At 72.8% G+C, this 48,677-nt stretch carries 41 protein-coding genes and 1 tRNA gene (1 of these 42 cut by a window edge); 32 read left to right on the top strand and 10 right to left on the bottom strand.

What is annotated here, in order from left to right; all coding sequences use genetic code 11:
* On the top strand, positions 1-614 hold the 3' portion of the coding sequence (locus tag GA0070213_RS23565) for a molybdopterin-dependent oxidoreductase (protein ID WP_091068938.1). 1,024 nt of this gene lie to the left of the window's left edge; the window shows 614 of its 1,638 coding nt (coding positions 1,025-1,638); its start codon lies off the left edge, out of view; the stop codon is at positions 612-614.
* Between the two features lie 42 nt (positions 615-656).
* Here GA0070213_RS23565 and GA0070213_RS23570 read toward each other — a convergent pair whose 3' ends face one another.
* Entirely contained in the window at positions 657-851 is a 195-nt protein-coding gene (locus GA0070213_RS23570) for a DUF2795 domain-containing protein (protein WP_091068941.1), read from the bottom strand.
* 79 nt (positions 852-930) lie between these two features.
* Here GA0070213_RS23570 and GA0070213_RS23575 point away from each other — a divergent pair, with 79 nt between their 5' ends.
* Positions 931-2,187, top strand: coding sequence for an erythromycin esterase family protein (locus tag GA0070213_RS23575; RefSeq protein ID WP_091068945.1), 1,257 nt, complete (start codon positions 931-933; stop codon positions 2,185-2,187).
* A gap of 60 nt (positions 2,188-2,247) precedes the next feature.
* Here the strand turns inward: GA0070213_RS23575 and GA0070213_RS23580 are convergent, their stop codons facing one another.
* Genes GA0070213_RS23580 through GA0070213_RS23590 form a run of 3 tightly spaced genes read right to left on the bottom strand, consistent with a single transcriptional unit; the run spans position 2,248 to position 5,409 of the window.
* On the bottom strand, positions 2,248-4,431 hold the full coding sequence (locus tag GA0070213_RS23580; RefSeq protein ID WP_091068947.1) for an MMPL family transporter: 2,184 nt from the start codon (positions 4,429-4,431) through the stop codon (positions 2,248-2,250).
* A 36-nt stretch (positions 4,432-4,467) separates the two neighbouring features.
* Positions 4,468-5,013 (bottom strand): TetR/AcrR family transcriptional regulator, encoded by a 546-nt coding sequence (locus GA0070213_RS23585; protein WP_091069117.1) that lies wholly within the window; start codon positions 5,011-5,013, stop codon positions 4,468-4,470.
* Positions 5,014-5,058: 45 nt separating this feature from the next.
* The gene (locus GA0070213_RS23590) at positions 5,059-5,409 is read right to left on the bottom strand and encodes a winged helix-turn-helix transcriptional regulator (RefSeq protein WP_245716526.1); all 351 of its coding nucleotides are present in this window, start codon (positions 5,407-5,409) and stop codon (positions 5,059-5,061) included.
* A gap of 425 nt (positions 5,410-5,834) precedes the next feature.
* Between GA0070213_RS23590 and ligD the strand changes: the two genes are divergently transcribed.
* Positions 5,835-6,794: a non-homologous end-joining DNA ligase gene (ligD, locus tag GA0070213_RS23595; protein ID WP_091068952.1), complete on the top strand. Its 960-nt coding sequence runs from the start codon at positions 5,835-5,837 to the stop codon at positions 6,792-6,794.
* 46 nt (positions 6,795-6,840) lie between these two features.
* Here ligD and GA0070213_RS23600 read toward each other — a convergent pair.
* From GA0070213_RS23600 to GA0070213_RS23615, 4 genes are all read right to left on the bottom strand, one after another.
* A tRNA-Arg gene (locus tag GA0070213_RS23600) sits at positions 6,841-6,915 on the bottom strand.
* A 76-nt stretch (positions 6,916-6,991) separates the two neighbouring features.
* Positions 6,992-7,687 (bottom strand): winged helix-turn-helix domain-containing protein, encoded by a 696-nt coding sequence (locus GA0070213_RS23605; protein ID WP_091068956.1) that lies wholly within the window; start codon positions 7,685-7,687, stop codon positions 6,992-6,994.
* A gap of 122 nt (positions 7,688-7,809) precedes the next feature.
* On the bottom strand, positions 7,810-8,487 hold the full coding sequence (locus GA0070213_RS23610; RefSeq protein ID WP_091068959.1) for a DUF305 domain-containing protein: 678 nt from the start codon (positions 8,485-8,487) through the stop codon (positions 7,810-7,812).
* A 7-nt stretch (positions 8,488-8,494) separates the two neighbouring features.
* Positions 8,495-9,331, bottom strand: coding sequence for a thioredoxin-like domain-containing protein (locus GA0070213_RS23615; RefSeq protein ID WP_091068965.1), 837 nt, complete (start codon positions 9,329-9,331; stop codon positions 8,495-8,497).
* A 98-nt stretch (positions 9,332-9,429) separates the two neighbouring features.
* On the opposite strand from GA0070213_RS23615, the gene argS reads away from it, so the two are divergent.
* The 12 genes from argS to prfA all read left to right on the top strand — a co-directional run bounded on the left by argS (position 9,430) and on the right by prfA (position 29,218).
* A complete protein-coding gene (argS, locus tag GA0070213_RS23625) occupies positions 9,430-11,094 on the top strand; it encodes an arginine--tRNA ligase (protein ID WP_091068967.1) in 1,665 nt (554 codons plus the stop codon).
* Positions 11,095-11,098: 4 nt separating this feature from the next.
* Complete coding sequence (lysA, locus tag GA0070213_RS23630) at positions 11,099-12,484, top strand: diaminopimelate decarboxylase (RefSeq protein WP_091068970.1); 1,386 nt, start codon at positions 11,099-11,101, stop codon at positions 12,482-12,484.
* On the top strand, positions 12,481-13,785 hold the full coding sequence (locus GA0070213_RS23635; protein ID WP_091068973.1) for a homoserine dehydrogenase: 1,305 nt from the start codon (positions 12,481-12,483) through the stop codon (positions 13,783-13,785). The genes lysA and GA0070213_RS23635 overlap by 4 nt, the downstream gene beginning before the upstream one ends.
* A gap of 113 nt (positions 13,786-13,898) precedes the next feature.
* A complete protein-coding gene (gene thrC / locus GA0070213_RS23640; protein WP_091068976.1) occupies positions 13,899-14,948 on the top strand; it encodes a threonine synthase in 1,050 nt (349 codons plus the stop codon).
* 90 nt (positions 14,949-15,038) lie between these two features.
* A complete protein-coding gene (locus tag GA0070213_RS23645; protein WP_091068980.1) occupies positions 15,039-18,290 on the top strand; it encodes an efflux RND transporter permease subunit in 3,252 nt (1,083 codons plus the stop codon).
* Positions 18,291-18,426: 136 nt separating this feature from the next.
* Positions 18,427-19,248, top strand: a complete 822-nt coding sequence (locus GA0070213_RS23650) for a polysaccharide deacetylase family protein (RefSeq protein ID WP_091068984.1) — start codon at positions 18,427-18,429, stop codon at positions 19,246-19,248.
* Positions 19,249-19,257: 9 nt separating this feature from the next.
* Positions 19,258-20,502 carry an MFS transporter gene (locus tag GA0070213_RS23655; protein WP_091068986.1) on the top strand — a complete coding sequence of 415 codons (1,245 nt, stop codon included), beginning with the start codon at positions 19,258-19,260 and terminating at the stop codon, positions 20,500-20,502.
* A 64-nt stretch (positions 20,503-20,566) separates the two neighbouring features.
* Positions 20,567-21,469 carry a homoserine kinase gene (thrB, locus tag GA0070213_RS23660; protein ID WP_091068989.1) on the top strand — a complete coding sequence of 301 codons (903 nt, stop codon included), beginning with the start codon at positions 20,567-20,569 and terminating at the stop codon, positions 21,467-21,469.
* Between the two features lie 339 nt (positions 21,470-21,808).
* The gene (gene rho, locus GA0070213_RS23665) at positions 21,809-23,959 is read left to right on the top strand and encodes a transcription termination factor Rho (protein ID WP_091068994.1); all 2,151 of its coding nucleotides are present in this window, start codon (positions 21,809-21,811) and stop codon (positions 23,957-23,959) included.
* A 138-nt stretch (positions 23,960-24,097) separates the two neighbouring features.
* The gene (locus GA0070213_RS23670; protein ID WP_091068998.1) at positions 24,098-27,481 is read left to right on the top strand and encodes a phosphodiester glycosidase family protein; all 3,384 of its coding nucleotides are present in this window, start codon (positions 24,098-24,100) and stop codon (positions 27,479-27,481) included.
* Positions 27,482-27,816: 335 nt separating this feature from the next.
* Positions 27,817-28,041, top strand: a complete 225-nt coding sequence (rpmE, locus tag GA0070213_RS23675) for a 50S ribosomal protein L31 (RefSeq protein WP_013288272.1) — start codon at positions 27,817-27,819, stop codon at positions 28,039-28,041.
* 88 nt (positions 28,042-28,129) lie between these two features.
* Positions 28,130-29,218, top strand: coding sequence for a peptide chain release factor 1 (gene prfA, locus GA0070213_RS23680; RefSeq protein ID WP_091069001.1), 1,089 nt, complete (start codon positions 28,130-28,132; stop codon positions 29,216-29,218).
* A 66-nt stretch (positions 29,219-29,284) separates the two neighbouring features.
* On the opposite strand, the gene GA0070213_RS23685 is transcribed toward prfA, so the two are convergent.
* Complete coding sequence (locus GA0070213_RS23685) at positions 29,285-30,838, bottom strand: GGDEF domain-containing protein (protein WP_091069004.1); 1,554 nt, start codon at positions 30,836-30,838, stop codon at positions 29,285-29,287.
* A 73-nt stretch (positions 30,839-30,911) separates the two neighbouring features.
* Between GA0070213_RS23685 and prmC the strand changes: the two genes are divergently transcribed.
* From prmC to GA0070213_RS23705, 4 genes are all read left to right on the top strand, one after another.
* Positions 30,912-31,859, top strand: a complete 948-nt coding sequence (gene prmC / locus GA0070213_RS23690) for a peptide chain release factor N(5)-glutamine methyltransferase (protein ID WP_091069008.1) — start codon at positions 30,912-30,914, stop codon at positions 31,857-31,859.
* Positions 31,859-32,503, top strand: a complete 645-nt coding sequence (locus tag GA0070213_RS23695) for an L-threonylcarbamoyladenylate synthase (RefSeq protein ID WP_091069011.1) — start codon at positions 31,859-31,861, stop codon at positions 32,501-32,503. Before prmC ends, GA0070213_RS23695 begins: the two co-directional genes overlap by 1 nt.
* Positions 32,504-33,115 carry an arsenate reductase/protein-tyrosine-phosphatase family protein gene (locus tag GA0070213_RS23700; protein ID WP_091069015.1) on the top strand — a complete coding sequence of 204 codons (612 nt, stop codon included), beginning with the start codon at positions 32,504-32,506 and terminating at the stop codon, positions 33,113-33,115.
* Positions 33,116-33,227: 112 nt separating this feature from the next.
* A complete protein-coding gene (locus GA0070213_RS23705; RefSeq protein ID WP_091069019.1) occupies positions 33,228-35,339 on the top strand; it encodes a transglycosylase domain-containing protein in 2,112 nt (703 codons plus the stop codon).
* Between the two features lie 115 nt (positions 35,340-35,454).
* Here GA0070213_RS23705 and GA0070213_RS23710 read toward each other — a convergent pair whose 3' ends face one another.
* Entirely contained in the window at positions 35,455-36,924 is a 1,470-nt protein-coding gene (locus GA0070213_RS23710) for an SDR family oxidoreductase (protein WP_091069023.1), read from the bottom strand.
* A 35-nt stretch (positions 36,925-36,959) separates the two neighbouring features.
* Here GA0070213_RS23710 and GA0070213_RS23715 point away from each other — a divergent pair, with 35 nt between their 5' ends.
* From GA0070213_RS23715 to GA0070213_RS23775, 13 genes are all read left to right on the top strand, one after another.
* The gene (locus GA0070213_RS23715; RefSeq protein ID WP_175441458.1) at positions 36,960-38,249 is read left to right on the top strand and encodes a serine hydroxymethyltransferase; all 1,290 of its coding nucleotides are present in this window, start codon (positions 36,960-36,962) and stop codon (positions 38,247-38,249) included.
* On the top strand, positions 38,242-38,673 hold the full coding sequence (locus GA0070213_RS23720; protein ID WP_091069030.1) for a hypothetical protein: 432 nt from the start codon (positions 38,242-38,244) through the stop codon (positions 38,671-38,673). Before GA0070213_RS23715 ends, GA0070213_RS23720 begins: the two co-directional genes overlap by 8 nt.
* Positions 38,674-38,847: 174 nt before the next feature.
* Positions 38,848-39,084 (top strand): AtpZ/AtpI family protein, encoded by a 237-nt coding sequence (locus GA0070213_RS23725; RefSeq protein WP_091069120.1) that lies wholly within the window; start codon positions 38,848-38,850, stop codon positions 39,082-39,084.
* Positions 39,085-39,095: 11 nt separating this feature from the next.
* Positions 39,096-39,893 (top strand): F0F1 ATP synthase subunit A, encoded by a 798-nt coding sequence (gene atpB / locus GA0070213_RS23730; protein ID WP_091069034.1) that lies wholly within the window; start codon positions 39,096-39,098, stop codon positions 39,891-39,893.
* Between the two features lie 68 nt (positions 39,894-39,961).
* On the top strand, positions 39,962-40,195 hold the full coding sequence (locus tag GA0070213_RS23735) for an ATP synthase subunit c family protein (RefSeq protein ID WP_046563803.1): 234 nt from the start codon (positions 39,962-39,964) through the stop codon (positions 40,193-40,195).
* Between the two features lie 28 nt (positions 40,196-40,223).
* Positions 40,224-40,763 (top strand): F0F1 ATP synthase subunit B, encoded by a 540-nt coding sequence (locus GA0070213_RS23740; RefSeq protein WP_091069037.1) that lies wholly within the window; start codon positions 40,224-40,226, stop codon positions 40,761-40,763.
* On the top strand, positions 40,763-41,584 hold the full coding sequence (locus GA0070213_RS23745; RefSeq protein WP_091069040.1) for a F0F1 ATP synthase subunit delta: 822 nt from the start codon (positions 40,763-40,765) through the stop codon (positions 41,582-41,584). Before GA0070213_RS23740 ends, GA0070213_RS23745 begins: the two co-directional genes overlap by 1 nt.
* A gap of 85 nt (positions 41,585-41,669) precedes the next feature.
* Entirely contained in the window at positions 41,670-43,322 is a 1,653-nt protein-coding gene (atpA, locus tag GA0070213_RS23750; protein ID WP_091069042.1) for a F0F1 ATP synthase subunit alpha, read from the top strand.
* Between the two features lie 4 nt (positions 43,323-43,326).
* Positions 43,327-44,265, top strand: coding sequence for a F0F1 ATP synthase subunit gamma (locus GA0070213_RS23755; protein ID WP_091069044.1), 939 nt, complete (start codon positions 43,327-43,329; stop codon positions 44,263-44,265).
* Positions 44,265-45,710, top strand: coding sequence for a F0F1 ATP synthase subunit beta (atpD, locus tag GA0070213_RS23760; protein ID WP_091069047.1), 1,446 nt, complete (start codon positions 44,265-44,267; stop codon positions 45,708-45,710). Before GA0070213_RS23755 ends, atpD begins: the two co-directional genes overlap by 1 nt.
* Positions 45,711-45,925: 215 nt before the next feature.
* Complete coding sequence (locus GA0070213_RS23765) at positions 45,926-47,068, top strand: LCP family protein (RefSeq protein ID WP_091069051.1); 1,143 nt, start codon at positions 45,926-45,928, stop codon at positions 47,066-47,068.
* A gap of 109 nt (positions 47,069-47,177) precedes the next feature.
* Positions 47,178-47,456 (top strand): F0F1 ATP synthase subunit epsilon, encoded by a 279-nt coding sequence (locus tag GA0070213_RS23770; protein ID WP_047893558.1) that lies wholly within the window; start codon positions 47,178-47,180, stop codon positions 47,454-47,456.
* A 12-nt stretch (positions 47,457-47,468) separates the two neighbouring features.
* Entirely contained in the window at positions 47,469-47,924 is a 456-nt protein-coding gene (locus GA0070213_RS23775; protein ID WP_091069055.1) for a DUF2550 domain-containing protein, read from the top strand.
* Positions 47,925-48,677 lie beyond the last annotated feature (753 nt).

The following is a 48,677-nucleotide window of genomic DNA, read 5'->3' on the forward strand; positions in this document are numbered from 1 at the left end:
CCGACCAGGTGGTGGCCCGGTCCGACGAGGGCATGACCATCGGCACCCCGATCGCGACACTCCTCGACGGACGGGACGCCATGCTCGCGGTCGGCATGGACGGTGCGCCGCTGCCGTTCACGCACGGCTTCCCGGTCCGGATGCTCACCCCCGGGCTGTACGGCTACGCCGGAGCGTGCAAGTGGGTAACCGAGCTGGAGGTGACCACGTTCGACGCCTTCGACGCGTACTGGGTGCGGCGGGGCTGGGCGCGCGAGGCGCCGGTGAAGACCGCGTCCCGGATCGACCGGCCCGCGCCGTTCGCCCGGCTTCCCGCCGGAGAGGTCACCGTGGCCGGGGTGGCCTGGGCGCAGCACCGGGGCATCACGGCGGTGGAGGTGTCGGTGGACGGTGGACCGTGGCGGGCCGCCGAGCTGCTGCCCACCGCGTCCACCGACACCTGGGTCCAGTGGCGCTTCGCCTGGCGGGCCCCGGCCGGCCCGCACAGCCTGAAGGTACGCGCCACCGACGGCGCCGGCGCGGTGCAGCCCGAGCAGCGCCGCCCCCCGTTCCCCGACGGCGCCACCGGCCACCACACCATCACCGTGACGGTGAAAGGCGGGGCCCCCTCTTAACGCCTCCGGTAGAGGAGGGGGCCCCGCTTAACACCTGGCTGGCTAACCAGTGAGGGTGACGAGTGCCTCGCCCAACTCGGCGGGGGTGTCGAACTCCTCGGCCGGCAACGTCCGCAGCGCCTGCAGCGCCTCGGTGCTGACGCCGTTCTCCTGACCCCAGCGGACCAGGTCCTCCCGGGAGACCGGGTAGTCGAGCCCGGCCAGGAACTCCTGCAACTGCGCGCCGGTGACGGTCATGCCGCGCGGCTACCCGCTGCCCCCGCCGGCATGCCCGCGAGTCACGGTTTGCCCCGACGGGACCCGGGTAGCCGCGGACATGCTGGTTCAGCGGCTCGGCGCGCCGAGCGACTTCGACCCGCTGCTGGAGCGCGTCCGGGACGCCCGCATCGTGATGATCGGCGAGGCGACGCACGGCAGCTACGACTACTACCGGCTGCGGGAGCAGTTGACCCGCCGGCTCATCGCCGAGCAGGGCTTCGACTTCGTCGCGGTGGAGGGCGACTGGCCGGACTGCGACCGGGTGCACTGTTCGGTGGTGGGCGCGCCGGGCGGGTCGGCCGATCCGCTGGTCGCGTTGGAGCGGTTCGAACGCTGGCCGACCTGGATGTGGGCGAACGCCGAGGTGGCCCGGTTCTGCCGCTGGCTGCGGGCCTGGAACCTGGAGCGCCCGGAGGGCGAACGCGCCGGCTTCCACGGCCTCGACGTCTACTCGCTGTGGGAGTCGATGCAGGCCATCTTCGACTACCTGGGCGAGGAGGACCCGGCCTCGCTGGAGGCGGCCCAGGAGGCCTATCGATGCTTCGAGCCGTACGGCAAACAGGTCGAGGAGTACGGGATGGCCAGCCGGTTCGTCTCCGCCCGGTGCGAGGAGGAGGTGGTCCGGCTGTTGGCGCGTACCCGGGAACAGGCCGCCGCGGACGGCCCGGACCGCTTCTCGGCCTGGCAGAACGCGGAGGTCGTGGCCGGTGCGGAGCGCTACTACCGGGCCATGGTCGGCGGCGGCCCGGAGTCGTGGAACGTCCGCGACATCCACATGGCCGACACGCTGGACCGGTTGCTCGATCGCTACGGGCCGGACGCGCGGGGCATCGTGTGGGCGCACAACACGCATGTCGGCGACGCGCGGGCCACCGAGATGGCGGCGGACGGCATGGTCAACATCGGCCAGCTCGGCCGGGAGCGGCACGGCCGGGACGCGGTGGCGCTGATCGGCCTCGGCAGCTACCGGGGCACCGTGGTCGCCGCCCCGCGCTGGGGCACGCCGGCCGAGACGATGGTGGTGCCGCCGGCCCGCGAGGGGTCGGTCGAGCACCGGCTGCACGAGCTGATGCCGGACCGGGCGGTGCTGGTCTTCGGTGGGCCGGACGAGCCGGACTGGGTGACCGGCGAGGCGGACCACCGGGCGATCGGCGTGGTGTACGACCCGAGCTTCGAGTCCTGGGGCAACTACGTGCCGACCCGGCTGGGGGAGCGGTACGACGCGTTCATCTGGTGCGACGAGACGACCGCCCTGCACCCCCTGCCCGCGCTTGTCACGCCGGGCGAGATGGAGACGTACCCGGCCGGGGTGTGAGCCGGGGTGTTAAGCGGGGCCCCCGCCTATGCAGAATGCGTTAAGCGGGGGCCCCTCCTTTCACTTCACCTGGGCGGGCTCGCGGGCGGCGAGGTGGGCGCGGAGGCCTTCGCCCTCGACGTCCACGTTGGGCAGCAGCTTGTTCAGCCAGCGGGGCAGCCACCAGGCGGCGTTGTTCAGCAGCGACATCACCGCCGGCACGATGGTCATCCGGACCACGAACGCGTCGATGGCGACACCGATCGCGAGTGCGAAGCCCATCGACTTGATGATCGGGTCGTCCAGGAAGACGAAGCCGCCGAACACCGACATCATGATGAGCGCGGCGGCGGTGACCACCCGGGCGCCGTGCCCCATGCCGTTGATGGTGGCCTGGCGGGCGGTGTCCCCGTGCACGAAGTCCTCCCGCATCCGGGAGACCAGGAAGACCTCGTAGTCCATGGCCAGGCCGAAGAGGATGCCGATGAGCAGGATCGGCAGGAAGCTGACCAGCGGCGCCGGCGTGTCCACGCCGAGCAGACCGGCCAGGTGGCCCTGCTGGAACACCGCGACCGTGATGCCGAACGTGGCCGCCACGGTGAGCAGGAAGCCGAGCGCCGCCTTGACCGGCACCAGGATCGACCGGAACACCAGCATCAGCAGCAGCACGGACAGGCCCACCACCAGCAGCAGGTAGACCGGGAGGGCGTCGGAGAGCTTCTCCGACACGTCGATGCCGATCGCGGTGACGCCGGTGAGCAGGACGTCGGCGTTCTGGATGCCGCCGACCTGCCGCCGGATGTCGTGCACCAGATCCTCGGTCTTCTCGTCGGTCGGCCCGGTCTTCGGGATGACGCCGAGCAGCGCGGTGCGGCCGGACGGGTCGAGCTGCGGCGGGGCCACCGCCAGCACCCCGTCGGTCTTCTGGATCAGCGCGGCGACCTGCGGTACGGCGGCCTGGGTGGCCTGCGGCGAGTCGGCGGTGACGACGACCGCGAGCCGGCCGGTGAAGCCGGGGCCGAAGCCCTCCCGGATCAGGTCGTTGCTGACCCGGGCCGGGGTGCCCTCGGCCGCCGTGGAGGCGTCCGGCAGCGCCAGGCGCATGTCCTGGGCGGGGATGGCGAGCAGGCCGAGGCCGAGCAGGCCGACCAGGATCACCGGGATGCGGAACCGGGTCACCCAGTTCGCCCAGCGGAACCCGAAGCCGGAACGGTCCTCCGAGCCGGTGCCCGGGTCCGCCGCCGCCTCCCGGCTGCGCAGCTTGCGCGGCAGCACCTTCCGGCCAGCGAAGCCGAGCAGCGCCGGGGCCAGCGTGATCGCCACCAGTACGGCCACGGTGACGGTGCCGGCGGCGGCCAGGCCCATCACGGTGAGGAACGGGATGCCCACCACGGCCAGGCCGGCCAGCGCGACCACCACGGTGGCGCCGGCGAAGACCACGGCGGAGCCGGCGGTGCCGACCGCGCGACCGACCGCCTCCTCGGGGGAGAGCCCGTCGAGCAGGTTCTGCCGGTGCCGGGAGGTGATGAACAGCGAGTAGTCGATGCCGACCGCGAGGCCGAGCATCAGCGCCAGGATCGGTGCGGTGCTGGTCAGCTCGACCGTGCCGCTGAGCGCGAACAGGCCGGCCATGCCGACGCCGACGCCGATCAGCGCGTTCAGCATGGTCATCCCGGCCGCCACCAGGGAGCCGAACGTGATGACCAGGACGATCGCCGCGACCAGCACACCGAGCGCCTCGGTCGAGCCGACCTCCGGCTCGCCGTTGAGCACCTCGCCGCCGGGGGCGATCTGCCAGCCCTGCGCCTCGGCCTGCGCACCGACCTTCTCGTACGCGTCGCGTTGCTCGGTGGTGACGTCGTCGGCGCGGCCGGCGAACTGCACCTGGATCAGCGCGTAGCGGCCGTCCGGGGTGAGCGCCTGGGCCTGGTAGGGGTCGATCGCGCCGACCACCCCGGGCAGGGTGGCCGCCTCCTGGGTGACCTGCTTGACCACCGCCTGGCCGGCCGGCGAGGTGAGCGCGCCGTCCTGCGGCGCCTTGACGGCGATGGTGCCGGTGGCGCCGCTGGCCGCCGGGAACCGGTCGGCGAGGAGGTCGATCGCCTTCTGCGACTCGGTGCCGGGCATGGTGAAGTTGCTCGCCGTCGGCCCGCGCAGCGTGGCCGCGGCCAGACCGAGACCGACGAGTACGACGAGCCAGACGACGGCGACGAGTCGCCGCCGGCGCAGGGATGCCCGGCCGAGCCGGTACAGCAGGGTCGCCATGGACCTTCCTTCGTCCTCGGGATTGCGACAGTGGGATCAGGTGGTGGGTTCGAGCGCGCGGTGCGCCACGGCGAGCAGCGCTGGTCGCAGCTCCTCGTCGGGGATGTCCAGGAACTCGCCGCAGGTCTCGGCGATGCCGGCCAGGACGACGAGCGCGGCGATGCGGGCCACCGGCCGGTCGGAGAAGCCGGCGAACGCGGCGATCAGCCGTTCGGAGATCTGTTGGATGTGTGCGAACGCGGGCTGCTGGAGCAGGTCGGGAAACTCGCCCCGGAGCAGCGCGATCTCCCGGCGGAACCGGACCGCGAGGTCGACGAAGCCTTCGGCGGCGACCCGTTGGGCCTCGGCGCCGGTGAGGTCGGCGAGCCGGGCGTCGAGCTGTTCCAGCACCGCGATGGCGGGTGCCATCAGCTCGCAGAGCAGGGCGTCCTTGCTGGCGAAGTGGTAGAGCACGGTGGCCTTGGAGCAGCCCACCTCGCGGGCGATGTCCTGCAGTGAGGTGCCCTTGTATCCGGTGACGGCGAACCGACGGGCCGCCGCGGTGAGCAGCTCGTCGTGGGTGGCCGGGGTGGCGCGTGCCATGCCCTCCAGCATGCCTGACCGATCGGTCAGCACCTGACCGATCGGTCAGACGGATTGCGTGGGCTTCGCCACAGGGTGCTCCCGGTCGTACGCCGCCCGGGCCGCGCTGATCGCGTCGCGGTGCCGCTCGGCCCAGCGGGTGAGCGCGACGAGCGACTCGTACAGCTCCCGGGCCATCGGGGTGGCGGTGTACTCGACCCGCGGCGGCACGGTGGCGTGCACGTGCCGGACCAGCAGGCCGTCGCGTTCCAGGTTGCGCAGGGTCAGCGTGAGCATCCGCCGGCTGATCCCCTCCACCCGCCGCTCCAGCTCGGTGAAGCGGATCGGGCCGGTCGACGCGGCGATCAGGATGCCGATGCTCCACTTGCCGCCGACCCGGTCCAGCGCCTCCCGCACCGTGCACGCCCGCGCCTGCGCTCCACCCCGGTCCTGGCCGGTCTGGCCGGACGCGCAGCGGTCGTCCTGGGTCGTCACCGTGTCTCCTTCCGCGCGGCCCCGACGGGAGCCTCGGTGGCCATCATGCGCCACGTGCGGCCGCCGGCCGGCGGAGTGCGTACGGCGACCGCGTGCCGGGTCGGGGGAAGACCTCGTGTTGTCCGCCTGCAAACTTGATGGCGTGAATGGATCAGCCGCCGTGAAGCCGGCCCGGCGGCCTGACCCCCGGTCGACTCGTTCACGTCATCAAGTTCGTAGCGTGTCAGCCCATCACCCGACTGCTCGACGGCTCGCCCCGCGAGGCGAACACCCGCTCCGGGACGGGTCGGCACGCCGGCCGCCGTGTCGGGGTTGCCGGACCGGGCCCGGGCCGGGAAGGTGGGCGGATGGGCGCCGCTGACGAGACCCGCGACGGGGTTCCGCTGACCAACCTGGACCAGCCGCTGTTCGACGGCGCCGGCGCGACCAAGCGTGACCTGGTCGACTACCTCGACGCGGTGCACGGCCGGCTCCTGCCGGAGCTGCGCGACCGACCGCTGTCGGTGCTGCGGGTCCGGCCCGGGCAGGAGCCGTTCATGCAGAAGAACCTGCCGAAGTACACGCCGGACTGGGTGCGCCGCACCGAGGTCTGGGCCGAGGCGTCGCACCGGCGCATCTCGTACGCCCTCTGCGACGACCGGCGGACGCTGCTCTGGTTCGCCAACCAGCGGGCGGTGGAATACCACGCCCCACTGGCCCACGCCGGACACGCCGAGCACCCGACCCACCTGGTGCTCGACCTGGACCCGCCGGAGGGCGACTCGTTCGGCGCGGCGGTGCGCGTCGCGTTGCTGGTGCGGCAGGCGCTCGCCGACGCCGGGCTGACCGGCGCGGTCAAGACCAGCGGGGCGAAGGGCCTGCACGTGATCGTGCCGGTGGCGCCGGCCACCACGGCGGAGGAGGCCGCCGCCGCGACCCGGGCGCTCGCGGCCCGCGCCGAACGGCTCGACCCGGCGCTGGCCACCACCGCGTTCATCGTGGCCGACCGGGGCGGCCGGGTCTTCGTCGACTCCACCCGCGGGTACGGGGCGACGGTGGTGGCCGCGTACAGCCCTCGGATCCGGCCGGGCACGCCGGTGTCGTACCCGGTCGGCTGGGCGGACCTGGAGTCGGCGACGCCTGCCGACTTCACCGTGCGGACCGTGCCGGCGCTGCTCGGCGACCGGGATCCGTGGGCGGAGGCGCTGCCCGCGCCGCAGTCGCTGCCGGCGGAGCTGGTCGAGGAGGGGCGGGGCATTCCGGTGGCCCGGGTGCAGGCGATGCACGAGGGCAAGCGGCGGGCGAAGGCGCGGCGCGAGGCCGGCTGAGCCGACGCGAAAGCCCGGGCGCGACGGCCCGGGCTTCGACGTCTTCTGGTGCCCCCGGCAGGATTCGAACCTGCGCCCCCGCCTCCGGAGGGCGGTGCTCTATCCCCTGAGCTACGGGGGCTCAGCGACCCGAGAAGAGTAGCAAACCCCCTCCCGGATCACCGAATCGGTATCGCCGGGCAGTCGATCTTCACCGCTCAGGCGGCGGCGAGGGCGCGACCGCAGCTCGGCAGCGGGTGCAGCGCGATGCGGCGGGGCAGTCGGCGGGGCCACTCGTTGCGTGGCCAGGAGCCGTCCACGATCAGGTGCACGGCGCGTTCCTCGGCGCCGCTGAGCCGCAGCACGAAGTCCCGGGGCAGGGGCGGGTCCACCGAGGGCGTGGTGACCATGAACCGCACCCGCCCCCGGGAGGAGACCGCCGAGACCACGTCGGCCGCCGGCATGGTGCCGCGCAGGCGCACCCGGCCGATCCAGTAGACCTCCGCGGCGTGCTCCTGCGCGGCTCGGGTGATCGCCGGGTACTCGCTGCGTACCCACCGCTCGACCGCGCCGACGCAGAGGCCGCAGGCCCGCTCGCGCGGCTCGCGCGGCCCGAGCCCCCAGGCCCGGAGGTACGCCCCGACGGTGCCGGCGTCCAGGGTCAGCGCGAACCGGCGCTCGATGAGCGTGGTCAGGCTCTGCCGGGTCCAGAGTTCCTCGTCGATGCCGAACTCGTCCGGGTGGACGCCCCGCAGCACGTCGATGAGTTCGAGTTCCTGTTCGCGGCTGAGCGTTCCCGGCTCGCCCTGCCGCAGTCCGCGACGGACGGCTGCCACCGCTCCGTCACCGCCGATGGTGTGGCGTCGGCACCAGCTGGTCACCGACCGCCCTGCGTCTCTGAGTGCAACCCCCACGTCTTGCGCAACGAGCCCGAACCGTAACCGGTCACGATATGTATGGAGAAAACTCCCGAAGCAGTGCAATGGGTCCTTATCCCCAAAACGTTACAAACGGTCAAAGCGGACAAGCGGGACCGTCAGAGCGTGCCGCCCAGGCGCTTCAGCGCCGCGTTGAGGTTGGTCAGGTCGTTCTGCTGGGTGTTCTTCATGACCTGGGCGACCGCCAGCACGTCGTCGTCGTGCCCCTCGTCGAGGATGCCGTCGATCATGTGCACCCCGCCGATGTGGTGGCGGATCATCATCTGCAGGAACAGCACGTCGAACTCGCGACCGCTCGCCGCCCGCAGCTTCGCCATCTCCTCCGGTGTGGCCATGCCCGGCATCAGGCCGTCCTTCACCAGCCCGGCGCCGTCCGGCATCCACGCCATCGGGGCCTGCTCACCGGTCGGGTCCAGCTTCCAGGAGCGCAGCCACGTCTGCATGGTGCCGATCTCGCCCTGCTGCCCGGTGGCGATGTCCACGCCGACCTGGCGCACCTCGGCGTCCTGACCCTGGCGGAACGCCAGCAGCCCCATGGCGACCGCCTGGTTGTGGTGGGCGGTCATGTCCCGGGCGAAACCGGCCTCGGCCGAGGTGTCGCCCGGGCGGCTGAGCGTCGGGGTGAGCAGGCCGCCGGCGTACCCGAGGAGCAGCCCGACCACGACGGCGGCGGCCAGGGCCAGCAGGCCGTAGCGGCGCGCCGCCGGCCGGCCGCCCTCGTCGGCGGCCGGCACCTCGTCGTCGAACTCGCTGTCGGTGGTCACCGGAGCGGTCATCGCGTCCTCACTGGGTGGGCTGCTCGGGCATGTTCGGCTGCACGTTGTCCCGCGGGGTGGTGCCGGTGGCGGTGATGCCCTGGTCGCAGAGCGCGTTCGGGCCCTCGATCGAGGCGTTCACCCGCAGCGTCTTGATGAACTCGTCGATCCGGCCGTCGTCGGCGTTGTCGACCTTCAGCTGGAAGCCCCAGGCCTGCAGCGAGATCGGCTTGTCCAGCCCCTCGTACGGGCTGAGCATCAGCTTCTCCTTGCCCTTGACCTTGCTCTCGAGCTTCGCCACCTGGTCGGCGGGCAGGTCGGGGCGGTAGGTGATCCAGACCGTGCCGTGCTCCATGCTGTGCACCGCGTGCTCGTTGGCGATCGGGGCGGGGTAGACGTCGCCCATGCAGTTCTGCCAGGCCTGGTTGTGCGGGCCGCCGACCGGCGGGGACTGCTCGTACTTGATCGTGCCCGGCTGGTGGTTGCCGCCCTTGACCAGGTCCTTGTCCTTCTTGCGGAAGTCGACCATGCCGTTGATCGCGTCGGCCCGCTTCTGCCACGGCTGGGCGCCCTGGTAGACCGACCAGGCGCCGATGCCGATGATCGCGACGGCGAGCACGCCGACCGCGGCGAACAGCGCGATCGGCCCCCACGAGCGCCCCTGGCTCACCTTCACCGGGGTCACCGGCTTGCGGCCCTTGCCCCCGGCGCCCGGCCGTGGCGCGCCCTTGCCGCCGCCGGGCCGGCCCGCACCGGCCTTGGCGGCGGGCTTGTCGCCCGCCGCGGGCCGGCCGGCGGCCGGCTTCTTGCCGGTGCTGACCACGGTGGGACGGCGTTCCGGGCCGCCCGGGGTGCTGATGCTCATCGTGCCTCGTCAGGTCGGTCGGTCAGGGGAGCGCGGAGCCTGTTCACATGCTGGGTCGCCGCCGCGGTGCCCGAGTCTACCCCCGATAACATGGTTCGGTGACTCCCGCAGAACTCGCCGAGGTCGTCCTCGCCGCAGCCCACGCCGTCTTCGACGAGCGGGGTCTGGACCGCGCCGCGCTGCCCGCGCAGACCACCGTCGAGCGACCCCGTAACCCCGATCACGGCGACTACGCCTCCACGCTGGCGCTGCAGCTCAGCAAGAAGGTCGGGGTGCCCCCGCGGGAGCTGGCCGCGGCGCTGGCCGAGCAGCTCGGCCGGGCACCGGGGATCAAGTCGGTGGAGATCGCCGGCCCGGGCTTCCTGAACATCCGGCTCGACGCCGCCGCCGCCGGCCAGCTCGCCCGGTCGATCGTCGAGGCCGGCCCGGCCTACGGGCGCAGCGACACCCTGGCCGGGCAGCGGATCAACCTGGAGTTCGTCTCGGCGAACCCGACCGGCCCGGTGCACATCGGCGGCGTCCGCTGGGCAGCCGTCGGTGACGCGCTCAGCCGGCTGCTGCGGGCCACCGGCGCCGACGTGGGCACGGAATACTACTTCAACGACGCCGGGTCCCAGATCGACCGGTTCGCCCGCTCGCTGCTGGCCGCCGCCAAGGGCGAGCCGGCCCCGGAGGACGGCTACGGCGGGGCGTACATCGCGGAGATCGCCGCCGAGGTCGTCAAGAAGCGGCCCGACGTGCTGGACCTGTCCGACGACGCCGCCCAGGAGGTGTTCCGGGTGGAGGGCGTCCAGCTCATGTTCGCCGAGATCAGGTCCTCGCTGCGCGACTTCGGCGTCGAGTTCGACACCTACTTCAACGAGAAGGACCTGCACGACCGGGGCGAGCTGGAGCAGGCGCTGGCCCGGCTGCGCGAGCAGGGGCACGTCTTCGAGTCCGAGGGCGCGACCTGGCTGCGCACCACCGACTTCGGCGACGACAAGGACCGGGTGCTGCGCAAGTCCAACGGCGAGTGGACCTACTTCGCCGCCGACTGCGCCTACTACCTCGACAAGCGGGAGCGCGGCTTCGAGCGGGTCGTGATCATGCTGGGCGCCGACCACCACGGCTACATCGGCCGGATGAAGGCGATGGCCGCCTGCTTCGGCGACGACCCGGCGCGCACCCTGGAGATCCTCATCGGCCAGCTGGTCAACCTGGTCCGCGACGGCGCCCCGGTGCGGATGAGCAAGCGGGCCGGCACCGTGGTCACCCTGGAGGACCTGGTCGACGCGATCGGCGTGGACGCCTCCCGCTACGCGCTGGCCCGGTACTCCAGCGACTCGCCCATCGACATCGACGTGGAGCTGTGGACCCGGGCCACCCGCGACAACCCGGTCTACTACGTGCAGTACGTGGCCGCCCGCACCGCGAGCGTCAACCGCAACGCCGCCGAGGTGGGGCTGACCCGGGGCGACGCCGCCGACTTCCACGCCGAGCTGCTCGACCACGAGAAGGAGAACGAGCTGCTCAAGGCGCTTGCCGCGTTCCCGTCCGTGGTGGCCGCCGCGGCCGAGCTGCGGGCCCCGCACCGGCTCTCCCACTACCTGGAGGACCTGGCGCAGGCCTACCACCGGTTCTACGACAACTGCCGGATCCTGCCGCGCGGCGACGAGGAGGTCACCGACCTGCACCGGGCCCGGCTCTGGCTCAACGACGCCACCCGGGTGGTCATCGCCAACGGCCTGCGCCTGCTCGGCGTCTCGGCGCCCGAGAGGATGTGAGCCGGTGCGCGCGCACGAGGCCGGTGCCCTGCACGGTGACATCGGCAACCGGGGGCCCGCCTGGCTGCGTACCCCGGTCGACGTCAACTCCCTGGTGCCGCAGTTGTGGCCGCGCCACGTGGCGCGCGGCCCGGCCGGCGCGCTGACCGCCGCCGGGCTGGACGTCCGCGACCTGGCCGCCGAGTTCGGCACCCCGGCGTACGTGCTGGACGAGGACGACCTGCGCGGACGCTGCCGCGAGTTCCGGGCCGCCTTCCCGGACGCGGACGTCTACTACGCCGGCAAGGCGTTCCTCTGCCGCGCCGTGGTCCGGATGATCGCCGAGGAGGGCATGTTCCTCGACGTCTGCACCGGCGGCGAACTGGCCACCGCGCTGTCGGCCGGGATGCCGCCGGACCGGATCGGCTTCCACGGCAACAACAAGTCGGTGGCCGAGCTGACCCGGGCGGTGGAGGCCGGGGTGGGGCGGATCATCGTCGACTCGTCCACCGAGATCGACCGGCTCAGCGCGCTGGCCCGCGAGCGGGGCGTCCGCCCCCGGGTGCTGCTGCGGGTCACCGTCGGCGTGGAGGCGCACACCCACGAGTTCATCGCCACCGCGCACGAGGACCAGAAGTTCGGCTTCTCGCTGGCCGGCGGCGCGGCCGTGGCGGCGGCGTTCCGGATCCTCGACGAGGACGTGCTGGAGCTGCGCGGCCTGCACTCGCACATCGGTTCGCAGATCTTCGACGCCAGCGGCTTCGAGGTCTCCGCCCGTCGGGTGCTCGCCCTGCAGGCGCAGATCCGTGACGCGCGCGGGGTGGAACTGCCCGAGCTGGACCTCGGCGGCGGCTTCGGCATCGCGTACACCACGCAGGACGACCCGGCCTCGCCGCACGACCTGGCCAAGCGGCTCCGCAAGATCGTCGACGGGGAGTGCGCGGCGGAGAACCTCGCCGTGCCGCACCTCTCCGTCGAGCCCGGCCGGGCGATCGTCGGCCCGGCCGTGTTCACGCTCTACCAGGTCGGGACCGTCAAGGACCTGGACGGCCTGCGGACCTACGTGAGCGTCGACGGCGGGATGAGCGACAACATCCGCACCGCGCTCTACGACGCCTCCTACTCGGCGACCGTGGCCAACCGGACGTCGGCGGCCCCGCCGTTGCTCGCCCGGGTGGTGGGAAAGCACTGTGAGTCCGGGGACATCGTGGTGAAGGATGAATTCCTGCCCGCCGACGTGCAGCCCGGAGATCTTGTCGCGGTGCCCGGCACCGGGGCCTACTGCCGGAGCATGGCCAGCAACTACAACCATGTGCCGCGCCCCCCGGTCGTCGCCGTCCGTGACGGCTCGGCCCGGGTGATCGTTCGCCGGGAGACGGAAGACGACCTGCTCGCATTGGACGTGGGATGACCTCACCTGTTCGCTTGGCGTTGCTCGGCTGCGGCACGGTCGGCAGCGACGTCGTCCGCCTGCTGCACGAGCAGTCGGCCGACCTCGCCGCCCGGATCGGCGCGCCGCTGGAGATCGCCGGCATCGCCGTCCGCCGGCTCGGCCGCGACCGCGGTGACCTGCCGGTCGACGACAGCCTGTTCACCACCGACCCGCTGGGGCTGATCAAGCGGGACGACGTGGACGTGGTGGTCGAGGTGGTCGGCGGCATCGAGCCGGCCCGGGGCTGGCTGGTCGAGGCGCTGCGCGCCGGCAAGAGCGTGGTGACCGCCAACAAGGCGCTGCTCGCCGAGGACGGCGCCACGCTGCACGACGCGGCCGCCGAGGGCGGCGCCGACCTCTACTACGAGGCGAGCGTCGCCGGCGCCATCCCGCTGCTGCGCCCGCTGCGCGAGTCGCTGCACGGCGACCGGATCACCCGGGTCACCGGCATCGTGAACGGCACCACCAACTTCATCCTCTCCGCCATGGACGCGACCGGCGCCGGCTTCGCCGAGGCGCTGGAGGAGGCCACCGAGCTGGGATACGCGGAGGCCGACCCGACGGCCGACGTGGAGGGCTTCGACGCCGCCGCCAAGGCCGCCATCCTCGCCTCGCTGGCGTTCCACACCCGGGTCACCGCCGCCGACGTGCACCGCGAGGGCATCACCGAGGTGACCGCGGCGGACGTGGCCAGCGCCAAGGCGATGGGCTGCACGATCAAGCTGCTCTGCATCGCCGCCCGGGGCGTCGACGCCGCGGGCGGCGAGACCGTCAACGTCCGGGTGCATCCGGCGATGATCCCGCTCACCCACCCGCTCGCCCGGGTCGGCGACGCGTTCAACGCGGTCTTCGTCGAGGCCGACGCGGCCGGGCCGCTCATGTTCTACGGCCGCGGCGCGGGCGGCGCGCCCACCGCCAGCGCCGTGCTCGGCGACGTGGTCGCGGTGGCCCGCAACCGCATCGCCGGGGTGCACCAGGCCAGCGAGTCGGCGTACGCGGACCTGTCGGTGCGGCCGATGGGGGAGGCGCTCACCCGCTACCACATCAGCCTCGACGTGGCCGACCGGCCGGGTGTGCTGGCGTCGGTGGCCGGGGTGTTCGCCCGGCACGAGGTCTCCATCGCCACCGTGCGGCAGGGACCCGCCGGCGGCGACGCCGAGCTGGTCATCGTCACCCACGTCGCGCCGGACGCCGCGCTCGCCGCCACCGTGCGGGAGCTGCGCGGGCTGGACACCGTCCGCTCGGTGACCAGCGTGCTACGGGTCGAGGGTGGGGCGTAACCCCGCCGTCCCGCCTGATGGTTAAGGCAGGGTGTGGCGGTGGCCGGCGAGGCAGGCTGGGCCACGCTGGTGACAGGCCCCGCGACCGGGGCGACGGAGGCGAGGAGCGGGACATGTGGCGAGGGCTGATCGAGGCGTACCGGGACCGGCTGCCGATCACCGAGGCCACTCCCGTCGTGACCCTGCACGAGGGGAACACGCCGCTGCTGCCGGCGCCGGTGCTCTCCGCCCGGGTCGGCGCCGACGTGTGGCTCAAGGTCGAGGGCGCGAACCCGACCGGCTCGTTCAAGGACCGGGGCATGACGGTCGCCGTCTCCAAGGCCATCGAGGGCGGTGACAAGGCGATCATCTGCGCCTCCACCGGCAACACCAGCGCGTCGGCCGCCGCGTACGCGGCGCGGGCCGGGATCACCTGCGCGGTGCTGGTGCCGCAGGGCAAGATCGCGTTGGGCAAGCTGGCCCAGGCGCTGGTGCACGGCGCGAAGCTGCTCCAGGTGCAGGGCAACTTCGACGACTGCCTGGCGCTGGCCGGCAAGCTCGCTCAGGACTTCCCGGTGGCGCTGGTCAACTCCGTCAACATCTACCGGCTGCACGGGCAGAAGACGGCCGCCTTCGAGATCGTCGAGGCGCTCGGCGACGCGCCCGACATCCACTGCCTGCCGGTCGGCAACGCCGGCAACATCTCCGCCTACTGGATGGGCTACTCGGAGGACCTGCGCGACGGCAACGCCACGAAGGCACCCCGGATGTACGGCTTCCAGGCCGCCGGGGCCGCCCCGATCGTCACCGGCCAGATGGTGCCCGAGCCGTCGACCATCGCCACCGCCATCCGGATCGGCAACCCGGCGAGCTGGACCAAGGCCGTCGACGCGCGGGACGCCTCCGACGGGCTGATCTCCGCGGTCACCGACCGGGAGATCCTCTCCGCCTACCGGCTGCTGGCCCGCGAGGTCGGGGTCTTCGTCGAGCTGGGCAGCGCGGCGAGCGTGGCCGGCCTGCTCCAGCAGGCCGACGCCGGTCGGGTGCCGGCCGGGTCGCGGGTGGTGTGCACGGTCACCGGGCACGGCCTGAAGGACCCGGAGTGGGCCATCTCGACCGCCCCCGCGCCGCTGACCGTCGCCAACGACGCGATCGCCGCGGCGCGCGCCCTCGACCTGGCCTGAGGCGCACCCGCCCCGGGAACGGGCGACCCGAGCGGGTGCGGCAGACTCAGGGCAACCCCGCAGACCCCTCCTCAGGAGTGACCAACGCCCATGTCGTTGCTCGCCAGATTCAGTCTTGCCAACCGGGGCCTGATCGCCCTGATCGCGTTGGTGACCGCGGCGTTCGGCTTGTTCGCCGTGCCGTCGCTCAAGCAGCAGCTGCTGCCGTCGCTGGAGTTCCCCGCCGCGTTCATCGTGGCGCCGTACCCGGGTGCCGCGCCGGAGATCGTCGAGTCCCAGGTCGCCGAGCCGATCGAGAACAGCCTCCAGGGCATCCCGGGGCTGGAGAAGGTCACCTCCACGTCCCGCGAGGGGGCGGCGACCGTCCAGGTGCAGTACGAGTTCGGCACCGACCTGGACGACGTGGTCAACAAGATGGAGACCGCGCTCAACCGGACCCAGCTCCCCGAGGGCGTCGACCCGCAGGTGATCGCCGGCAGCACGGACGACCTGCCGGCCGTGGTGGTCGCCGCGACCGGCGACGGCGACGAGCGGGCGCTGGCCGAGAAGCTGCGCGCCACCGTGGTGCCCGAGCTGGAGGGGCTGGACGGGGTCCGTTCGGTGGACGTCACCGGCGCCCGGGACCAGGTGGTGGCGATCACGCCGGACCCGGCGAAGCTGGCTGCCGCCCGGGTGGCGCCGACCGCGATCGCGCAGGCGTTGAAGACCAACGGGGTGGCGGTGCCGGCCGGCGCGCTGGCCGACGGCGACCGGTCGCTGCCGGTGCAGGTCGGCACCCCGATCCGCACCGTGGACGACCTGCGCGGCATCGTGCTCACCACCGCGCCCGCCACCCCGGTCCGTCTCGGTGACGTGGCCCGGGTGGAGCAGCAGCTCGCCCCGGCGACGTCGTTCACCCGCACCAACGGCAGGCCGAGCCTGGGCATCGCGGTCACCGCCAGCCCGGACGGCAACGCGGTCGGCATCTCGCACGACATCCGGGACCGGTTGGACGACCTGGAGGCCGCCTCCGGCGCCGAGCTGACAGTGGTCTTCGACCAGGCCCCGTTCGTCGAGCGGTCCATCGAGAGCCTCACCACCGAGGGCCTGCTCGGCCTGCTGATGGCGGTGGTGGTGATCCTGGTCTTCCTGCTCTCGGTGCGGTCCACGGTGGTCACCGCGGTCTCCATCCCGCTGTCGGTGCTGGTCGCGCTGATCGTGCTCTGGGCCGGCGACTACTCGCTCAACCTGCTCACGCTCGGCGCGTTGACCATCGCGGTCGGCCGGGTGGTCGACGACTCGATCGTGGTGCTGGAGAACATCAAACGGCACCTGGAGTACGGCGAGCCGAAGCGGGAGGCGATCCTGACCGCGGTCCGCGAGGTGGCCGGCGCGGTGACCGCCTCGACCCTGACCACGGTCGCGGTGTTCGCGCCGATCGCCCTGGTGGGTGGCTTCGTGGGGCAGCTCTTCGCGCCGTTCGCGATCACGGTGACGGTGGCCCTGCTCGCCTCGCTGCTGGTGTCGCTGACCGTCATCCCGGTGCTGGCCTACTGGTTCCTCCGGCCGCGTCACCGCGCCGACGACGAGGCCGAGCGCCGGGCCGCCGAGGAGAAGGAGCTGCGCAGCCCGTTGCAGCGGGCGTACCTGCCGGTGATCGGGTTCGCCACCCGGTCGCGGAAGAGCCGGTGGGCCACCGTGGCGCTCGGCCTGGTGGTGCTGCTGGGCACGTTCGGCCTGGCCCAGAAGCTGGAGACGAACTTCCTGGACGACTCCGGCCAGGACACGCTGGCCATCCGGCAGGAGATGCCGGCCGGCACCGGGCTCGCCGGCACCGACCGGGCCGCCGCCCGGGTGGAGGAGGTGCTGAAGCGTACGTCGGGGGTGGAGACCTACCAGGTCAGCGCCGGCGGCGGGGACAACCCGTGGGCCGGCGGCGGCAGCGACGAGGCGTCCTGGTCCCTGGCGCTCTCCGACGACACCGACGCCACGACCGTGCGGGAGGCCCTGCGCAAGGAGTTCGACGCGCTGGGTCCGGAGGCCGGCGAGCTGACCTTCGGCGGTGGGCAGAACGCCTCCGCCAACCAGGTCGAGGTGGTGGTGCAGGCCGCCGACCAGGAGACGCTGACCCGGGCGGCGGAGGAGGTCCGGGCCGCGATGGCCGACCTCTCCGGCGTCGAGGACGTGACGACCGGCCTGGCCACCCGGGTGCCCCGGGTGGAGGTGACCGTGGACCGGGTGGCCGCGGCCCGCGCGGGTCTCAGCGAGGCGGCCGTGGGGCAGCTCGTGGCGCAGGCGTACCGGGGGGCGCCGCTCGGCCAGGTCACGCTGGACGGCACCGCGCAGGACGTGGTGCTCAGCACCGGGGCCCGGCCGCCGGTGAACGTGGCCGAGCTGCGGGCGCTGCGGGTGGGACCGGTGACGCTGGACGCGATCGCCGACGTCGACCAGGTCGACGGGCCGCAGCAGGTGACCCGGATCGACGGCGAGCGCAGCGTCTCGGTGACCGGCACGGCCACCAGCTCGAACCTCGGCGCCACCACGCAGGAGTTGCAGAAGAAGCTGGACGCGCTGGAGGTGCCGGGCGCCACGTACGTGATCGGCGGGGTGAGCGCCGACCAGGCGGACGCGTTCGCGGACCTCGGCCTGGCCGTGCTGGCCGCCATCGCGATCGTCTTCCTGATCATGGTGGCCACCTTCCGCAGCCTGACCCAGGCGCTGATCCTGCTGATCTCGGTGCCGTTCGCGGCGACCGGGGCGATCGCGCTGCTGCTGGCCACCGGGACGCCGCTGGGCGTGCCGGCGCTGATCGGCGTGCTCATGCTGGTCGGCATCGTGGTGACCAACGCGATCGTGCTGCTCGACCTGATCAACCAGTACCGGGCGCAGGGCATGGGGGTCACCGAGGCCGTGGTCGAGGGCGGCCGGCGGCGGTTGCGGCCGATCCTGATGACCGCGGTGGCCACCGTGTTCGCGCTGCTGCCGATGGCGTTCGGGCTGACCGGCGAGGGTGGCTTCATCTCCAAGCCGCTGGCGATCGTGGTGATCGGCGGCCTGCTCAGCTCGACGCTGCTCACGCTGGTCCTGGTGCCGACGCTCTACACGATGGTGGAGCGCACCAAGGGCTCGCTGCGGGCCCGCCGGGACCGCCGTCGCGGCGGTGCCCCGGAGCCGGTCGAGGAGGCAGTGGCGCCGGGCCCGGTCGAGACCCCGGTGCCGGTGACCGTCGGCGGCGGGGCGGGGCCGGCCGAGCCGGTCGCGCCGCCTGCCCGCCCGTCCGGGGCGCTGGTCGACGGTACGGACCAGTTCGAGGTGCTCCGCCTGCCGAAGAGTCGCCGTTCCCCCCTTCCCCCGACCGAGTGAAAGGAGGGGCCCCCGCTTAACGCTTTCTGCATAGGCGGGGGCCCCGCTTGACACCCGCACCGTGCGCGGGGCACCTCCGAGCCACACCGGGCGGTACGCTCGGTGAGCTGGTGCCTACTTGGGGTGCGGGGGCGCGATGGCGGGCGGCGCGGGCAGGTGGGGTCGGCGCACGTTGCTGCGCCGGTCCGCACTGGTGCTCGGCGGCGCCGCGCTGGGTTCCGCGGCCACGGTGGAGAGCACCTGGCTGGCCGACCGCCGGCTCCCGTTGGCCGGCGGCCCGGCCAGCGCCACCCTCGGCAACCGCCGTCAGGACGTCGGCGGCGGCGGGGTGCAGGTGGTCTGGGGGGTCCGGGCCGGCGCTCCGCTGGTGGCGCTGACGTTCGACGACGGCCCCCGGCCACAGTGGACCCCGATGGTGCTGGACACCCTGGCCGAGCACCGGGTGCCGGCGACGTTCTTCCTGGTCGGTGAGCGGGCCCGCCGGCACGCCGCGCTGGTGCGGGGCCGGATGGCCGAGCACGAGGTGGGCAACCACAGCTGGGCGCACCACGACCTCGCCCGGATGGACGCCGCCACCGTGCACGACGACCTGCGCCGCAGCCACGACGCGATCACCGCGGCCACCGGTTCGGCGCCCCGGCTGCTCCGTCCGCCCTGGGGCCACCTGGGCGGGGCGGTGCTGCACGCCGCGGCCCGGCTGGACTACCGGGTGGTGCTCTGGACGCTGCAGATGGTCGAGAGCGAATTCCCGCACGATCCGGTCGGGCACGCCCGGCGGATCGTCGCCGACGTGCGCCCCGGCACCATCCTGCTCGGCCACGACGTCGGCGACGAGCGGCGGCTGGTGGCGCTGCGCGGCCTGCCCGACATGATCGCCGGGCTGCGGGCCCGCGGCTACACCTTCGTCACGGTCTCCGACCTGCTGCGTCGCGCTGCCGGCCCGGGAGCGGCCCGATAGGGTGCCGGCGTGTCACCCACCCTGTCGGTCCTCGTCCGCAACCGCGACTTCCGGAACCTGTTCCTCGCCGAGCTGGTGGTCTTCGGCGCCGACTGGTTCGTCATGGTGCCGCTGCTGGTGCTCCTGCCCGACCTGACCGGCAGCGGGGTGTGGGGCGCGCTGGTGCTGGCCGTGGACACCGGCACCACCGCGCTGCTGCTGCCGTACGCCGGCACCATCGCCGACCGGTTCGACCGCCGCCGGGTCATGATGGCGGCCAACGTGGCCGCGCTCGTCGGCATCCTGCTGCTGCTCGGCGTCCGTTCCGGTCGGACGGCGTGGCTGGCCCTGGTGGCCATCGCGATCGTGGCGGTGGCGAAGGCGTTCTACTCGCCTGCCGCCCAGGCCGCGCTGCCCAATGTGGTCGAACCGGCGGACCTGGCGGCGGCCAACGCGGTCGCCGGCTCGGCCTGGGGCACGATGACCGTGGTCGGCGCCTCGCTCGGCGGCATCCTCAGCGCCGCCTCCGGGCCGTACGCCAGCTTCTGGGTGGCCGCCGCGGGCCTGGCCGGGGCGGCGGTCCTGGCCGCGCGGATCCGGCGGCCCCTGCAGGCGCCCCGGGACCCGGCGGCGACGGTGCCGCGCACGCTGGCGGCGATCCGTGAGGCGCTGGGCTACATCGCCCACCGGCCGCGCGTGCTGGCGCTGGTCACGGTGAAGTCGGCGGTCGGCCTGGGCAACGGCGTGCTGACCGTCTTCCCGCTGCTGGCCGGCGTCTACGGCGTCGGCGCGGTCGGCGCCGGCCTGCTCTTCGCGGCCCGCGGCGCCGGGGCGCTGGTCGGCCCGATCCTGATGCGCCGGGTGCTCAGCAACCGGGCCTGGCTGCTCACCGGTCTCGCGCTGTCCATGTCGATGTACGGCCTGGCCTACCTGGGCGCCTCGGCGGTGTCCTGGTTCCCGCTGGTGCTGGTCCTGGTCTTCCTGGCCCACCTGGGCGGCGGCAGCAACTGGGTGCTGTCCAACTACGCCCTGCAGGGTGAGGTACCGGACCGGCTGCGCGGCCGGGTCTTCGCCACCGACATGATGTTGGCCACCCTCGCCATCGCGGTCAGCCAACTGGTGGTGGCGCTGGTGGTGGACCGGGTGGACGAGCGCACCGTGCTGGCCGGCTGCGGCCTGGTCACCGTCGTCTACGCGGTCGGCTGGCGATTCGCCACCCGACGTCTCTCGCTGACCGACCCGGCCGAGGCGCCCGCCCCCGGACGGGCCGGCTGACCGGCCGGTCCCAGGCTCCGGGCGGGTCGGGTGTGTGGTCGTACCCAGGCCCTAGCATGAGCCCGTGCCGACGACTTTCACCTCCGGTCCGGTGCGGGTCCGGGTGCCCGCGACCAGCGCCAACCTCGGTCCGGGCTTCGACGCGCTCGGGCTGGCCCTCGGCCGGCACGACGACGTCACCGCCGAGGTGACCGACGGCGGTGTGCGGGTGGTGGTGACCGGCGAGGGCGCCGGTGAGCTGCCCTCGGACGACCGACACCTGGTGGTGACCGCCATGCGGGCCGCCTTCGACCTGCTCGGCGGCCAGCCCGCCGGCCTGGCGCTGGAGTGCGTCAACCGCATTCCGCAGGCCCGCGGGCTCGGCTCGTCCTCGGCGGCGATCGTGGCCGGGGTGCTGGCGGCCCGCGCGCTGGTGCCCGACGGCGAGGGGCGGATGGACGACGAGGCGGCGCTGCGGCTGGCGGCGGAGTTGGAGGGGCATCCGGACAATGTGGCGCCCTGCCTGCTCGGCGGCTTCACGATCGCCTGGACGGAGCCGACCGGTGCTCGGGCGGTGTCGTTGCCGGTGGCGCCGGGCGTTCGTCCCACCGCCTTCGTGCCGGCCGAGCGCGGCCTGACCTCGGTGGCCCGGGCCGCGTTGCCGGCCACCGTGCCGCACGCCGACGCGGCGTCAAACGCCGGTCGGGCCGCTCTGCTGGTGCACGCGCTGACCGCCGACCCGGGTCTGCTGCTGCCCGCCACCGTCGACCGCCTGCACCAGGAGCAGCGGGCACCGGGGATGCCGGGCACCGCGAAACTGGTCGCTGAGCTGCGTGAGGCCGGTGTGGCTGCCGTGGTCAGCGGGGCGGGGCCGACGGTGCTGGCGCTCTCCGACGTGCCGGCGCGATTCGGGGCGGGAACAGATTGGCGCCGTTGGGAGTTGCCGACAGATGTCAGCGGGGCCCGGGTTTTCCGGGGTAGACTTTGACACGCCGAGCGGGACCCTGTTGCCGCAGGTCGGAAGAGTTGATTACGCTCTAGACCGAGCACAGCCGCGAAGCATGCGATCTTCCTGCGGTTCGGCGCACCCCCGAAGCTCTCGGCGGTCAGCCCGCCACCCCTGCCCAAGGCCTACGCCGCACCGCAGTTTCCACAGGTCGCCGCAGACGGCGAGACCTGCTCACCGATGTTGGTGAGTCGGGAAACCGCCCGGCTGCTGTGTCACAGACTCCCGCGACGCGTCCATGCGAGGCGGGTGCACCGAGGCCGCCCGGCCACCTGGTTCCACGACTCCGGGCAGCCCCGGCCTATCGAGGGAAGGAATCCATTGAGCGACACCACCGACGTGACGTCGGATGTTTCCAACGTCGCTGGCGATGCCACCACCGCCGCCCCCACGCGCCGTCGGCGTAGCGGCACCGGCCTGTCGGCGATGCTGCTGCCGGAGCTCCAGAGCCTGGCCGCGTCGCTCGGCATCTCTGGTACGGCTCGCATGCGCAAGGGCGAGCTGATCAGTGCGATCACCGAGCGGCAGGGCGGCGCCGCCGCCGGAACCCCTCGACCACGGGCCGAGGTCGCGGCCGCGGCCGCTCCCGCCCGTGAGGAGGTGCACGCCGAGGTCCGCGAGGAGCGGGCCGAGGGCGAGCGTCGCACCGCCGAGCCGGCGCCGGCCGCCGAGGCGACCGAGGGTCGTACCCGCGGACGCCGCACCCGGGCCACTGCCGCGACCGCGGAGACGCGCCCGGCAGAGACCCGCGCCGAGGAGGCTCCCGCCGAGACCGGCGACCGGGCCGAGCGCGGTGGCGACCGGGCGGAGCGCACCGACGACCGGGGCCGTGAGCGGGTCGAGCGCGGCGGCGAGCGTGCCGACCGCGGTGACCGTAACGACCGGGGTGAGCGTGCCGACCGTAACGACCGGGGCGAGCGTGCCGACCGTAACGACCGGGGCGAGCGCGGTGAGCGTGCCGAGCGGGGCGAGCGCAACGACCGGGGTGACCGCAACGAGCGCGGTGACCGTAACGACCGGGGCGACCGCAACGACCGGGGCGAGCGCGGTGAGCGCGGTGAGCGCAACGACCGTGGCGAGCGTGCCGAGCGGGGTGACCGCAACGACCGCGGTGACCGTAACGATCGCGGCGACCGCAACGACCGGGGTGACCGCAACGACCGCGGTGACCGCAACGACCGGGGTCCGCGCGCCGATCGGGACAACGACGACGACGACGAGGGCGGCGGCCGGCGGGGCCGGCGCAGCCGGTTCCGTGACCGTCGGCGCGGGCGCGGCGAGCGTGGCGAGGGCGGCGACGGCGGCGGTGGCGGTGGCCGCGAGCCGCAGGTCGGCGAGGACGACGTGCTCGTCCCGGTCGCCGGCATCATCGACGTGCTCGACAACTACGCCTTCGTCCGGACCACCGGCTACCTGGCCGGCCCGAACGACGTGTACGTCTCGATGTCCCAGATCAAGAAGTACGGCCTGCGCCGCGGTGACGCCATCACCGGCGCGGTCCGGGCGGCCCGGGACGGCGAGCAGCGGCGCGACAAGTACAACCCGCTGGTCCGGCTGGACACCATCAACGGCATGGAGCCGGAGGAGGCGCGGCGTCGGCCGGAGTTCTACAAGCTCACCCCGCTCTACCCGCAGGAGCGGCTGCGGCTGGAGACCGAGCCGCACATCCTGACCACCCGGGTGATCGACCTGGTGATGCCGATCGGCAAGGGCCAGCGGGCCCTGATCGTGTCGCCGCCGAAGGCCGGTAAGACGATGGTGCTGCAGGCGATCGCGAACGCGATCACCCGCAACAACCCGGAGTGCCACCTGATGGTGGTGCTGGTCGACGAGCGGCCGGAAGAGGTCACCGACATGCAGCGGTCGGTGAAGGGCGAGGTCATCGCGGCCACGTTCGACCGTCCGCCGCAGGACCACACCACGATCGCCGAGCTGGCGATCGAGCGGGCGAAGCGCCTGGTCGAGCTGGGCCACGACGTGGTCGTGCTGCTCGACTCGGTGACCCGGCTCGGCCGGTCGTACAACCTGGCGGCGCCGGCCTCGGGCCGGATCATGTCGGGTGGTATCGACTCCACCGCGCTCTACCCGCCGAAGCGCTTCCTCGGCGCCGCCCGCAACATCGAGAACGGCGGCTCGCTGACCATCCTCGCCACCGCGCTGGTGGAGACCGGTTCGATGGCGGACACGGTCATCTTCGAGGAGTTCAAGGGCACCGGCAACGCCGAGCTGAAGCTGGACCGGAAGATCGCCGACAAGCGGGTCTTCCCGGCGATCGACATCAACCCCTCCGGTACGCGCAAGGAGGAGGTCCTGTTCGCGCCGGAGGAGCTGGCGATCATCCACAAGCTCCGCAAGGTGCTGCACTCGCTGGACTCGCAGGCGGCGCTCGACCTCCTGCTGGACCGGCTCAAGCAGTCCCGCACCAACATCGAGTTCCTGATGCAGATCGCGAAGTCCACCCCGGGCGAGTGACCTGACGGATCCGACGACGAGGGGCACGGCCGCCGGCCGTGCCCCTCGTTCGTGCCCGGGGCGCGGCGTATGAAGTTTTTCTACAGTTAAGTCGCAGGGTATTGAAACTTCTGTTCATTCTCGGGTTGACTGGCGTCCATGCGAACCCGCAGTCGATCCGCCCGTCTGACCGGCGTCCTTCTGCTCACGCCGCTGCTCACCCTCGCCGCTCCGGTGCCACCCGCCGTCGCCGCGCCGCCCGTCGCCGCGCGCGCCGGTGTCGAACCGGCCGGTGGCCTGGAGACCGCCAAGACCACCCGTCCGGTCGCGCCCGGCCTGGACCTGACCTCCTTCGACAGGTACGACGCCGCCGGCTGGCTGCGGGCCGACGCGCTCACCGCCGACCTCTCCGGCGGGCTGACCGTCGACTACGTCAACTCCGGGGCGGTCACCCGGGACGAGCCGCTGCGCGCCGCGGTGGACCGGTCCCGGGCCGTGGCGGCGGTCAACGGCGACTTCTTCGACATCAACAACTCGGGTGCCGCGCAGGGCGTCGGCATCCGCTCCGGCGAGCTGGTGCAGTCGCCGACCGCCGGGCACCCCAACGCGGTCGGGATCGACGCCCGGGGCATCGGCCGGGTCGTCGAGGTCGGCTTCGAGGGCAGCGCCGCGCTGCCCGCCGGGCCGCTGTCGCTGACCCAGTTCAACAACATGGTGCAGCGCGACGGCGTCGGTGTGTTCACCGCGATGTGGGGGTCGTACCCCAGGCAGCGGGCGGTGGAGGGTGCCGCCCGGGTGGTCGAGGTGACGCTTACCGGCGGCCGGGTGGCCGGGGTGGCCACCACGGCGGGGGAGGGGCCGATTCCCGCCGGCAGCACGGTGCTGCTCGGCCGCGAGGCCGGCGCGGACGCGCTCGCCGCGCTGCGCCCCGGCGACGCGGTGGACGTGTCCTGGCGCCCGCGCGCCTCCGACGGCGGCGACCTGCGCGCGGCGGTCGGCGGCGGCAACGTGCTGGTCCGCGACGGGGTGCCGCAGACCGTCGCCGACCAGTCGCTGGCTCCACGTACCTCGGTCGGGTTCTCCGCCGACGGCCGCAAGATGATCATGCTGACGGTGGACGGCCGGCAGGTCGACAGTCGGGGCGTCACCCAGACCGAGATGGGTCGGATGATGGTCGAGCTGGGCGCGGCGAACGCGCTCAACCTCGACGGCGGCGGATCGTCAACGCTGCTGGCCCGCGAGCCGGGCGCCGCGGCGGTCCAGGTGGAGAACAGCCCCTCCGACGGCAGCGAACGGCCGGTGCCGAACGGGCTGGCGGTCTACGCGCCGAAGGGCAGCGGCCGGCTCGCCGGCTTCTGGCTGGAGACCGCGAGCGACCCGACCGCCGCGCCGGGCGTGGCCCCGGTGCGCGGTGGCCGGCCGGACCGGGTCTTCCCCGGCCTCACCCGGCGGCTCACCGCCGCCGGCTACGACGAGACGTACGGCCCGGCGGCCGGTGAACCGCGGTGGCGGGCCACGCACGGGCGGGTGGACGGCGACGGGGTGTTCCGGGCCGGCAGCCCCGGCCCGAGCACCGTCACCGCCGCGCGGGGGCGGGCCCGCGGCACCCTGGACCTGACCGTGCTCGGCCCGCTGGAGCGGGTCGACGCCACCGTCGACCGGGTCGGCCTCGACCGGGCCGGCGACACCGGCCTGTTCGGCGTGGTCGGCTACGACGCCGAGGGGAACACCGCGCCGGTCGAACCGGCCGACCTGAGGCTGGAGTACGACCACGACCTGCTCTCCGTCACGCAAACCGCCGACGGCAACCTGGCCGTCAAGGCGCTCGCCGGTGCGGGCTCCGCGCTGGTCACCGCCCGGGTCGGCACGCGCACCACGGTGCTGCCGGTGACCGTCGGGCTGACCGACGTGCCGGTGGCCGGCTTCGACGACGCCGCGTCCTGGCGGTTCAGCCAGGCCCGGGCCGCCGGTTCGGTCGCCCCGGCCGACGGGCACACCGGCACCGGCCTGCGGATGTCGTACGACTTCGGCCAGTCCACCGGCACCCGGGCCGCGTACGCCGATCCGCCGGCCTGGATCGACGTCCCCGGCCAGCCGCAGGCGTTCGGTATGTGGATCAAGGCGAACGGCACCGGCGAGTGGCCGAGCCTGCACCTGCACGACGCGCAGGACACCCAGTTCGTGCTCCGCGGCCCGTACCTGGACTGGACCGGCTGGAAGTACGTGGAGTTCGCGGTGCCGCCCGGCGTGCAGTACCCGGTGCGGGTGCGCCGGTTCTACGTGGCCGAGACCGACCCGGCGAAGCAGTACCGCAGCGAGGTGGTCGTCGACGACCTGGTGGCCCGGGTGCCGCCGGACGTGCAGGCGCCCCCGGAGCCGAACCGTACCGACCGGGTGGTGCTGCGCGACGGCACCGTGGACGGCGCGCCCTGGCGCTTCGCGGTGCTCTCCGACGCCCAGTTCGTCGCCGCCGACCCGGACAGCGAGCTGGTCGCCCAGGCCCGCCGTACGCTGCGCGAGGTCCGCGCCGCCCGGCCGGACTTCCTGATCGTCGACGGTGACTTCGTGGACACCGCCTACCCGGCCGACTTCGCGCTGGCCAAGCGGATCCTGGACGAGGAACTGGGCGGCCAGGTGCCCTACTACTACGTGCCGGGCAACCACGAGATCATGGGCGCGCCGATCGACAACTTCCGGAGCGTCTTCGGGGACACCTCCCGCGTCTTCGACCACCGGGGCACCCGCTTCGTCACCCTGTCCACGGCGACCGGTTCCCTGCGCGGGGGCGGGTTCGACCAGGTGGAGCTGCTGCGCCGGACGCTGGACGAGGCCGCCGCCGACCGGTCGGTCGGCTCGGTCGCGGTGCTCTTCCACCACCCGCCGCGCGACCCCAGCCCGGCCAAGGCCAGCCAGCTCGGTGACCGCAAGGAGGCGGCCCTGGTCGAGCAGTGGCTGGCCGACTTCCAGCACCGCACCGGCAAGGGCGCGCTGACGGTCAACGGGCACGTGGGCACGTTCCACGCCGACCGGGTGGACGGCGTGCCGTACGTGGTCAACGGCAACGCGGGCAAGGACCCCTCCACCCCGGCCGGGCAGGGCGGGTTCACCGGCTGGACCGAGTTCGGGGTCGACCCGGTGACGCCGCGGGAGGCGGAGCGGGCCCGCCGCGACCCGCTCCGCGAGGGGCCGGAGTGGGTCGCCGCGGAGATCCACGCCCACGTCGACCGGCTGGCGCTGAGCGCGCCGGCGGAGGTGCGCCTCGGCGCACCGGCCGCCGTGGCGGCCACGCTCACCCAGCCCGGCGGCCGGCAGGTGCCGGTGGCCGCGCCGGTCAGCGCGGACTGGGCCGGCTCGCCCAACCTGCACATCGGCGACGCGTCCGGGGTACGGCCGTGGCACGTGGCCCGCTTCGATCCGGTGACCGGCCGGCTCACCGCGCTGCGCCCGGGCGGCCGGGTGCTGCTCACGGTCACCGTCAACGGCGTCCGCGCCGAGACGACGGTGACCACCGCTGCGGCGGCCCGGGCGCGGGCCGCCGCCTGAGGCCGGTGGGAGGGCTCCTCGACCTGGGGGAGGAGCCCTCCCACCGGCCCTCATGTCGCCGATCATGAGGTTGACGGTGCTGGTTGTCCGCTTTGTCGCGACCAACCTCATGATCGACGCGGCCCCGGTGGGCGGGCGGGGGCGTGGGGGCGGGGTGGACGGGAATGCGGGGAGATGGCCGGGCGTTGTGGCGGACGGACCTGCTGTGCCGGCCGGTCGACCCCCATGGCACACTGGTCAATCGGCCACCGGTTCCGGTTCACGTCCGAGCCCGTCGCGACGACGGGCAGCACCGAGGGCGACCCGGCGACCACCCACGAAAGGACCGAGGCGACATGAAGCCCAACATCCACCCGGAGTACGTGACCACCGAGGTCCGCTGCTCCTGCGGCAACACGTTCACGACCCGCAGCACCGCCAAGGGCGGCGCCATCAGCGTCGAGACCTGCAGCGCCTGCCACCCGTTCTACACCGGTAAGCAGCGCGTGCTGGACACCGCCGGTCGGGTCGCGAAGTTCCAGCAGAAGTACGCCAAGGTTCAGGCCAAGAAGGCCAAGTAGCTCCGTCGACGACGCCCGTGTCCGGCTCCGTGCCGGATGCGGGCGTTCGTCCGTTTACGCCGGTTTCATCCGAAGGAGCCTCCGCAGCATGAGCAGTGAGCGCCTGGCCGCCCTCCTCGACGAGTACGCCGACCTGGAGAAGCGGCTGGCCGACCCGGCCATCCACGCCGACCAGGGCACCGCCCGGCGGGTCGGCCGGCGGTACGCCGAGCTGGTCCCGCTGCACAAGGCGGCCGGCGAGCTGGAGCAGGCCCGGGCCGACCTGGTCGCCGCCCGCGAGCTGGCCGCCGAGGACGCCTCGTTCGCCGCCGAGGCGGACACCCTGGCGGCGGCCCTGCCGGCGCTGGAGGAGCGCCTCGCCGAACTGCTCATCCCGCGTGACCCGCACGACGCCAAGGACGTGATCGTCGAGATCAAGGCCGGCGAGGGCGGCGAGGAGTCGGCGTTGTTCGCCGGCGACCTGCTGCGGATGTACACCAGGTACGCGGAGCGGCGGGGCTGGCTCACCGAGGTGATCGACGCCCAGGACTCCGACCTCGGCGGCGTGAAGGACGTCTCCCTGGCGATCAAGACCAAGGGCGTGCCGGACGGCGGCAACGGGGTCTGGTCCCGGCTCAAGTGGGAGGGCGGCGTGCACCGGGTGCAGCGCGTGCCGGTGACCGAGTCGCAGGGCCGGATCCACACCAGCGCGGCCGGCGTGCTGGTGCTGCCCGAGGCGGAGGACGTGGACGTCACCATCGACCCGAACGAGCTGCGGATCGACGTGTTCCGCTCGTCCGGGCCGGGCGGCCAGTCGGTCAACACCACCGACTCGGCGGTCCGGATCACGCACGTGCCGACCGGCATCGTGGTCTCCTGCCAGAACGAGAAGTCGCAGCTGCAGAACCGCGAGCAGGCGATGCGGATCCTCCGCGCCCGGCTCCTCGCCGCGGCGCAGGAGCAGGCCGACGCGGCCGCCTCGGACGCCCGCAAGGCGCAGGTCCGCACCGTGGACCGCTCGGAGCGGATCCGCACCTACAACTTCCCGCAGAACCGGATCACCGACCACCGGATCGGCTACACCGCGTACAACCTGGACCTGGCCCTGGCCGGCGAGCTGGACGGGGTGCTCGACGCGCTGGCCGAGGCGGACCGCGCGGCCCGGCTGGCCGGCGGGACCGAGTTGTCCCGCCGCTGACCGTTCGGTGTTAAAAGGGGGCCCCGCCTATACCGGAGGCGTTAACAAGGGGCCCCTCCTTGCACCTCAGCTGGCGCGGAGGCGGTCCTTGGCGCGCAGCATCTCCCGGTCGGCCAGCTCGAACGCGGCCCCGAGCGCCTCCCGGACGCTGATCGTGGTGCTGCCGTCGACCTCGGCGAAGCCGATGGTCACCCCGACCGGTGTGCCCGGCACCAGGGACTCCCAGTCCTCGGTGCGCACCGCCGCCTCGATCCGCCGAGCCACCTCGACCGCTTCGGACATGCCGGTGTCGGGCAGCACCACGACGAACTCGTCGCCGCCGTAGCGGGCCACGAAGTCGCCCCGCCGCATCACCCGGTTGATCACGCCGGCCACCCGTTGCAGCACGAGGTCGCCCGAGTGGTGACCGTGGCGGGTGTTGACCGCCTTGAACCCGTCGAGGTCGCAGACGCCGATCACCACCCGCTCACCCCGGGACACCACCGCGCCCAGGTAGCGCTCCAGCCGGCGGCGGTTGGGCAGGCCGGTGAGCGGGTCGGTGAGCGCCTCGCCCTCGTAGCGGGCGGCCTCGCGGCGCATCTCCTCGTGGTCGATCCGGGCGGCGATGCCGTCGATGTAGACGTCGCGCAGCCGGTCGCTGCGCCGCGCGGCCAGCCGGAACGCGTGCCGGTCGGCGCGGTGCGCGCCGACGTGGTCACCCGCGCGGGCGAGGGCGACGCTGCGCAGCCGGGGTGACTCGGCCGCGCCCAGCGTCTCGTCGGAGACCCGGATCGCGTCCAGCCGGGTGACCGCCTCGATCGGCCGGCCGGCCGCGACGGCCAGGCAGACCTGGCCGAGCTGGCGCAGGTCGCGGGCGCGGGCGCTGTCCCCGCCGTGGCCGAGCAGCCGGTTCGGGTCGGCGTCCCCGGCGGACTCCACCCGGTCGCCGAGCGCGGCCCGCCGGGCGGCGGCGTACCCGTAGGCGGCCAGGCTGCTGGGCCGGATGTTGCCGGCCCGCCCGCCGCGCAGGAACCGGGCCAGGTCGCCGGCCACGTCCCGGAGCACCCGCAAACAGCCGTCGCTGTCGCCGTTGTGGTCCAGCGCCACCGCGTTGCGCAGCCGGATGCCCGGCGCGGCGAACGTCTCCTCGGGGATGCCGGCGCTCAGCCCGACCTCGCGGGCCCGCTCGATCGCGCCGAGCGCGTGGCCGTGGAAACTGAGGTAGGAGTAGGCCATCGCCAGGTCGTGCCAGCCCCAGGCGGTGTCCCGGTCCGGGGTGTCGTCGGCGCCCAGCGCGCGGGCGGCCCGGACCAGGTGCATGACGCACCTGTCGAGCGCGCCCTGGTGGTGGGCGGCGAGCGCGGCGAGCGCGTTGAGGTGCCCGTGCAGGTAGGGCTCGGCCAGGTCCCGCACGGCGGCGGACGCGTCCTCGATGGCCCTGGTGAACTCGGCCGTCCGACCGAGATTGATCAGCGCGGACAGCCGCTGGACCAGCGCGTCGGCCCGGGCGTACGGGTCGCCGGTGGTGCGGATCACGCGATCGAGCAGGACGCACGCCTCGGCGGAGCGGCTGGCCTCCTGCAACGCGCGCGCGCTCCGGAGGGCGTCAACCTGGTCCTCGACCTGGTCGAGCCAGCCCACTCGCGACCTCCCTGCCGTGTGCGCCCGGACGCACCCGCTCGTGTGGCGACCCGCGACGCTTCATGATTATTGCGTGAGCACACTCCCGCAACACCCGTCCGAAGGGTCAGAACGCGAACGAGCCTCGGTGGTCGTCGCCCGGACGGCGCGGGCGCTGGCCTCCGCCGGTGTCGAGTCACCCCGGTCGGAGGCCGAGCAACTGGCCGCGTACGTGCTCCAGGTGCCGCGCGGCCGGCTGGCGCTGGCCGACGGATTCGACGCGGCCCAACGCGACCGCCTCGACGCGCTGGTCGGCCGGCGGGTGGCCCGGGAGCCGTTGCAGCACCTGACCGGCGCGGCCGGTTTCCGGCACCTGGAGCTGGCGGTCGGCCCGGGCGTGTTCGTGCCCCGGCCGGAGACCGAGTTGCTGGCCGGCTGGGGGATCGACGCGGCCCGGCGGCTGGCCGCGCCGCTCGTGGTCGACCTGTGCAGCGGCTCCGGCGCGATCGCGCTGGCGGTGGCGCAGGAGGTGCCGTCGGCCCGGGTGGTGGCGGTGGAGCGGTCCCCGGCCGCGTTGGCCTGGCTGCGCCGCAACGCCGCCGCACGGGCCGCCGTGGGGGACCGGCCGGTCGAGGTGGTGGTCGCCGACGTCACCGGCCCGGAGTTGCTGGCTGACCTGGTCGGCCGGGTCGACGTGCTGCTCTGCAACCCGCCGTACGTGCCGAGGTCGGTGCCGGTGCCGCCGGAGGTGGCCGGCCACGACCCGGGCGAGGCGGTGTTCGGTGGCGCGGACGGGCTGGACGTGATCCGTCCGGTGGTGGCACGTGCTGCGACGCTGCTGCGCCCGGGTGGCGTGATCGGCGTCGAGCACGACGACACGCACGCCGCGGCGGTGCCGGCGGTGTTCTCCGACGACGGCCGGTACGAGCACGTCGAGGAGCACCGGGACCTGGCCGGGCGGCCCCGGTGGGCGACCGCGTCCCGCCGGGCGGACGGCCGTTCCGCCGACCCCGCCCCGGCGTGGCAGACTGACTTCTCGTGATGCTCTACGACTGTCGGTCGCCCGCCGACCGGGACCGCGGCATCGCCGCTGCCATCGAGGCCGTGAAGAACGGCGAACTCGTCGTCCTGCCGACCGACACGGTCTACGGCATCGGGGCGGACGCGTTCACGCCGTACGCGGTGAAGGCCCTGGCGGACACCAAGGGTGGCGCCCGGCAGGCGCCCCCGGTGCTGATCGGTTCCCGGCACACGCTCGACGGCCTGGTCTTCTCGCTGCCGCAGGCGGCCCGCGACCTGGTGGAGGCGTTCTGGCCGGGTGCGCTGACGATCGTGGTGGAGCACTCGCCGAGCCTGGCCTGGGACCTGGGCGACACCAGCGGCACGGTCGCGGTGCGGATGCCGTTGCACCCGGTGGCGCTGGAGGTGCTGCGGGAGACCGGGCCGATGGCGGTGGCCTCGGCCAACAAGATCGGCCAGCCGGCCGCGCTCACCGCCGAGGAGGCCCGCGACCAGCTCGGTTACGGCGTGCGGGCCTACCTGGAGGCCGGGCCGGCGGTCGACCCGGTGCCGAGCACCATCGTCGACCTGACCGGTGAGGTGCCGCGGGTGCTGCGGCAGGGCGCGGTGACGTTGGCGAAGCTGCGCGAGGTGGCGCCGGGCACCCTCGACGAGCGGGGGTTCTGAGTGCCGCCGTTCACCGTCCTGCACGTCTGCATGGGCAACATCTGCCGGTCGCCGATGGCCGAGCGGCTGCTGCTGCTGGCCGTCCGGGAGCGGCTGTCCCGTCTCGACGTCGACCCGGCCGGCTCGGACGCGTTGGTGCACAGCCACAGCGCCGGCACCGGCGGGTGGCACGCCGGTGAGGAGATGAACCCGCCGGCGGCGCGTCAGGTGACCGCGCGGGGCGGTGAGGTGGCCGGGTTCGCCGCGCGGCGGCTGCGCTCCGACCTGATCGACGCCGCCGACCTGGTGCTCACCGCCACCGCCGACCAGCAGGAGTACGTGGTGGCGCTGCGACCGGACGCCGCCGGGCGCACGTTCGTGCTGGGTGAGTTCGGTCGCCTGCTCGGCGCGCTGGACCGGTCGGCCCTGCCGCCGGCGGCGCCGACGCCGGAGGCGGTGCACGCCCGGGGCGTCGCGTTGGTGGCGGCTGCCGAGGCGGCCCGGCAGGGTGCCTCCGCGTTGACCACCGACGACCTCGACGACCCCTGGGGCCGGGGCGACCAGTGTTTCAGCCGGGTGGCCGACGAGATCGAGGAGACGGTCCAGCCGCTGGCCGCCGCGCTGCTGCCCTGAGGTTCATCCTTTCTCGCGAACTTCCTGCGCATTTCTCCGAACAGGTCGGGCAAATGGGCGAATCCGGTCATTCTTGACGGGTCCGTACGGCCGGCTCCTGCGGGGAGAGCTGATGAACCGCGCCCATCTCGACAAGCTGTTCACCGTTCTGCTCGCCGGCGTGCTCGCCGGCTTGGCCCTGGCCGCCGCGGCGCTGCCGGCCGCGCTGGTCTTCGGGCTGGGCGTGAAGAACCTGATGCCGTACACCGAACTGCCGGAGGCGCTCAAGGCCCCGCAGCCGGCGCAGCGCTCCAACCTCTACGCCAACGACGGCCGCACGCTCGTCACCTCGTTCTACGTCGAGGACCGGGTGGACGTGCCGGTCGGCGAGGTCGCAGCGGTGATGCGCGACGCCATCGTGGCCGCCGAGGACGCCCGCTTCTACGAGCACCACGGCGTCGACGTGCGCGGCGTGCTGCGGGCGCTGACGGCCAACCGCAAGGAGGGCACCCGGCAGGGCGCCTCCACGCTGACCATGCAGTACGTCCGCAACGCGCTGGCCGGTGACCCTCGGCTGACCGAGCAGCAGCGCGCCGCGGCCACCGAGATCACCGCCGGGCGCAAGATCCGCGAGATGCGGTACGCGCTGACGCTGGAACGGCGGATCGGCAAGGACGAGATCCTCGGCCGCTACCTGAACATCGCCTACTTCGGCGCCGGCGCGTACGGCATCGCCGCCGCCAGCAAGCGCTACTTCTCCACCACGCCGGACCGGCTCACGCTGGGCCAGGCGGCCATGCTCGCCGGGCTGGTGCGGGCGCCGGACCACGACGACCCGATCAACGGCGACTCCGGCGCGGCGCTGGACCGCCGCGCGTACGTGCTGGACCGGATGGCGGAGACCGGCCGGGTGAGCCCGGGGGACGCGGCGGCGGCCAAGGCCAATCCGCTGAACCTGAAGCCCAGCGCCACCCCGAACGACTGCGCCGCGGTGCCCGCCGGTCACAACGACTGGGGTTTCTTCTGCGACTGGTTCACCCAGTGGTGGAACGCCCAGCCGGCGTTCGGCACGACCGTCGACGAGCGGCAGCGCACGCTGCGCCGCGGCGGCTGGTCGATCGTCTCCTCGCTCGACCCGGACGTGCAGGCGAAGGCGAGCGAGCAGGTGCGGACGATCTACCCGGAGACGATCCAGCGCGCCGCGCCGACCGCCGTGGTGCAGCCGGGCACCGGGCGGGTGCTGGCCCTGGCCGTGAACCGCGGCTACGGCGTGGGCGACAACCCGGCCGGGCAGCAGAACTACCCGAACACGGTCAACCAGCTGGTGGCCGGGGGCGGCGGCATCGCCGGCTACCAGGCCGGCTCGACGTTCAAGCTGTTCGCCCTGCTGGCCGCGTTGGAGGCCGGGTTGCCGCTGGACACCGAGTTCGACGCGCCGCGCGTCTACGTCACCAGGTACCCGATCGCCGGCGGTCCGGCCAGCTGCGGCGGCCGGTGGTGCCCGGCGAACGCCAACACGTACTGGATGGACGGCGACCGGGACATGTGGGACGCGTTCGGCCGTTCGGTGAACACCTACTTCGCCTGGCTGACCGAGCGGGTCGGCGCGGACCGGGTGGTCGAGATGGCCGAGCGGCTGGGCATCCAGTTCCGCTCGCCGCAGGACGCGAAGATGGCCCGGGACGGGGCGGCGAGCTGGGGGCCGTTCACCCTCGGGGTCTCCGCCACCACGCCGCTGGACCTGGCCAACGCCTACGCCACCGTGGCCGCCGAGGGCACCTGGTGCCGGCCCACCCCGGTCACCTCGATCACCGACGCGACCGGCCGGCGGGTGGCCGCCGGTGACACCGACTGCCGGCAGGTGCTCGACACCGAGGTGGCCCGCGCGGCGGCCGACGCCAGCCGCTGCCCGGTGGGCGACCAGTCGATGTACCGCAAGTGCGCCGGCGGCACGGCCGAGGAACTGGCCCCGGGCCTGCGCCGGCCGCTGGGTGGCAAGACCGGCAGCTCGGAACGGAACGCCACGGAGACCGTGGTGGCGTTCACCCCGCAGCTCGCCGTGGCGACCATCGCGGCGAACCCGGACGACCCGCGCGACGCGGTCGGCGGCGGCGTGCAGAAGCGGCAGATCCCCGCGGTCGGGCGCATCCTCGCCTGGGCCCTGCGCGACCAGCCGGTCCGCGACTTCGTCCCCCCGGCCGAGTCGGTGGCTTTCCAGCACACCAACCCCCGCACCGGCAACTGACCCCCGCCCCACCCTTTGTCGGCGATCTTGCACTTGCTGCCCCGGCAGAAGGGTCGAACCCGCACACCCGCCGGGCCGAAACTGCAAGATCGCGAGGGCTAGGGGTGGGGGAGGGCTAGGGGGCGGGGGGGTGTTCGGCGCCTCGGGCGATGTTGCGGGCCATGCCGCCGAAGACGACGGCGTGGAACGGGGCGACCGAGGCCCAGTAGAGGTGGCCGGGCAGGCCGTGCGGGAGGAAGACGGCGCGCTGGACGTAACGGCTGTGACCGGCGCCGGCCGGCTCGGCGCGCATCTCCAGCCAGGCCCGGCCGGGCACCCGCATCTCGGCGCGCAGCCGCAGCAGCTCGCCCGGGACGATCTCCTCGACCCGCCAGAAGTCCAGCGCCTCACCGACCTGGAGCCGGTGCGGGTCACGCCGGCCGCGGCGCAGCCCCACGCCGCCGACCAGCCGGTCCAGCCAGCCGCGCACCGACCAGGCCAGCGGGAACGAATACCAGCCGTGCTCGCCGCCGACGCCCTCGATGACCCGCCACAGCGCGGCCGGCGGTGCGTCGACGGCCTGTTCCCGTACGTCGGTGTAGGCCGTGCCGCCGGACCAGTCCGGGTCCGACGGCAGGGGCTCGGCCGGCGCGTCCGGCCCGCTCGCGTTCGACCAGCGCGTCTCCACCTGCGCGTCGCGCACCTTGGTCAGCGCCAGCCCGACCGCCTGGTCGAAGCCGGTCAGTCCGTCCGGCGGGTCGGGCACGTACCGGGCGATGTCGTGCTCGTGCGCCACCGCCTCGTGGATCAGGCTCTCCACCAGCGGCCGGGCGATCGCGTTCGGCACCGGGGTGATCAGGCCGACCCAGTGCGAGGAGAGCCCCGGGGTGAGCGGGCGCACCGGCAGGATGATCCGCGGTCGCAGCCCGGCCACCCGGGCGTAGCGCTGCATCATCTGCGCGAACGTCAGCACGTCCGGGCCGGCGATGTCGAAGCCGCGGTTCACCTCCGGCGGCAGGTGCGCGCAACCGGCCAGGTAGCGCAGCACGTCACGGACCGCGATCGGCTGGATCCGGTTGCGCACCCAGCGCGGGGTGACCATCGCCGGCAACCGCTCGGTCAGGTAGCGCAGCATCTCGAACGAGGCCGACCCCGAGCCGATGATCACCGCAGCCCGCAGCACCGCGGTCGGCACGCCGCTGTCGAGCAGGATCCGGGCGACCTCCGCGCGGGAGCGCAGGTGCGCCGAGGGCAGGCCCTCCCGTTCCGCCGGCTCCGGCCCACCCAGGTAGACGATCCGGCGTACGCCGGCGGCGCGAGCCGCCTCGGCGAAGTTCGTCGCCGCCTCCCGGTCGGCCGCCTCGAAGCCCCGCTGGCCCAGCGAGTGGACCAGGTAGTAGGCGACGTCCACGCCCGCGAACGCGGCCGGCAGCGTCTCCGGGCGGCGCAGGTCGCCCTCGACGATCTCCGCCTTCGCGGCCCAGGGCACGTCGCGCAGCCGCCCGGCCTTGCGGGCCAGGCAGCGCACGTCGTGCCCCTCGGTCAGGAGCCGGGGCGCGAGGCGCCCGCCGATGTAGCCGGTGGCACCGGTGACGAGGCATCTCACGGCCTCCAGTGTGCGGCTCCGTAGACTCCTTCGCTGTGGAGAACGCGAGGGACACCTTCTGGGGGCCGGACTTCGAGCAGCTCAGCACCGTCGACCCGGAGATCGCCGGGGTGGTGCTGGGGGAGCTGGAGCGGCTGCGCGGCGGCCTGCAACTGATCGCCAGCGAGAACCTGACCTCGCCGGCGGTGCTGGCCGCGCTGGGTTCCACGCTGACCAACAAGTACGCCGAGGGCTATCCGGGCCGGCGCTACTACGGCGGCTGCGCCGAGGTGGACCGGGCCGAGGAACTGGCCGTCGCCCGGGCGACGGAGCTGTTCGGCGCCGAGCACGCCAACGTCCAGCCGCACTCCGGCGCGAGCGCCAACCTGGCCGCGTACGCGGCGCTGGTCCAGCCCGGCGACACCGTGCTGGCGATGGACCTGCCGCACGGCGGGCACCTGACCCACGGCAGCCGGGTGAACTTCTCCGGCACGTGGTTCCACCCGGTCGGGTACACGGTCCGGCCGGACACCGAGACGATCGACTACGACGAGGTGCGCGACCTGGCCCGGGCGCACCGGCCGAAGATGATCATCTGCGGCGCGACCGCGTACCCCAGGTTGATCGACTTCGCCCGGTTCCGGGAGATCGCCGACGAGGTCGACGCGTACCTGATGGTGGACGCCGCGCACTTCATCGGGCTGGTGGCCGGCGGCGCGATCCCGTCCCCGGTGCCGCACGCCGACGTGGTCACCGCGACCACGCACAAGGTGCTGCGCGGGCCGCGCGGCGGCATGATCCTGTGCCGGGAGTCGCTGGCCGCCCGGATCGACAAGGCGGTCTTCCCGTTCACCCAGGGCGGCCCGCTGATGCACGCGGTCGCCGCCAAGGCGGTCGCGCTGCGCGAGGCCGCGCAACCGGAGTTCCGCACCTACGCGGCCCAGGTGGTCGGCAACGCCCGGGCGCTCGCCGACGGGCTGGCCGCCGAGGGCCTGCGGCCGGTCTCCGGCGGCACCGACACCCACCTGGCCCTGCTCGACCTGCGGGAGACCGGTGTGACCGGCGCGCAGGCCGAGGCCCGCTGCGACGCCGCCGGGATCACGCTGAACAAGAACGCCATCCCGTACGACCCGCAGTCGCCGATGGTCGCCTCCGGCGTCCGGGTGGGCACGCCGAGCGTCACCACCCAGGGGATGCGCGATCCGGAGATGCGGCGGATCGCGGCGTTGATCTGCCGGGCGGTGCGGACCGATCCGGAGTCGCCAGGTGGCACCGACGAGCTGGCCCGGGTGGCCGCCGACGTGACCGAGCTGGTCACCGCGTTCCCGGCGTACCCCCGTGGCTGAGCCGGGGACGCGCGCGGCGGAGGCGGTCGCGGACCGGGGCTGGCGACTGCGCCACCTGCCGGTGCTGCTGGCCGCGGTGGCGGTCATGGCCGCGGTGGCGGCGGTGGCCGGCGGGGTGTGGCGGGGCGCGGACGGCGCGCTCGGCGCGGCGGCCGGGGTGGCCGTCACGGCGGCCAGCTACACGCTGACCACGGTGGTGCTGGCCTGGGCCGACGCCCGCGATCCGCAGCTCGTGCTGCCGTTCGGGCTGGGGCTCTACATCGCCAAGATGACCGCGCTCGGCGGGGTGATGGTGCTGGTCGCCTCGACCGGCTGGCCGGGGTTGATCCCGTTCTGCCTGGGCGTCGCGGCGGGCGTGGTGGTCTGGACCGGCGTGCACATCTGGTGGCTGGCGACCGTCCACGCCCGACGGGCGACGGGCTGACGCGTCCCACCCCTCGGGCGACGCGCGGACGTGTCCGCGATCGGTCATTCTCTCAGTGGCGAAGCAGGAGTACGGTGCCTCCAGACGACTTCGCCCGCCCGTGTCCCACACAACCAGGTTGTGCGGGGGGTGAGGCACAACCTCTTCTGCTCGACTGATATCGTTCGCCCCGTCATGGCCGGTGACCAGAAACCCCCCAACACTGGCGGCTCGGGCGACGTTCCGTCCGGTGCCGGTCAGGGTTGGACCGCGCTCTCATACCTCATCGGGGGCATGCTCGTCTGGGGTTTCATCGGCTGGTTGGTCGACCGTTGGCTCGATACCGGCGGCGTCGCCACCGGCATCGGGGTCGTGCTCGGCATGGCCGGGGGCATCATCCTGGTCGTCCGCCGGCTGGGCACGCCTACTTAGGAAGGGACGCGGTGTTCGGACAGGCGAACGTCCTGGCTCAGGGCCAGGCGGAATTCCCACCGAGCGTGGGGGACTTCTACCTGCCCAGCATCCTGCCCTGGGGTGCGGAGAACTCGTACTGGTTCACCAAGATCACGGCGATGGTGTGGGTCGCCGTCGGCATCTTGATCATTTTCTTCCTGGTCAGCTACCGCAAACCGCAACTGGTTCCCACCAAGCGGCAGTGGTTCGCCGAGTCGATCTACGGCTTCGTGCGCAACAACATCGCGGTGGACATGATCGGGCACGCGGGGGTGCGGTTCGCTCCCTACTTCACCACGCTCTTCTGCTTCATCCTGCTGACGAACTTCTTCGCGATCCTGCCGTTCTTCCAGATCTCGCCGAACTCGCACATCGCGTTCCCGGCCTTCCTCGCCGTGATCAGCTACGTGATGTTCAACTACGTCGGCATCCGGCACCACGGCTTCGTGAAGTACTTCAAGAACTCTCTGGTTCCGCCGGCGCCCTGGTACATCCTGCCGCTGCTGATCCCGATCGAGCTCTTCTCGACCTTCATCGTCCGGCCGTTCTCCCTGGCCGTCCGTCTCTTCGCGAACATGTTCGCCGGCCACATGCTCCTGCTGGTCTTCACGCTCGGCGGGTTCGCCATGCTCAGCGCCAACGTCTGGCTGGCGCCGGTCTCGGTGCTGTCCTGGGTGATGACGATCGCGCTGACCTTCCTCGAGTTCCTGGTGATCTGTCTGCAGGCGTACGTCTTCACGGTGCTGACCGCCAGCTACGTGCAGGGCGCCCTCGCCGACGAGCACTGATCCGATCTTTCGCACCAACCGTTGTCGATCCGCGTGACCGTCACGCGGGATAACCAGGAGGAACCGCAATGAGCATCCTTGCCGAGGTAACGGGCAGCACCGCTGCCATCGGTTACGGCCTGGCCGCCATCGGCCCGGGCATCGGCGTGGGCCTGGTCTTCTCGGCCTACATCCAGTCGACCGCCCGCCAGCCGGAGTCGTCCCGGATGACCCTCCCGTACGTCTGGATCGGCTTCGCCGTCATCGAGGCGCTGGCGCTGCTGGGCATCGCCTTCGGTTTCATCTGGGCCGGCACCGCCTGATCCAGCCCCTCTGACCGGGAGGTTTCCCATGTTCTTCCTCGCCGCTGAGGGTGGTGAGACGACCCACAACCCGATCATCCCTGTCTGGCAGGAGATCGTGGTCGGGCTGGTCGCCTTCGGTGTCCTCTGCTTCGTGCTGATGAAGTTCGTCTTCCCGCGCATGGAGCAGACGTTCCAGGCCCGGGTGGACGCGATCGAGGGCGGCATCAAGCGCGCCGAGGCCGCGCAGGCCGAGGCCAACCAGCTGCTCGAGCAGTACCGTGCCCAGCTCGCCGAGGCGCGCACCGACGCCGCCCGGATCCGGGACGACGCCCGGGCCGACGCCGAGGGCATCCGCCAGGACATCCTCGCCAAGGCGCGCGAGGAGTCCGACCGGGTCATCGCCGCCGGCAAGGAGCAGCTCCAGGCCGAGCGGGCCACCATCGTGCGCGAGCTGCGCACCGAGATGGGCACCATCGCGGTGGACCTGGCCAGCAAGATCGTCGGTGAGTCGCTCGCCGACGAGGCGCGTCGCAAGGGCACCGTCGACCGGTTCCTGAACGGACTCGAGAGCACGGGGGCCCGCTGATGCAGGCCGCCAGCCGGGAGTCGTACGCCGCCGGGGTCGAGCGCCTCGACGCGTACGTCCGCGGCGCGGAGCCGTCGGCGGTGGCCTCCACCGCCGACGACGTCCTCTCCGTCGCCGCCCTGCTGCGGCGCGAGCCGCGGCTGCGCCGGGCGCTCTCCGACCCGGCCCGCTCGGGCGAGGACCGCGGGGCGCTGCTCACCGGGATCCTCACCGGCAAGGTCGGCGCGGACGCGCTCGACCTGCTCACCGCGCTGGTCTCGGGCCGCTGGTCGGCGCCGTCGGAACTGCTCGACGGCGTCGAGCGGCTGGGTGTGGAGGCGCTCCTGGCGAGCGCCGACTCGGCCGGCGAGCTGGGCGAGGTCGAGGACGAGCTGTTCCGCTTCGGGCAGGTCGTCTCCGGCTCCACCGAGCTGTCCAACGCGCTCTCCGACCCGATGGCCCCGGCCGAGCGGCGGGCCGGCCTCACCGGTCAGCTGCTCGACGGCAAGGCCCGGCCGGTCACCGTCCGACTCGTCGAGGCCGCGCTCGCCGGCTTCGGGGGACGCTCCTTCGTCGGAGCGCTCACCCGGCTGGTCGAGCTGGCGGCCGACCGGCGGGACCGTCAGGTCGCGTACGTGACCGTGGCGGCTCCGCTGAGCGACGAGGAGGAGCGACGCCTCGGTGCCCGCCTCACCGAGATGTACGGTCGGGAGGTGTCCGTCAAGCAGACGGTCGACCCCGACGTGCTCGGCGGAGTGCGCGTACGGGTCGGCTCCGACCTGTACGACGGCACCGTCCTGCGCCGCCTCAACGAGACCCGCAACGCGCTCGCGAAGCGCTGACCAGCGTCTTAGCAGCCCTGATTCGACGCCATCGGACCGGTCGGTACTAGGTATCCCGGGCCCCTGAACTTTAAGGAAGCAGAGGATGGCCGAGCTGACCATCTCGACGGAGGAGATCCGCGGCGCCCTGGAGCGCTACGTCTCCTCCTACACGGCCGACGTCTCCCGTGAGGAGGTCGGCACCGTCGCCGACGCCGGCGACGGCATCGCCCACGTCGAGGGTCTCCCCTCGACCATGACCAACGAGCTCCTGGAGTTCGAGGACGGCACGCTCGGCGTGGCCCTGAACCTCGACGTCCGGGAGATCGGTGTCGTCGTCCTCGGTGACTTCGGCGGGATCGAAGAGGGTCAGCGCGTCAAGCGCACCGGCCGGGTGCTCTCCGTGCCGGTCGGTGACGCGTTCCTCGGCCGCGTGGTCAACGCGCTCGGCGAGCCGATCGACGCCATCGGCGACATCGCCAACGAGGGCTTCCGCGAGCTGGAACTCCAGGCCCCGAACGTGATGGCCCGGCAGTCCGTCTTCGAGCCGCTGCAGACCGGCATCAAGGCCATCGACGCGATGACGCCGGTCGGCCGCGGTCAGCGTCAGCTGATCATCGGCGACCGGAAGACCGGCAAGACCACCGTCGCGCTGGACGCCATCCTCAACCAGCGGGACAACTGGCGCTCCGGCGACCCGACGAAGCAGGTCCGCTGCATCTACGTCGCGATCGGCCAGAAGGCCTCCACCATCGCCTCCATCAAGGGGACGCTGGAGGAGGCCGGCGCGATGGAATACACCACCATCGTCGCCTCCCCGGCCTCCGACCCGGCCGGCTTCAAGTACCTCGCGCCCTACACCGGCTCGTCCATCGGGCAGCACTGGATGTACGGCGGCAAGCACGTCCTGATCGTCTTCGACGACCTGAGCAAGCAGGCCGAGGCCTACCGGGCCGTGTCGCTGCTGCTGCGCCGCCCGCCGGGCCGTGAGGCCTACCCGGGTGACGTCTTCTACCTGCACTCGCGCCTGCTGGAGCGCTGCGCCAAGCTCTCCGACGAGCTGGGCGGCGGCTCGATGACCGGCCTGCCGATCATCGAGACCAAGGCGAACGACATCTCGGCGTTCATCCCGACCAACGTCATCTCGATCACCGACGGTCAGATCTTCCTCGAGACCGACCTGTTCAACCAGGGCGTCCGGCCGGCCATCAACGTCGGCACCTCGGTCTCCCGGGTCGGCGGCGCCGCGCAGGTGAAGCCGATGAAGAAGGTCGCCGGCTCGCTGCGGCTCAACCTGGCCCAGTTCCGTGAGCTGGAGGCGTTCGCCGCCTTCGCCTCCGACCTGGACCGGGCCTCGCAGAACCAGCTCAACCGCGGTTCCCGCCTGGTCGAGCTGCTCAAGCAGCCGAACTACTCGCCGTACCCGGTGAACGAGCAGGTCGTCTCCGTCTGGGCCGGCACCGAGGGCAAGCTCGACGACGTCCCGGTCGGCGAGGTCCGCCGCTTCGAGTCGGAGTTCCTGCAGTACCTCCGGCACAAGCACGAGGGCGTGCTGGCCGCGATCGCGGACAACAAGTGGGGTGACGACATCATCTCCTCGCTGGACTCGGCCATCACCGAGTTCAAGCAGGTCTTCCTGGGCAAGGAGGACGAGGTCCGGATCAACGAGGCCCCGGCCGAGGCCCTGGAGGGCGAGCAGACCCGCGAGACGGTGACCCGCTTCCGCGACGGCAGCACCGACCGCCCGGCCGAGAGCTGATCCGATGGCCGCCCAGGTACGCGTTCTCCGACAGCGGATCCGTTCCGCCAAGGGGATGAAGAAGATCACCAAGGCGATGGAGCTCGTCGCGACGAGCCGCATCGCCAAGGCCCAGGCCAAGGTGGCGGCCTCGCTGCCGTACGCCGAGGCGATCACCGGCGTGCTGACGGCGCTGGCCTCGAACGCGCGGATCGACCACCCGCTGCTCACCTCGCGTGAGCGGGTGCGGCGGGCGGGCGTCCTGCTGGTCACGGCCGACCGCGGTCTGGCCGGCGGGTACAGCTCGAACGCGATCCGCACCGCCGAGTCGCTGATCGCCCGGCTGCGCGCCGACGGCAAGGAGCCGGTGCTCTACGTCATCGGCCGCAAGGGCGTGGCGTACTACCGGTTCCGCAACCGGGAGATCGCCGGCAGCTGGACGGGCTTCTCCGAGCAGCCGTCGTTCGACGACGCCCGCGAGGTGGGTGAGACGCTGATCAAGGCGTTCACCGCCGGCGCGGACGACACGGACGGCCATGCCGGCGAGGACGGGATCCTCGGCGTGGACGAGCTGCACATCGTCTACACCGAGTTCAAGTCCCTGATGACCCAGAACCCGGTCACCCGGATCATCGGGCCGATGGAGGTCGAGGACCGCCCGCGGTCCGAGGCCCCGGGCGGTCTGCTGCCGGCGTACGAGTTCGAGCCGGAGCCGGAGTCGCTGCTCGACGCGCTGCTGCCGAAGTACATCAACACGCGGATCTACGCGGCGTTGCTGGAGTCGGCGGCGAGTGAGTCGGCCGCCCGTCGGCGGGCGATGAAGAGCGCCACCGACAACGCCGAAGAGATGATCGAGAAGTACACGCGTGAGATGAACTCGGCCCGTCAGGCCGGGATCACCCAGGAGATCAGTGAGATCGTCGGCGGCGCGAACGCGCTGGCCGCGTCGGGAAGTGAAGTGTGATGACTGTATCCGCAGTGGAGACCAAGACGGCCACGGGTCGCGTGGTCCGGGTCATCGGCCCGGTCGTCGACGCCGAGTTCCCGCGCGACGCCATGCCGGAGCTGTTCAACGCCCTGCACGTCGACGTGACGCTCTCCGGTGGCGAGAAGACGCTGACCCTGGAGGTCGCCCAGCACCTGGGCGACAACCTGGTCCGCGCGATCTCGATGCAGCCGACCGACGGCCTGGTCCGGGGCGCCGACGTCCGTGACACCGGCGCGCCGATCAGCGTCCCGGTGGGCGACGCGGTCAAGGGCCACGTGTTCAACGCGATCGGCGAGTGCCTCAACCTCACCGAGGGCGAGACCATCCAGGCCGACGACCGGTGGGGCATCCACCGTAAGGCCCCGGCCTTCGCCGACCTGGAGCCGAAGACCGAGATGCTGGAGACCGGCATCAAGGTCATCGACCTGCTCGCCCCGTACGTCAAGGGCGGCAAGATCGGCCTGTTCGGCGGCGCGGGCGTGGGCAAGACGGTGCTCATCCAGGAGATGATCACGCGGGTGGCCCGGAACTTCGGTGGTACCTCGGTCTTCGCCGGCGTGGGTGAGCGCACCCGCGAGGGCAACGACCTCATCGCCGAGATGACCGAGTCCGGCGTCATCGACAAGACCGCGCTGGTCTACGGCCAGATGGACGAGCCGCCAGGCACCCGGCTCCGGGTGGCGCTCTCCGCGCTCACCATGGCGGAATACTTCCGCGACGTGAAGAAGCAGGAGGTGCTGCTCTTCATCGACAACATCTTCCGCTTCACCCAGGCCGGTTCCGAGGTCTCCACGCTGCTCGGCCGCATGCCGAGCGCCGTGGGTTACCAGCCGACCCTGGCCGACGAGATGGGCGAGCTCCAGGAGCGGATCACCTCCGTCCGGGGTCAGGCCATCACCTCGATGCAGGCGATCTACGTGCCCGCCGACGACTACACCGACCCGGCGCCGGCCACCACGTTCGCCCACCTCGACGCGACCACCAACCTGGAGCGGTCGATCTCCGACAAGGGCATCTACCCGGCCGTGGACCCGCTGGCGTCCTCGTCCCGGATCCTCGCCCCGGAGTTCGTCGGCGAGGACCACTTCGCCGTCGCCACCGAGGTGAAGCGGATCCTGCAGCGCTACAAGGACCTGCAGGACATCATCGCCATCCTCGGCATCGAGGAGCTCTCCGAGGAGGACAAGCTCACCGTCGGCCGCGCCCGCCGGATCGAGCGGTTCCTCTCGCAGAACACCTACGCCGCCCAGCAGTTCACCGGCGTGGAGGGCTCGACCGTGCCGATCGCGGAGACCATCGACGCCTTCCGCCGGATCAGCGAGGGGGAGTTCGACCACTTCCCGGAGCAGGCGTTCTTCATGTGCGGTGGCCTGGACGACCTCAAGGCCAAGGCCAAGGAGCTGATGGACGAGGAGGGCTGAGAGCCCGCTCACACCACGAGGGCCGCCCCGACATCTGGTCGGGGCGGCCTTCGCCTGTTCCGGGCTGCTCACGCACCGGATGCCCGGTTCGCCGGCGGGCGGTTCGGCGGGGGGCGCGGTACCGTTCGTGACACGAATTCGCATCACGGCCGTTGATCTCTGCAACGGAACGGACCCCCGGGCCCGTCTCTTGTTCGTGGGCGTGACGATTGGAGATGCTCGTGGGTAAGGGCGGCGCGGGTCGCGGCAAGCGGTCCATGTGGCGTGGCGTGCCCCGGTGGGCCCGGGTCTGCACCGTCCTCGGCATCGTCATGGTGGTGCTCAGCGGCTCGGTGCTGGTCGGCTACCACACGCTCGTCGCGCGCTACGAGGGCGCGGTCGGCAAGGGCGACCTCTTCGGCGACCAGGCGGCCGGCGCCACCGAGAAGAAGAGCGACATCAAGGGCCCGCTCAACATCCTGCTGGTCGGCATCGACCCCCGCAACCCGAGGACCCGGCCGCTCTCCGACTCGATCATGATCCTGCACGTGCCGGCCGGCATGGACCGCGGCTACCTCTTCTCGCTCCCCCGCGACCTGCGGGTGGACATCCCGGCCTTCCCGAAGGCCGACTACCGCGGCGGCACCGACCGGATCAACGCCGCCATGTCGCACGGCAGCAACGTGCCGGGCAAGGACCCGAGCGCCGCCCAGGGCTTCGAGTTGCTCGCCAAGACCGTGCAGGGCGTCACCGGCATCAAGCGGTTCGACGCCGGCGCGATCATCAACTTCAGCGGGTTCAAGAAGATCGTCGACGCCATGGGCGGCGTCGACATGTACATCGAGCGCGACGTGAAGTCCGAACACCTCAAGCCGGACGGCACGGCTCGTCAGCTCCGGCCCGGCGGCGGCGGCTACCTCGGCCCGCAGGCCCGCTACGAGAAGGGCGACGCCCACCTCAACGGGTGGCAGGCGCTGGACTACGTCCGGCAGCGCTACCCGAAGAACGGCGTGCCGGACGCGGACTACGGCCGCCAGCGGCACCAGCAGCAGTTCGTCAAGGCGATGGTGAGCCAGGCGTTCAGCGCGGACGTGGTGGCCAACCCGGTGAAGCTGGACCGGGTGCTGCGCGCGGCCGGGCAGTCGCTGATCTTCAACGGCCGGGGCAACACCGTCGTCGACTTCGGCCTCGCCCTGAAGGACATCCGTCCCGACGCGATCGAGACGATCAAGCTGCCCGGCGGGCCGATCGGCCAGGGCAGCGCCTACCGGGGCGAGGAGCTGCTCGCCCCGTCCGACGACTTCTTCGCCGCGCTGCGCACCGACCAGTTGGACGGTTTCCTGCTGGAGCACCCCGACTTCAAGCAGAAGACCAAGTAGCCTGAGCGAGGTGCGGGACGTCGTGGTCCGGCTCTCACCACCCGCCTTGGGTGGTCGACGAGCGCGCGACTAGACTTTCGGCAATCCGCCGCCGCAGCAAGGAGACAGCGTGGCACAGCAGCTTCACGTCGAGCTCGTAGCCGTCGAGGAGAAGGTCTGGACCGGTGAGGCCGAGATGGTCGTCGCCCGGACGACCGAGGGTGAGCTCGGTGTGCTGCCGGGGCACGCGCCGTTGCTCGGCCAGCTCGCGGAGCCCAGCCAGGTCCGCATCAAGCAGGCCGGCGGCCAGCAGGTCGCCTACGACGTCGCCGGCGGCTTCCTGTCGGTGACCGGTGAGGGCGTGACCGTCCTGGCCGAGAGCGCCACCCCGGCAACCCCGGCCCGCTGAGCCGACCCGCCGATGGAGATCGTGGAAGGGATCGGAATCGGCGTCGCTGTCGTCGTCGTCGCGCTCCTGATCCTCTTCATCCGGCGGGCCCTGTTCACCCGGAGCGGTGGCATCATCCGGCTGAGCGTCCGGGTGACCACCATGCTCGACGGTCGCGGCTGGTCGCCCGGCTTCGGTCGCTTCGCCGGCGACCAGCTCCGCTGGTACCGCATGTTCAGCTTCGCGTTGCGCCCGAAGCGGGTGCTGTCCCGCAAAGGGCTGGCCGTGGAGCGCCGGCGGCTGCCCGAGGGGCAGGAGCGCCTCTCCATGCCGGCCGACTGGGTGATCCTGCGCTGTACCAGTCACCACGCTCCGGTCGAGATCGCCATGGCGCGGTCCACGGTCACCGGTTTTCTCTCCTGGCTCGAGGCCGCCCCTCCGGGGGCGGTCTCGCCGCGTATGGCCTCCCAGGACTGGCCCGCCGCCTGACCGCCACCGCGCGGATCCTGCGAGTTGGGGTCTCGCGACACCCGGACAGAACCGGCATGTCGCGAGGCATCGGTGCAGTATCGGCGAGGTGGTGAGGCCGACTCAGGCGCGGTGGCGCCCGTGACGGACCCCAGCGCGGCACGGTGCCCGCTCCAGCGGTTTCGGTCGCTGGTGAGTGTCGCGTGGCCTTGAGACACCCATGGTGTTCCAGTCGTTGGGCCGGCCGAGCCTGGGTGGAACGCCATGGGTGCCTGGGAGGGCCATGGTGTTCCAGTGACGCTTCGGTGCGCAGGTGGGTGGAACGCTATGGGTGTCTGACGGGGCCGGATGCGTCCATGCCGTTCCGGTCGGCGGGTCGGGCCCGACCGGGGTGCGGCCCAGCGGTGGGTGGTATCCGCCTGGATGGGCTGGCTGTCTGGTTCGGGGGTGGTGGGTGGCACGCTGGCGGTGGAATCGTCGCGGGGTGCGGGGCGTTGTAACCCGGTGAAAGACCGAGGAAGGCGAGCGCACCCCCGCACCGCCGACCACCTGCCGCCCCCACCCCGGGAATGACGGTGGCCGCCCGGTCGTTACACCTACTCCCGGCACCCGCGACGAGGCAGCGTCCTGCCCCGCGAGCATGCCGGATCCCCCCAGTCTTCTGAGCGCCTGACGGTGCCCCCGCACCCCGTCCCCCCACGGGGTGCGTCGACCCCCGAATGGAGCCCTCACCATGAACACGATCCTGCGTAAGAGCATCCTCGGTGTTGCTGG

This window comes from Micromonospora humi, assembly GCF_900090105.1.
GTDB lineage: Bacteria > Actinomycetota > Actinomycetes > Mycobacteriales > Micromonosporaceae > Micromonospora > Micromonospora humi.

Bases quoted from the DNA above. Each gene is read 5' to 3' on its own strand.
- rpmE (WP_013288272.1), top strand. From the start codon at position 27,817: ATGAAGCCCAACATCCACCCGGAGTACGTGACCACCGAGGTCCGCTGC.
- GA0070213_RS23610 (WP_091068959.1), bottom strand. From the start codon at position 8,487: ATGACCGCTCCGGTGACCACCGACAGCGAGTTCGACGACGAGGTGCCG.
- GA0070213_RS23650 (WP_091068984.1), top strand. From the start codon at position 18,427: ATGGCGGGCGGCGCGGGCAGGTGGGGTCGGCGCACGTTGCTGCGCCGG.
- GA0070213_RS23580 (WP_091068947.1), bottom strand. From the start codon at position 4,431: ATGGCGACCCTGCTGTACCGGCTCGGCCGGGCATCCCTGCGCCGGCGG.
- GA0070213_RS23615 (WP_091068965.1), bottom strand. From the start codon at position 9,331: ATGAGCATCAGCACCCCGGGCGGCCCGGAACGCCGTCCCACCGTGGTC.
- GA0070213_RS23755 (WP_091069044.1), top strand. From the start codon at position 43,327: ATGGCCGCCCAGGTACGCGTTCTCCGACAGCGGATCCGTTCCGCCAAG.
- atpD (WP_091069047.1), top strand. From the start codon at position 44,265: ATGACTGTATCCGCAGTGGAGACCAAGACGGCCACGGGTCGCGTGGTC.
- GA0070213_RS23575 (WP_091068945.1), top strand. From the start codon at position 931: ATGCTGGTTCAGCGGCTCGGCGCGCCGAGCGACTTCGACCCGCTGCTG.
- prfA (WP_091069001.1), top strand. From the start codon at position 28,130: ATGAGCAGTGAGCGCCTGGCCGCCCTCCTCGACGAGTACGCCGACCTG.
- GA0070213_RS23570 (WP_091068941.1), bottom strand. From the start codon at position 851: ATGACCGTCACCGGCGCGCAGTTGCAGGAGTTCCTGGCCGGGCTCGAC.
- thrC (WP_091068976.1), top strand. From the start codon at position 13,899: ATGTGGCGAGGGCTGATCGAGGCGTACCGGGACCGGCTGCCGATCACC.
- GA0070213_RS23695 (WP_091069011.1), top strand. From the start codon at position 31,859: ATGCTCTACGACTGTCGGTCGCCCGCCGACCGGGACCGCGGCATCGCC.
- GA0070213_RS23705 (WP_091069019.1), top strand. From the start codon at position 33,228: ATGAACCGCGCCCATCTCGACAAGCTGTTCACCGTTCTGCTCGCCGGC.
- GA0070213_RS23635 (WP_091068973.1), top strand. From the start codon at position 12,481: ATGACCTCACCTGTTCGCTTGGCGTTGCTCGGCTGCGGCACGGTCGGC.
- GA0070213_RS23740 (WP_091069037.1), top strand. From the start codon at position 40,224: ATGTTCTTCCTCGCCGCTGAGGGTGGTGAGACGACCCACAACCCGATC.
- GA0070213_RS23585 (WP_091069117.1), bottom strand. From the start codon at position 5,013: ATGGCACGCGCCACCCCGGCCACCCACGACGAGCTGCTCACCGCGGCG.
- GA0070213_RS23735 (WP_046563803.1), top strand. From the start codon at position 39,962: ATGAGCATCCTTGCCGAGGTAACGGGCAGCACCGCTGCCATCGGTTAC.
- GA0070213_RS23745 (WP_091069040.1), top strand. From the start codon at position 40,763: ATGCAGGCCGCCAGCCGGGAGTCGTACGCCGCCGGGGTCGAGCGCCTC.
- GA0070213_RS23765 (WP_091069051.1), top strand. From the start codon at position 45,926: ATGCTCGTGGGTAAGGGCGGCGCGGGTCGCGGCAAGCGGTCCATGTGG.
- GA0070213_RS23670 (WP_091068998.1), top strand. From the start codon at position 24,098: ATGCGAACCCGCAGTCGATCCGCCCGTCTGACCGGCGTCCTTCTGCTC.
- GA0070213_RS23725 (WP_091069120.1), top strand. From the start codon at position 38,848: ATGGCCGGTGACCAGAAACCCCCCAACACTGGCGGCTCGGGCGACGTT.
- GA0070213_RS23645 (WP_091068980.1), top strand. From the start codon at position 15,039: ATGTCGTTGCTCGCCAGATTCAGTCTTGCCAACCGGGGCCTGATCGCC.
- GA0070213_RS23775 (WP_091069055.1), top strand. From the start codon at position 47,469: ATGGAGATCGTGGAAGGGATCGGAATCGGCGTCGCTGTCGTCGTCGTC.
- atpA (WP_091069042.1), top strand. From the start codon at position 41,670: ATGGCCGAGCTGACCATCTCGACGGAGGAGATCCGCGGCGCCCTGGAG.
- ligD (WP_091068952.1), top strand. From the start codon at position 5,835: ATGGGCGCCGCTGACGAGACCCGCGACGGGGTTCCGCTGACCAACCTG.